At 72.5% G+C, this 51,862-nt stretch carries 42 protein-coding genes, 1 pseudogene and 1 riboswitch (1 of these 44 cut by a window edge); of the genes and pseudogenes, 26 read left to right on the top strand and 17 right to left on the bottom strand.

Annotated elements, in window-relative coordinates:
* Positions 1 to 1,344 carry the 3' portion of a glutamine-hydrolyzing GMP synthase gene (gene guaA, locus AQI88_RS11155; RefSeq protein ID WP_066995861.1) on the top strand. 237 nt of this gene lie to the left of the window's left edge, so the window shows 1,344 of its 1,581 coding nt (coding positions 238–1,581); its start codon lies beyond the left edge, outside the window; the stop codon is at positions 1,342 to 1,344.
* A 12-nt stretch (positions 1,345 to 1,356) separates the two neighbouring features.
* Here guaA and AQI88_RS11160 read toward each other — a convergent pair whose 3' ends face one another.
* Positions 1,357 to 1,818: a pyridoxamine 5'-phosphate oxidase family protein gene (locus AQI88_RS11160; RefSeq protein ID WP_066995864.1), complete on the bottom strand. Its 462-nt coding sequence runs from the start codon at positions 1,816 to 1,818 to the stop codon at positions 1,357 to 1,359.
* 140 nt (positions 1,819 to 1,958) lie between these two features.
* On the opposite strand from AQI88_RS11160, the gene AQI88_RS11165 reads away from it, so the two are divergent.
* Entirely contained in the window at positions 1,959 to 2,753 is a 795-nt protein-coding gene (locus AQI88_RS11165) for a class II aldolase/adducin family protein (protein ID WP_066995868.1), read from the top strand.
* Here the strand turns inward: AQI88_RS11165 and AQI88_RS11170 are convergent.
* Positions 2,746 to 3,648, bottom strand: coding sequence for a DUF4429 domain-containing protein (locus AQI88_RS11170; protein ID WP_066995871.1), 903 nt, complete (start codon positions 3,646 to 3,648; stop codon positions 2,746 to 2,748). The genes AQI88_RS11165 and AQI88_RS11170 overlap by 8 nt on opposite strands.
* 190 nt (positions 3,649 to 3,838) lie before the next feature.
* On the opposite strand from AQI88_RS11170, the gene AQI88_RS11175 reads away from it, so the two are divergent.
* Both AQI88_RS11175 and AQI88_RS11180 read left to right on the top strand, forming a co-directional pair.
* Entirely contained in the window at positions 3,839 to 5,125 is a 1,287-nt protein-coding gene (locus tag AQI88_RS11175; RefSeq protein ID WP_066995874.1) for a hypothetical protein, read from the top strand.
* A 216-nt stretch (positions 5,126 to 5,341) separates the two neighbouring features.
* Positions 5,342 to 5,872, top strand: coding sequence for a DoxX family protein (locus tag AQI88_RS11180; protein WP_066995877.1), 531 nt, complete (start codon positions 5,342 to 5,344; stop codon positions 5,870 to 5,872).
* Here AQI88_RS11180 and AQI88_RS11185 read toward each other — a convergent pair.
* Positions 5,869 to 6,099: a hypothetical protein gene (locus AQI88_RS11185; RefSeq protein ID WP_066995880.1), complete on the bottom strand. Its 231-nt coding sequence runs from the start codon at positions 6,097 to 6,099 to the stop codon at positions 5,869 to 5,871. The two genes, AQI88_RS11180 and AQI88_RS11185, sit on opposite strands and share 4 nt — an antisense overlap.
* A complete protein-coding gene (locus AQI88_RS11190; protein ID WP_079057512.1) occupies positions 6,086 to 7,582 on the bottom strand; it encodes a PspC domain-containing protein in 1,497 nt (498 codons plus the stop codon). Before AQI88_RS11190 ends, AQI88_RS11185 begins: the two co-directional genes overlap by 14 nt.
* A gap of 222 nt (positions 7,583 to 7,804) precedes the next feature.
* On the opposite strand from AQI88_RS11190, the gene AQI88_RS11195 reads away from it, so the two are divergent.
* The gene (locus AQI88_RS11195) at positions 7,805 to 9,097 is read left to right on the top strand and encodes an ATP-binding protein (protein ID WP_066996129.1); all 1,293 of its coding nucleotides are present in this window, start codon (positions 7,805 to 7,807) and stop codon (positions 9,095 to 9,097) included.
* Positions 9,094 to 9,840 carry a LuxR C-terminal-related transcriptional regulator gene (locus AQI88_RS11200; RefSeq protein WP_066995888.1) on the top strand — a complete coding sequence of 249 codons (747 nt, stop codon included), beginning with the start codon at positions 9,094 to 9,096 and terminating at the stop codon, positions 9,838 to 9,840. The genes AQI88_RS11195 and AQI88_RS11200 overlap by 4 nt, the downstream gene beginning before the upstream one ends.
* 19 nt (positions 9,841 to 9,859) lie before the next feature.
* Here the strand turns inward: AQI88_RS11200 and AQI88_RS11205 are convergent, their stop codons facing one another.
* A complete protein-coding gene (locus tag AQI88_RS11205; protein ID WP_066996132.1) occupies positions 9,860 to 10,924 on the bottom strand; it encodes a C40 family peptidase in 1,065 nt (354 codons plus the stop codon).
* Between the two features lie 417 nt (positions 10,925 to 11,341).
* Here AQI88_RS11205 and AQI88_RS11210 point away from each other — a divergent pair, with 417 nt between their 5' ends.
* Complete coding sequence (locus AQI88_RS11210) at positions 11,342 to 11,695, top strand: hypothetical protein (RefSeq protein ID WP_066995890.1); 354 nt, start codon at positions 11,342 to 11,344, stop codon at positions 11,693 to 11,695.
* A gap of 3 nt (positions 11,696 to 11,698) precedes the next feature.
* On the opposite strand, the pseudogene AQI88_RS11215 reads toward AQI88_RS11210, so the two are convergent.
* Together AQI88_RS11215 and AQI88_RS11220 are read right to left on the bottom strand one after the other, a co-directional pair.
* Positions 11,699 to 12,660, bottom strand: a pseudogene (locus AQI88_RS11215) (tellurite resistance/C4-dicarboxylate transporter family protein).
* A gap of 176 nt (positions 12,661 to 12,836) precedes the next feature.
* Positions 12,837 to 13,874: a C40 family peptidase gene (locus tag AQI88_RS11220; protein ID WP_066995893.1), complete on the bottom strand. Its 1,038-nt coding sequence runs from the start codon at positions 13,872 to 13,874 to the stop codon at positions 12,837 to 12,839.
* An 8-nt stretch (positions 13,875 to 13,882) separates the two neighbouring features.
* Positions 13,883 to 14,054, bottom strand: a riboswitch (cyclic di-AMP (ydaO/yuaA leader).
* A 284-nt stretch (positions 14,055 to 14,338) separates the two neighbouring features.
* Between AQI88_RS11220 and pcrA the strand changes: the two genes are divergently transcribed.
* Positions 14,339 to 16,819: a DNA helicase PcrA gene (gene pcrA, locus AQI88_RS11225; protein WP_066995896.1), complete on the top strand. Its 2,481-nt coding sequence runs from the start codon at positions 14,339 to 14,341 to the stop codon at positions 16,817 to 16,819.
* 53 nt (positions 16,820 to 16,872) lie between these two features.
* Here the strand turns inward: pcrA and AQI88_RS11230 are convergent, their stop codons facing one another.
* Both AQI88_RS11230 and AQI88_RS11235 read right to left on the bottom strand, forming a co-directional pair.
* Positions 16,873 to 18,354, bottom strand: a complete 1,482-nt coding sequence (locus AQI88_RS11230; protein ID WP_066995899.1) for a M23 family metallopeptidase — start codon at positions 18,352 to 18,354, stop codon at positions 16,873 to 16,875.
* Between the two features lie 255 nt (positions 18,355 to 18,609).
* Positions 18,610 to 19,461, bottom strand: coding sequence for an esterase/lipase family protein (locus AQI88_RS11235; protein ID WP_066995902.1), 852 nt, complete (start codon positions 19,459 to 19,461; stop codon positions 18,610 to 18,612).
* Between the two features lie 225 nt (positions 19,462 to 19,686).
* Here AQI88_RS11235 and icmB point away from each other — a divergent pair, with 225 nt between their 5' ends.
* Entirely contained in the window at positions 19,687 to 20,109 is a 423-nt protein-coding gene (gene icmB, locus AQI88_RS11240; RefSeq protein WP_066995905.1) for a coenzyme B12-dependent isobutyryl CoA mutase small subunit, read from the top strand.
* 149 nt (positions 20,110 to 20,258) lie between these two features.
* Here the strand turns inward: icmB and AQI88_RS11245 are convergent, their stop codons facing one another.
* Together AQI88_RS11245 and AQI88_RS11250 are read right to left on the bottom strand one after the other, a co-directional pair.
* The gene (locus AQI88_RS11245; protein WP_244184101.1) at positions 20,259 to 22,160 is read right to left on the bottom strand and encodes a DUF5691 domain-containing protein; all 1,902 of its coding nucleotides are present in this window, start codon (positions 22,158 to 22,160) and stop codon (positions 20,259 to 20,261) included.
* A gap of 40 nt (positions 22,161 to 22,200) precedes the next feature.
* Positions 22,201 to 23,571, bottom strand: a complete 1,371-nt coding sequence (locus tag AQI88_RS11250) for an SWIM zinc finger family protein (RefSeq protein WP_066995908.1) — start codon at positions 23,569 to 23,571, stop codon at positions 22,201 to 22,203.
* Between the two features lie 132 nt (positions 23,572 to 23,703).
* Here AQI88_RS11250 and AQI88_RS11255 point away from each other — a divergent pair, with 132 nt between their 5' ends.
* From AQI88_RS11255 to sucD, 7 genes are all read left to right on the top strand, one after another.
* Positions 23,704 to 24,834 (top strand): ATP-binding protein, encoded by a 1,131-nt coding sequence (locus AQI88_RS11255; protein WP_066995911.1) that lies wholly within the window; start codon positions 23,704 to 23,706, stop codon positions 24,832 to 24,834.
* Positions 24,835 to 24,911: 77 nt separating this feature from the next.
* The gene (locus AQI88_RS11260; RefSeq protein ID WP_066996138.1) at positions 24,912 to 27,359 is read left to right on the top strand and encodes a DUF5682 family protein; all 2,448 of its coding nucleotides are present in this window, start codon (positions 24,912 to 24,914) and stop codon (positions 27,357 to 27,359) included.
* On the top strand, positions 27,356 to 28,546 hold the full coding sequence (locus AQI88_RS11265; RefSeq protein WP_244184102.1) for a VWA domain-containing protein: 1,191 nt from the start codon (positions 27,356 to 27,358) through the stop codon (positions 28,544 to 28,546). Before AQI88_RS11260 ends, AQI88_RS11265 begins: the two co-directional genes overlap by 4 nt.
* Positions 28,547 to 28,704: 158 nt before the next feature.
* Entirely contained in the window at positions 28,705 to 29,511 is an 807-nt protein-coding gene (locus tag AQI88_RS11270) for a hypothetical protein (protein WP_066995917.1), read from the top strand.
* 135 nt (positions 29,512 to 29,646) lie between these two features.
* Positions 29,647 to 31,773: a hypothetical protein gene (locus tag AQI88_RS45875; RefSeq protein ID WP_066995920.1), complete on the top strand. Its 2,127-nt coding sequence runs from the start codon at positions 29,647 to 29,649 to the stop codon at positions 31,771 to 31,773.
* A gap of 420 nt (positions 31,774 to 32,193) precedes the next feature.
* The gene (gene sucC / locus AQI88_RS11280; protein ID WP_066995931.1) at positions 32,194 to 33,375 is read left to right on the top strand and encodes an ADP-forming succinate--CoA ligase subunit beta; all 1,182 of its coding nucleotides are present in this window, start codon (positions 32,194 to 32,196) and stop codon (positions 33,373 to 33,375) included.
* A gap of 21 nt (positions 33,376 to 33,396) precedes the next feature.
* Positions 33,397 to 34,281: a succinate--CoA ligase subunit alpha gene (gene sucD / locus AQI88_RS11285; protein WP_066995933.1), complete on the top strand. Its 885-nt coding sequence runs from the start codon at positions 33,397 to 33,399 to the stop codon at positions 34,279 to 34,281.
* 168 nt (positions 34,282 to 34,449) lie between these two features.
* Here the strand turns inward: sucD and AQI88_RS11290 are convergent, their stop codons facing one another.
* Positions 34,450 to 35,682 (bottom strand): RNA polymerase sigma factor, encoded by a 1,233-nt coding sequence (locus AQI88_RS11290; protein ID WP_425264564.1) that lies wholly within the window; start codon positions 35,680 to 35,682, stop codon positions 34,450 to 34,452.
* On the opposite strand from AQI88_RS11290, the gene AQI88_RS11295 reads away from it, so the two are divergent.
* On the top strand, positions 35,608 to 37,173 hold the full coding sequence (locus AQI88_RS11295; protein WP_425264565.1) for a cell division protein PerM: 1,566 nt from the start codon (positions 35,608 to 35,610) through the stop codon (positions 37,171 to 37,173). The two genes, AQI88_RS11290 and AQI88_RS11295, sit on opposite strands and share 75 nt — an antisense overlap.
* 79 nt (positions 37,174 to 37,252) lie before the next feature.
* Here the strand turns inward: AQI88_RS11295 and AQI88_RS11300 are convergent, their stop codons facing one another.
* Complete coding sequence (locus AQI88_RS11300) at positions 37,253 to 38,035, bottom strand: hypothetical protein (protein ID WP_066995940.1); 783 nt, start codon at positions 38,033 to 38,035, stop codon at positions 37,253 to 37,255.
* A gap of 232 nt (positions 38,036 to 38,267) precedes the next feature.
* Between AQI88_RS11300 and purN the strand changes: the two genes are divergently transcribed.
* Together purN and purH are read left to right on the top strand one after the other, a co-directional pair.
* Positions 38,268 to 38,957 carry a phosphoribosylglycinamide formyltransferase gene (gene purN / locus AQI88_RS11305; protein ID WP_244184103.1) on the top strand — a complete coding sequence of 230 codons (690 nt, stop codon included), beginning with the start codon at positions 38,268 to 38,270 and terminating at the stop codon, positions 38,955 to 38,957.
* Positions 38,954 to 40,525 carry a bifunctional phosphoribosylaminoimidazolecarboxamide formyltransferase/IMP cyclohydrolase gene (gene purH, locus AQI88_RS11310; protein ID WP_066995943.1) on the top strand — a complete coding sequence of 524 codons (1,572 nt, stop codon included), beginning with the start codon at positions 38,954 to 38,956 and terminating at the stop codon, positions 40,523 to 40,525. The genes purN and purH overlap by 4 nt, the downstream gene beginning before the upstream one ends.
* 103 nt (positions 40,526 to 40,628) lie before the next feature.
* Here purH and AQI88_RS11315 read toward each other — a convergent pair whose 3' ends face one another.
* The 4 genes from AQI88_RS11315 to AQI88_RS11330 all read right to left on the bottom strand — a co-directional run bounded on the left by AQI88_RS11315 (position 40,629) and on the right by AQI88_RS11330 (position 44,070).
* A complete protein-coding gene (locus AQI88_RS11315; protein ID WP_066996143.1) occupies positions 40,629 to 40,985 on the bottom strand; it encodes a hypothetical protein in 357 nt (118 codons plus the stop codon).
* Between the two features lie 100 nt (positions 40,986 to 41,085).
* Positions 41,086 to 42,603, bottom strand: coding sequence for a serine/threonine-protein kinase (locus tag AQI88_RS11320; protein ID WP_066995945.1), 1,518 nt, complete (start codon positions 42,601 to 42,603; stop codon positions 41,086 to 41,088).
* A complete protein-coding gene (locus tag AQI88_RS44945; RefSeq protein ID WP_066995948.1) occupies positions 42,600 to 43,343 on the bottom strand; it encodes an FHA domain-containing protein in 744 nt (247 codons plus the stop codon). The genes AQI88_RS11320 and AQI88_RS44945 overlap by 4 nt, the downstream gene beginning before the upstream one ends.
* 130 nt (positions 43,344 to 43,473) lie before the next feature.
* Positions 43,474 to 44,070: an RDD family protein gene (locus AQI88_RS11330; protein ID WP_066995951.1), complete on the bottom strand. Its 597-nt coding sequence runs from the start codon at positions 44,068 to 44,070 to the stop codon at positions 43,474 to 43,476.
* 253 nt (positions 44,071 to 44,323) lie between these two features.
* On the opposite strand from AQI88_RS11330, the gene AQI88_RS11335 reads away from it, so the two are divergent.
* The 7 genes from AQI88_RS11335 (at position 44,324) to AQI88_RS11365 (ending at position 51,766) form a co-directional block, all read left to right on the top strand.
* Positions 44,324 to 45,178 (top strand): bifunctional methylenetetrahydrofolate dehydrogenase/methenyltetrahydrofolate cyclohydrolase, encoded by an 855-nt coding sequence (locus tag AQI88_RS11335; protein WP_066995954.1) that lies wholly within the window; start codon positions 44,324 to 44,326, stop codon positions 45,176 to 45,178.
* Positions 45,168 to 45,620: a DUF3017 domain-containing protein gene (locus tag AQI88_RS11340; protein ID WP_066995959.1), complete on the top strand. Its 453-nt coding sequence runs from the start codon at positions 45,168 to 45,170 to the stop codon at positions 45,618 to 45,620. Before AQI88_RS11335 ends, AQI88_RS11340 begins: the two co-directional genes overlap by 11 nt.
* 216 nt (positions 45,621 to 45,836) lie before the next feature.
* Positions 45,837 to 47,000, top strand: coding sequence for a sensor histidine kinase (locus AQI88_RS11345; RefSeq protein WP_066995961.1), 1,164 nt, complete (start codon positions 45,837 to 45,839; stop codon positions 46,998 to 47,000).
* Positions 46,997 to 47,671, top strand: coding sequence for a response regulator (locus tag AQI88_RS11350; protein WP_066995964.1), 675 nt, complete (start codon positions 46,997 to 46,999; stop codon positions 47,669 to 47,671). The genes AQI88_RS11345 and AQI88_RS11350 overlap by 4 nt, the downstream gene beginning before the upstream one ends.
* A gap of 416 nt (positions 47,672 to 48,087) precedes the next feature.
* Entirely contained in the window at positions 48,088 to 49,278 is a 1,191-nt protein-coding gene (locus tag AQI88_RS11355; protein WP_079057516.1) for a helix-turn-helix domain-containing protein, read from the top strand.
* A 327-nt stretch (positions 49,279 to 49,605) separates the two neighbouring features.
* Complete coding sequence (locus tag AQI88_RS11360; protein ID WP_066995969.1) at positions 49,606 to 50,595, top strand: malate dehydrogenase; 990 nt, start codon at positions 49,606 to 49,608, stop codon at positions 50,593 to 50,595.
* Positions 50,596 to 50,725: 130 nt separating this feature from the next.
* Positions 50,726 to 51,766: a hypothetical protein gene (locus tag AQI88_RS11365; RefSeq protein ID WP_066995972.1), complete on the top strand. Its 1,041-nt coding sequence runs from the start codon at positions 50,726 to 50,728 to the stop codon at positions 51,764 to 51,766.
* Positions 51,767 to 51,862: the final 96 nt, after the last annotated feature.

The following is a 51,862-nucleotide window of genomic DNA, read 5'->3' on the forward strand; positions in this document are numbered from 1 at the left end:
TTCGAGGCCGGCGTCCCCGTCTTCGGCATGTGTTACGGCTTCCAGCTGATGGCACAGGTCCTCGGCGGCACCGTCGACAACACCGGCGCCCGCGAGTACGGCCGTACCGACCTGCACGTCTCCCGCACGTCCTCCACCCTCTTCGAGGGCACCCCGGCCGAGCAGCACGTGTGGATGTCGCACGGCGACGCCTGCTCCGCCGCCCCCGAGGGCTTCACGGTCTCCGCGTCCACGGACGTCGTCCCGGTCGCCGCCTTCGAGAACGACGAGAAGAAGCTCTACGGCGTCCAGTACCACCCCGAGGTCATGCACTCCACGCACGGCCAGCAGGTCCTGGAGCACTTCCTGTACCGCGGCGCGGGCCTGACCCCGTCCTGGACCACCGGCAACGTGATCGAGGAGCAGGTCGCCGCGATCCGCGAGCAGGTCGGCGACAAGCGCGCGATCTGCGGTCTGTCCGGCGGCGTGGACTCCGCCGTCGCCGCCGCCCTCGTCGCCCGCGCCATCGGCGACCAGCTGACCTGCGTGTACGTCGACCACGGCCTGATGCGCAAGGGCGAGACCGAGCAAGTCGAGAAGGACTTCGTGGCCGCGACCGGCGTCAAGCTGGTCGTCGTCGACGCCGAGGAGCGCTTCCTCACCGCGCTCAAGGGCGTCAGCGAGCCCGAGGAGAAGCGGAAGATCATCGGCCGCGAGTTCATCCGCGTCTTCGAGCAGGCGCAGGCCGAGATCATCGCCGACGAGGGCCCGGCCGTGGAGTTCCTGGTCCAGGGCACGCTGTACCCGGACGTGGTCGAGTCCGGCGGCGGCACCGGCACCGCCAACATCAAGTCGCACCACAACGTCGGCGGCCTCCCCGAGGACCTGGAGTTCCAGCTCATCGAGCCGCTCCGCAAGCTGTTCAAGGACGAGGTCCGGATGGTCGGCCAGGAGCTGGGCCTGCCCGAGGAGATCGTCCAGCGCCAGCCCTTCCCGGGCCCCGGCCTCGGCATCCGTATCGTCGGCGAGGTCACCAAGGAGCGCCTGGACCTGCTCCGCGACGCCGACGCCATCGCCCGCGAGGAGCTGACCGCGGCCGGCCTCGACCGGGACATCTGGCAGTGCCCGGTGGTCCTGCTCGCGGACGTCCGCTCGGTCGGCGTCCAGGGCGACGGCCGCACCTACGGCCACCCGATCGTCCTGCGCCCGGTCTCCTCCGAGGACGCCATGACCGCCGACTGGTCGCGGCTGCCGTACGACGTCCTGGCCCGCATCTCGACCCGGATCACCAACGAGGTCCGGGACGTCAACCGCGTCGTCCTCGACGTGACCTCGAAGCCCCCGGGCACCATCGAGTGGGAGTAAGCCTTTTGAGGCTCAGGTCCGCTTGAGGGTCCGCACCGGCTCTCCGGGCTTCCAGACCTGGGTGACCAGGTACTTCTCGTCCTCGACGTAGGTCCGTACGACCTCCGTCAACTCGGTGCGGAAGAGGTGGAACGGCTGCGGCGGTTCCACCTCTTCGACGTATGCCGCCCTGGTCTCGCCGTCCTCGACCTCGAACGCCCGGCCGCTGACCCGCACGTCCCCGCTGCCCACGTCGGCCCCCGGATTCGCCTGGAGCGCGAAGCGCGGGTCGCGCAGCAGGTCCAGAGCCTTCAGGGAGTCCGGCATCATGCCGAGCCACAGCTCTCCGCCCAGGAAACGGACCTCCAGGCCGGACGTGCGGGGGGACCCGTCCCTGCGCAGGGTCGCGAGGACGTGGTGCCGGTAGGCGCCGAAGCGCTCCTCGGCGAACGCTGCCAGTTCGGATGCGGCGGTGGTGAAGGCTGCCCAGTTCATACGCTCCAGTCTCACCGGCAAACCGGACAACCTCTGTCGTGTATTCGCTGCGTACGCCATCTTTACAAAACAGCTCTGCCCTTTTGCGCTGACCGGCGGTAACTTCCGGCTCGTACGGCAATCCCCCCGCTGGAGGACCTATGCACGGGCCCACCCCGCCCCTGCCGCTGCCCACCGACCGGCTGCAGTTCGCCATGCCGCCGATGCACGACTCGGTCGAGGACGAACGCCGGCACCGCAAGGAGCGGCTCGCGGGTGCCCTGCGGATCTTCGGGCGCGCCGGATTCGAGGACGGGGTGTCGGGACACATCACCGCGCGCGACCCCGAGTTCAGCGACTGCTTCTGGGTCAACCCGTTCGGGATGCCGTTCAAGCACGTCACCGTCAGCGACCTCGTCCTCGCCAACCAGGACGGGCAGGTGGTCGAGGGCCGCTACCACGTCAACCAGGCCGCGTTCACCGTGCACGCCCAGGTCCACGCCGCCCGTCCCGACGTCGTCGCCGTCGCCCACTGCCACTCCGTGCACGGCCGGGCCGTCGCCGCACTCGGCGACCTCATCGACCCCATCACCCAGGAGAGCTGCGCCTTCTACGAGGACGTGGCGCTCTACGACGCCTACACCGGCGTCACCGTCGACGCCGAGGAGGGCCGCCGGATCGCCGCAGCGCTCGGCTCCCGCAAGGCGCTCGTGCTGCGCAACCACGGGCCGCTGACCGTCGGCGACTCGGTGGACGCGGCGGCCTGGTGGTTCATGTCCCTGGAGCGGTCCTGCCAGGTGCAGCTGATGGCCAAGGCGGCCGGCCGCCCGGTCCTCATCGACCACAAACAGGCCGTCGCCACCCGCGAACAACTCGGCGGCGACCTGGTGGCCTGGATCAACTACCAGCCGCTGTGGCAGGACATCAGCCGCAGCGAACCGGACCTGCTCAGCTGAACCCTCTGAGCACCGCCGCCTTGGTCATCGCGAACTCCTCTTCCGTGAGCACCCCCTCCCGGTGCAGCTCGCCCAGCTCCCGCAGCCGGCGCAGCAGTACGTCGTGGTGGTCCGCCCGGTGGTGGTCCGCCTGCGCCGGTACGGCGGCCGACGGCCGGTCCCGGAGCGTGGACGCGTCGGCGGTGCGGGCGGAGGGATGCGGCAGCCGGGCGGTGACGGCCGCCGCGACCAGCGCGGTCAGCAGATCGCGCCGGACGCTGCCCCACAGGTCGAGCGTGTAGGGGTCCCGCTCGGGCGGCAGCTTGGAGAACACGGTCTCCCGGGTCACGAACCGCAGGAAGCCGTCCTCGTGGCCGGAGTTGGGCAGCCACTCGACCTGGATCAGGTCGCCGAGGCCGATGATCCGCGGGCCGGTCGCGCGCTTGACCCGGTCGGAGGTGTCGGCCCAGTCGATGCGCACCTGGGCGCCGTCGAAGGAGACCGTGCCGTCGGAGGACCGCACCGAGACCGGCACCGGCGGCCCCGGCAGCAGATAGGCCGCAGTCGGCTCCTTGGGGACCTCGTCGAGCAGCAGCGCGTGCCGGATCTCCTCGGCGACGTACTCGGCGACCCCGGACCGGTCCGCGTCCACGGTCAGCCGGTAGGGATCGGCCGCGTCCGGCAGCCGCCCGCCCGTGGCCTGCAGCAGCGGGTCGGCGCCCTCGCGCAGCCGCATGCGCAGCCGGCCGTGCCTGCGCTCGGGTTCGTAGACGACACCCGAGACCGCTGCGAGGGGTACCGAGACCTCTCCGTACGTCTGCCGGAACAGCGGTACCGAGCGGTGGAGCCCGGGGGTGATCCGGATCGTGCTGCCGTCGAACGCCCAGGTGCCGTCCCGCTGGATGATCTCGGCCATACGGAGATTCTCGCAGCCGGGTCAACACACAGGCCCGAACTTCACCCGCCGTGACCCGGCCCGGCGGACCCGGACGGCTCTGCGTACGGCACAATTCGCTGTCGTCGCAGGGGAGTTGCACGGCAGCGGGACGGCTCGACGACCGAGCCGCCGGCCGTGTCTCGGGTCGTGGGGAAGGCGGGCGTCGGGCGTGGCGGTGCAGGAGGCGAGGCAGGGCACGGCAACGGGTGCCGACGGGGCGCACGCAGGCGGTTGCACGTGTGGGGACTGTCCGCACGGGGCCCGCGAGGGGCACCGGCGGGCCGTCGCCGCGTTCCTGCGCGCACGCGACGAGTTCGCGGCCGGGCTGGGCCTGCCGACGGCCGTGGCGCACTCCGCCTCCGCCTCCCGCCAGTGGGTCTCCGAGGAGCTGACCCAGCAGGCGGAGGAGGTCGCCGAACGCGGCCGTGCGGAGGGCGAGGCGTGGCTCGCCCGCCTGTGGCGGCGCACCGTGTACGTGGTGTGGGGCACGGTCGTCGTCCTGCTGCTCACCGAGTCGCTCACCGCGATCGGCGCGGGCTGGACCAGCGCCCGCACCGCCGCACTGCTCGCCGCGCTCGTCGTCGCGGGCGCGCTGAGCGCCGCCTCCTGGTTCCACCGGGCGCGCGGCGGGGTGCTGGCGCCGGTGATCGGCGAGGACAACCGGATGTCCACCTCCCGCACGGTGGCGGCCGGTTGGGTGCTGGTCGTCGTCTATGCCGTCCTGCTGCTGGCAGGCCGCCTGGCCGCCGCCTCCGAGCATGCCGAGCGCGACGCACTGATCTCCGGTCTCGGCCTCGCGCGCGCGGCCGGCGTGGTGACCGTCCTGGCCGTGGTGTGCGGTATCGCCGTGCTGGTCCGCCGGGTGGTCGGCCTGCGCATCCGCACCCAGCGGCTGCAGAAGGTGCCCGCCCACCGTCCGCGCGCCGCCGACCTGCTGACCGACGACGCCGGCCGGGGTGCCTTCGCCGACCTCCAGTACGTCGTCATCAGCGCCGTCGCCCTGCTGTTCGTCGCCGTACGGCTGGCCCGCCGCCCCGACCGGCTGCCCGACCTGCCCTGGGGGCTCGCGGTCGTGGTGCTGATCTCGGCCGCGACCTACCTGGCCGGCAAGTACGCCGAGGGCGGCCGTCCGGTGATCCTCTCCGTCGTCCGCGCCCGTGAGCCCGGCGACCTGGACGGCCCGATCCGCACCGGCGACGACATCGAGATCCGGGGCACCGGCTTCGTGCCGCCCGGGGCCCAGAGCGCCGACCGCCTCTCCCGCACGGTCGTCCGCATCGGCGCGGTCGACGTCCACGTGCCGCTGGTCCCCGTCACCGGCGGCTTCCGCAACCCGACGGACACCGTCCTGACCGTGCCGGTACCGGCCGAGGTGGAGCCCGGGGCGGTGGAGGTACAGGTCGTCACCGCGGCCGGGGTGGCGACCAACCGGTGCATCGTCGAAGTGACGGAGTGAGCCGAAGTGACGGAGTGAACGGAGCGAGAGGAGAGAACCGGTGAGTGACGGCCACCCCGTCCGGCCGATCCGCGCCCCCATCTGACCCGGCCGCCCCGCTCGTACGAAGAACCGGAAATCCGGAAAGATATCCGGCAGAGGGTTGAACGGTCCCCCGCCGTCATACGTATCGTCATGGAGGGGGCTGGCACGGTGGGCGAGAGGCGGGCTTGAGCGATGACTCACGGCATTCGGACGGACACGCACACCTCCCATCTGAGTGGCCGTAGCGACTGGCGGGACACCGCCACCCGCTACTCCCTCCTTCCGCTCCGCATCTTTCTCGGCGTCACCTTCATCTACGCCGGCCTGGACAAGCTCACCGACAGCGCCTTCATGAAGTCCGGCGGCGCCGGCTCGATCGGCGACACGATGCGCGCGGCCCGCGACTCCTCCGCCATTCCGGCCCTGATCGACCTGGCCCTGAAGAACCCGGTCGGCTTCGGCTACGCCATCGCCCTCGGCGAGCTGGCCGTCGGCATCGGCACCCTGCTCGGCCTGTTCGGCCGCCTGGCCGCCCTCGGCGGCGCACTGATCTCGCTCAGCCTCTGGCTGACCGTGAGCTGGGCCTCCACGCCCTACTACTACGGCAACGACCTCGCCTATCTGATGGCCTGGCTGCCCCTCGTCCTCGCCGGCGCCCCGTACCTCTCCGTGGATGCGGTCCTGCGCGCGCGGCGACGACAGCGCAGCGGCGGCTACCGCTAGCCGTCCAGGGTGCTGCGCCCCAGCCGCTTTTTGCCGCTCCGTCTGCGTATGCCCCGCGTCACGGTCGCGGTGGCACCCGCCAGGCAGAGCCCGCCCACCACGAGCGGGACGATCACGAACCACGGGGTGTCCCAGAGGCCCGCCGCATCACCGGCGTAGACGGTGCCGGCGGCGGCGAAGACGAGGCCGGCGACCAGCCTTCCGGGCTGGAACTCATGACGCAGCACGGCTGACCTCCACCTGTCCGACGCCCACCCGGAGACCGATCTCCAGCCTGCCGGTGTCCTTGCCGCCCTTGACCGGCGACAGCGTCACGCTCTGGTGCCTGCCCGGCTTCACGTCCACGTCCTTCCTGTTGTCGCCGGGCAACTGGATGTCGCCCATCCCCACGTCGATACTCATCTGCACCGTCGCGTCCGTCGGCACGATCACCTTCAGCTGCCCCGCACCCACCTCGGCGTGTGTGGTCACCGTCTGTCCACCGGCGAGCTGCACGCGGGTCAGGTCCAGGGTGCCGACGCCGGAACCGAGGTCGTACGCGGGCTGCACGTCCGCCATCGCGGCCGGCTGCCAGGACGCCCGCTTCCAGTGGGTCGTGATGTCCTTGGGCAGGGCCGTCGCTCCCGCGAGCAGCGCCGCCGTGACGATCGCCAGGAACACCATCCTGGCTCCCGTCCGCCCCAGGAACGCGCTGAGCGCGATGCCCAGGCCGAGGACCGCGAGCGCTGAGGCCAGGCCGGCCTGCAGGCTGGTGCCCAGCGGGTGGGTCTCCCAGGTCAGCCCGGCGCCCAGGCCCCCGGCCAGCAGGGCGAGCAGGAACACCCAGCCGCCGATCCAGCGCGGGCCGCGGGGTATGGGGGGCTCGGTGCGCGAGGGACGCAGAGAGCTGCTGTGCGTCCAGGGGGTGGCGACACCGACGTCGACGGCCGAGACGAGGTCCCGGTTGCGGGCGTCGCCGGGGCCCCACAGATAGCCGGTGCCCCCGACGTGGGTGCCGTCCTTGACGATCGGGTCCCGCCACCACGAGGGGTAGTAGGTGGCGACCGGCGGCGCCTGTGCCTCCGGCGGGGCATCGGCGGCGGCCTGCGCGGCGAGCGGGTCCGGGCCGTGGGCGCCGCGGCGCCGCGACCAGTACCCGGAGCCGGCCAGCAACAGGGAGAGCACCACGGCGAAGGTCAGCACCCCGCCGTTCTTCAGCATGGTCAGGAAGATCCCGCAGCCGACCAGGGCGAACATCACGGCCGCCAGGGCGTGGCCGTCGACCCGGCCGGTCAGCAGCTTGCGGACCTCGTTCTCCTCTTCCTCCTCGTACGGCACGAGGAGCCAGGCGAACCCGTAGAAGAGGAGTCCGATGCCGCCGGTCGCGGCCAGCACGGCCAGGGTGATCCGGAAGATCACCGGGTCCATCTCGGTCTGCCGCCCGAGCCCGGCACACACCCCGGCGATCATCTTGTGCCGGCGGTCGCGCCGGAAGCGGTGGGGGGCCTCGGCGGTGTTCTCTTGCTCTGTCTTCCCCGTCTTCCCCGTCTTCTCTTCTGTCTTCTCTGTACCGGCTGTACCGGCGCCGGCGGTTCCCGTCGCTCCCGTCGGCTCCGTCCTGCCTGTATTTCCCGTCGCGGCGGGCGCGGCATCCGTCGGTCCGGTGCCCGGGGCCGGGCGCGGGCCGGGGCCGGGTCCCGGACCCGTCGCGGCGTGCTCGTGATCCGTCATGCGTCCATGGTGACGGCCCGGTGGCCTCGACGGCAGTCGGGATGACCCTGGGCGAACCCTGAGATCTTCCCTGAGGCGGGGCCGGGAGGCGTTCGAGCCCTGGCCGACGGCCGTTTGCGGACAGGCGATCGGGCAGGTGAGGGGAGAGACGAGGGAAGATCAGGGGAGTCTCGGGGGTGGACCCTGATGCCCCGTACCCGCGGCCATGTGACCATCGATGGCATGCCGGAAGCCGCATCACTGCCACTCGACGACCCGCAGCCGCCCCGCAAGCTCTACCGCAGCAGCGACGGCCGCTGGCTCGGTGGAGTGGCGCGGGGGCTCGCCGGGCACCTCGGGCTGCCTGTGATCTGGGTCCGGCTCGCCTTCGTCGGCCTGTTCATGGCCAACGGACTCGGAGCGCTGCTGTACGCCGCGTTCTGGTTCTTCGTCCCGCTCGGCGTCGGCGGCGTCGGCGACCACAAGCCGCCGTCGCTGGTCGGCACCGAGACCTCACCGGAAGGCCGCCGCAGACTGGTGGCCCGCAAGCCGGACAAGGGCCAGATCGTCGCCCTGCTCCTCATGGTCATCGTGTCCATGGTCTTCGTGGGCAGCGTCAACCTGACCAGCGCGGCGAAGGCGTACCTGCTGCCCGCCGTCCTGGTTGCGGCTGGTGTCGCCCTCGTCTGGCGCCAGGCGGACAACGCCCGCCGGGCCCGCTGGGTGGAGGTCGGCAGCCGGCGGCGCACGCTCAGCCTGCTGCGGGCGGGCGTCGGCGTCCTGCTGGTCACGGCCGGTGTTTCGGCCATCTTCGTCATGCAGGGCTCGGCCGCTCACCTCGGCGCGGTCCTCCAGGCCGCGCTCGCCGTCCTCGTCGGCATCACGCTGCTGGCCGGCCCCTACCTGGTCCGGATGACCCAGGACCTGTCCGAGGAGCGCCTGATGCGCATCCGCGCCCAGGAGCGCGCCGAGGTCGCCGCCCATGTCCACGACTCCGTGCTGCACACCCTCACCCTGATCCAGCGCAACGCCGACAACGCGAACGAGGTGCGCCGCCTGGCCCGCGCCCAGGAGCGCGACCTGCGTACCTGGCTGTACAAGCCCGAGGGCACCGGCAAGGACGAGGCCGACGAGCCGGACACGGTCGCCGAGGCGGTGCGGCGCAACGCCGCGGAGGTCGAGGACAAGCACGGTGTGCCCATCGAGGTGGTCGTGGTCGGCGACTGCCCGCTCGACGAGCGGACCGCTGCGCAGATGCAGGCCGCGCGCGAGGCGATGGTGAACGCCGCCAAGTACGGTGGCGAGGGCGGTGCCGTGCAGGTCTATGCCGAAGTCGAGGGAAAGACGGTCTTCGTGTCCGTCCGCGACCGCGGCCCGGGCTTCGACCTCGACTCGATACCCGACGACCGCATGGGCGTTAGAGAATCGATCATCGGCCGTATGGAACGCCACGGCGGTACGGCCCGACTGCGGACGGTGCCGGGCGGTGGCACGGAGGTCGAGCTGGAGATGGAGAGGGCGGAGAAGACGTCATGAGCGACGCGATCGAGGCGAACGGTACGGCGGGAGCGGTGGAGGCGGCCGGGTCCGGACCTGCCGCCAGTAGCGGCCCGGGCGGGCGCCATGTGCGGGTGGTGCTCGTCGACGACCACCGTATGTTCCGCACGGGAGTCCAGGCCGAGATCGGGCAGACCGCCCAGACCGGCGTCGAGGTGGTCGGCGAGGCCGCGGACGTCGACCAGGCGGTCACGGTCATCACCGCGACCCGGCCCGAGGTGGTCCTCCTCGACGTGCACCTGCCGGGTGGCGGCGGGGGCGAAGTGCTGCGCCGGTGCGCGGCGTTGATGGCGGACGCCGAGCGGCCCGTCCGCTTCCTCGCGCTGTCCGTTTCGGACGCCGCGGAGGACGTGATCGGCGTGATCCGCGGCGGCGCCCGCGGCTATGTCACCAAGACCATCACCGGCACCGACCTGGTCGACTCGATCTTCCGCGTCCAGGAGGGCGACGCCGTCTTCTCGCCGCGCCTGGCCGGGTTCGTCCTGGACGCCTTCGCATCCACCGACGCCCCACCGGTCGACGAGGACCTGGACCGCCTCACCCAGCGGGAGCGCGAGGTGCTGCGGCTCATCGCCCGCGGCTACGCCTACAAGGAGATCGCCAAGCAGCTGTTCATCTCGGTGAAGACGGTCGAGTCCCATGTCTCGGCGGTCCTGCGCAAGCTCCAGCTCTCCAACCGCCATGAGCTGACGCGCTGGGCGACGGCCCGCCGCCTGGTCTGATCCGACTCCGACGGCGCCCTCACGCCACCCGGGTGGCTCCCGCGAACGGCATCAGGCCGATGGGGGCCAGACGGACCGGCGCCGACGGGTTCGGGGCGTGGATCATCTGGCCGCCGCCGATGTAGATGCCGACGTGGCTGATGCCGGAGTAGAAGAACACCAGGTCGCCGGGCTGGAGTTCTGCGCGGGAAACGCGTCGGCCCGCGTTGATCTGGGCATAGGTGGTGCGCGGCAGGGAGATGCCGGCGGAGCGGTAGGCCGCCTGCGCAAGGCCCGAGCAGTCGAAGGCGTCAGGGCCGGTCGCGCCCCATACGTAGGGGCTGCCGAGCTTCTGGTAGGCGTAGGCGACGGCAGCCGCCGCCCGGGCGTTGGGGGCGGTGGTGGACCCGGGCTGCTCCAGGTCCGCCCGGGGGGCCGAGGCCGACCGCGAGGCGTGGCCCGGTGCTGTTCCGTCGGCGGTGACCTGCGCCCGCTCCGGCGGAGTGAGCCGTGCCAGCAGCCTGCGTGCCTCCGTCAGCTTCCCGGTGATGGTCTGCTTCTGTCGCTTCAGCTCCGCCTGCCGCGACCGCAGCGACGTCAGCTCGAGGCGGGCGGCGCCGCGCAACTGCTCGATCTCCCGAAGCTGTTCGCGTACCCGCGCCACCGCCCCGGCCTGCCGCTCGCCGGCCCGCTCCGCGAACGCGGCCCCGTCCAGGTAGCGGTCCGGATCGCTGGACAGCGCGAGCTGCCAGGCGGGGTCGATACCGCCCTGGCGGTACTGCGCCGCCGCGAACGAACCCAGCGCGTTCCGGGCCGTGTTGAGCTTGTCCTGCTTGCGGGCGGTCTCGTCCCGCAGCGAGTTCAGCCGCCGCTGGGCCGTATCCGCCTTCTCCTTCGCGCCGTTGTACTTCTCGGTGGCGGCCTCCGCCTCCTGGTACAGCTTGTCCACCTTGGTCTTCACCTGGGCCGGCGTCAGCTCCGGCTCGGCGTGTCCCGTCCCGTCGAAGGCCGTCGCGCCGGCCACGCCCGCCAGGGCGAGGGTGGCGGCCGTGCGGGCGGAGTTGCCGCTGAGCGAGCGCTGTCGGGGCTTGCGGTGCGCTGCCACCTGGACCGTCACGTCCTTCCGTAGGACTTCTGCGACCGAGTGGTCGGTGCATCCGGCGGCGGCCCGCACAGGGGGAGTGGGCCGCCGCCGGACCTTTCTCGGCGGTGGTGGCCGACTGCCGCCCCTGGCCCGGGCGGCGTTGGGGAGCCGGTCACCCGGAGGAGGACGCTAGGCCTGGCGGTGACGGATGGGTAACGCACTGTACGGAACTGGCTGTGACGGATCGGGCCGTGACGCCATGTGACCGCATCGCGAGGCTGGTGTCGTCGTCTTCACGCAGCGTAGTGACCGATGTGCGGAATGCGGGACCCAGGGGAGCCGCGGGGTGCTATGGGGCGCATATATGCACGTTCCATCCATGCCGTGGGTGGGCCCGGTGACCGGAGCCCCCGGAGCCCCTCATTAGGCTCCGGGCTCATGGACGTACTCATCCATCTCTTCGTCGGCCTGCACATCATCGGCATCGCGGCGCTGCTCGGCGGTTTCCTCACCCAGATGAAGGCGATGGGCCAGGGCACGGCCCGCTTCGTCCCCGGGATGCTGCACGGCGCGCTCACCATGCTGGTCACCGGTGTCGCCCTGGTCGGCCTCAACCAGGCCGACGACCACCACGTCAACACCATCAAGATCGGCGTGAAGCTGGCCCTGCTGATCGTGATCCTCGGGCTGGTCTATGTGCAGCGCGACGAGGAGAAGGTGGACAAGCGCCTCTTCGGGCTGGTCGGCCTGCTGACCACGGCGAACATCTTCATCGCCGTGCTGTGGACGTGACGTTCAGCGGGCTCGGCTGATCCCGGCGCGGGCTGCGAGCGCCGCGCCGGCCGCGACCACGAGCCACACCGCCACCCACACCAGCACCCGCCCCGGCTCCTTCAGTCCTTCGGCCCCGACGGTGGCCGCGACCGACAGCGTGGCCGCCGCCGTCATCCCCATCGGGAACACCGTCGCCCAGCGCCGCATGTCGTAGCGCAGCCGCGGCCGGGCCGCCTCGGCGGCCAGCAGCACCACGCACCAGGCCAGGTCCAGCACGAGCAGCGCGACCGTGACGGTGCGCAGCACACTGCTGCCGTCGTCGTTCCACAGGTACAGGCGCACGCTGTCGGCGGAGAGCAGCTTCGCCCCGGCCAGCGCCGAGATGGCGAGAGCCCCGCCCGCGATCCAGTGGTCCCCGGCGCCCTCGAAGACCTGCCGTGGGTCGAAGCGCGCCAGAGCGAGGCCGTAGAGCACCAGGCCCAGCCAGAACAGCACCAGCGCGGCGTGCGCGAGCCATGCCGTGGCCCCGGCCGCGGCCAGGGTGGCCGCCAGCACCGCGAGCCCCTGTGTGGCCACACAACACAGGAACACCGCTCCCGGCATGCGTGGCTGCCAGTGCCGTACGACGAGGTACAGCAGGGCCGGCCAGAGCAGCGCCGCCAGGGCCAGCGACGCCTGCGCGAGGTGCTGCCAGCCGAGCTCCGAGATCCGGGTGGCGAGCACCGTCGTGGCGGCGACGGCGGTGAGCGCGCCCGGGCTCCGTGCCTCGGCGACCCACTGCTCCCGCTGCCCCGCCAGCCGTACGACGAAATCGCGGCGAGCGCCACCCAGGCGACGGAGGCCAGCCCCAGGAAGACCCGGGACAACGTCTCGGCGCCCGTCAGGTGCAGGCTCACCGACACGACGCCGGTCGCCATGACGGCGGCCCCTGCCGACGGCGGACGCCCCGCCCACCACGCACGCAGAGCCGGGATGCCGGGCATGCGCCCGATGCCAGGGCCTGTCCGGCGGATCAGGCCGGCTCCAGGCCCGGTGCCTCATCAGCACGGGTGAGGGGACGATGGGGATGCCCCCGCGCGAGCAGATTCGAGCGTGGGGGAGCGTGCAGCTGCAAGCCGGAGGAGGGCACGCGCGCGTGGGGGCGCGAAAAGAGCAGGGGTCAGGCGGGCCGCACCACGCTGTGGATGATCGATTCGCCCCCGTAAAAGACGGACTCCTCGCGGACGTACGCGCCGGGCTGCGGGGCGTGGATCATCATGCCGTCGCCGGTGCAGAGGCCGACATGGCCGCTGTCGCCGTGGAAGAAGACCAGGTCACCGGGCCGGACATCGGCGAGGGGGACCGGGGTGCCCGCGTAGGCCTGGTCGTGGCCGGTGCGCGGGAGGGTGACGCCGGCGGCCTTCCAGGCGGCCTGGGTCAGGCCGGCGCAGTCGTAGGAGCCGGGGCCGCTGGCACCGCACACGTACGGCTTGCCGATCTGGGCGCGGGCGAAGGCGACCGCCTTGTCGGCCCGAGTGGCATACGAGCCGGCGGATCCGGTGGACGACGACCCGGTCTCGTGCTGTGCCGGTACCTGCTGCCGCGCCGGCTCGGCCGCCTGCCGCGCGGCCTCCTCCCGGTTCCGCTGCTCGATCGCGGCCAGCCGCGCGTTCTCCTGGGCCGTCAGCCGTGACAGCAGCTCGCGCGCGGTGGTGAGCTTCTTCTGCACCCTCGCCTTGGCCGACTTCACGTCGTACGGCGACGCGGCCGGTGCCTCGGGGGCCGCGGTGGGCTTCCCCCGCTCGGTGGCACCCTTCACACGCGAGGCAAGCCGGTTCATCACCCGCTGCGGGGCGAAGTGGTCCTGCGGATACTCCGCGAGGAGGTCGGCGGTGTCCGGGGCGGCGGCCAGCGAACCCAGCCCCTCACGGGCCTTGGCGAGTCGGCCCGGGCGCCGGGCACTCTCCTCGCCCAGTGCGTCCCGCCGCCCCTGCTGCCTGTCCGCCGGCTCCTCCTCCGCCGCCGGATCCGCCCGGCGGTAGAACTCGTCGACCTTCTTCTCGATCTCCTCCAGGCTCGGCCGGCCGTCGACGGCGGGTGCGGCCTCGGCCGTCTGGGACAGGACGGCCACGGAGGTGAGGGCGGCGGTGGCGAGGGCGGGGGTGCGGATGCCCGGTCCGCGGGTTCCGCCGGAGCCCGGCTTGCGGTGCGACGCCAAGGGAGGCGACTCCTTCCAATGTGCCGCCTACCGGGTTAGCTGTCGGGTTCGGGCGGATGGTTCGGAAGGGTTGCCCTACGGCGTCGTCCCGGGCGGGAGTCGGCCGATTCACCCCAGGATCGGTGGGTCCCCGGCTCCGGCGGCCGCGCGGGGGCGCACCGGACTCGGCGGAGGCCGCGCGGCCCGGCGAGGTTCGCCGGAAGGGGTCGTGCGGCCTGACCGCAACCTAGCCAACTCGTGTGACTCCTGTGAAGGTTGGTGCCTCATATGTCCGATACATTTCTGTGATCTGACGGCGGTTTCATACGGGCGTGACAAGGCGGTTCCGCAGCGTGAAGGGCTGATCGGCACCCGGCAGACGGTGATCGACTCTCCGGGGCAGTGTCCGATAGTGAGCTCTGCCGCGGGCCATGTTCCCGGGGTGGCGACCGGTTGTCGGTGCGGCGCCCTAGACTCGGAGAGCGATGAGCAGCCTCTTTGACGACAGCTTCCTGGCGGACCTCCAGACCCCTCGCGGGCACGAGGAGGAACCCCCGCCGCCGCCCGAGGACGATCACGCTCCGGAGTCGCTTCCGGACGATCTGTTCGGCGGGAAGTTCGACGCGCCGCCGGACCGGGACGCGTACTACCGCGACGGCGCCCCGCGCCCGGCGCTCGACGCGGCCGCCCTCCTGGAGGGGCTGAACGAGAACCAGCGCGCCGCGGTCGTCCACGCCGGCTCCCCCCTGCTCATCGTCGCCGGCGCCGGCTCCGGCAAGACCCGCGTGCTCACCCACCGCATCGCCCACCTCCTCGCCGAGCGGAACGTGCACCCGGGCCAGATCCTCGCGATCACCTTCACCAACAAGGCCGCGGGCGAGATGAAGGAGCGCGTCGAGCAGCTCGTCGGCCCGCGCGCCAACGCGATGTGGGTCATGACCTTCCACAGCGCGTGCGTACGGATCCTCAGGCGTGAGTCGAAGAAGCTCGGCTTCACGTCGAGTTTCTCCATCTACGACGCCGCCGACAGCAAGCGCCTGATGGCCCTGGTCTGCCGCGATCTGGACCTCGACCCCAAGCGCTTCCCGCCCAAGTCCTTCAGCGCCAAGATCAGCAACCTCAAGAACGAGCTGATCGACGAAGAGGACTTCGCCGCCCAGGCGAGCGACGGCTTCGAGAAGACCCTCGCCCAGGCCTACGCGCTCTACCAGTCGCGGCTGCGCGAGGCCAACGCGCTCGACTTCGACGACCTGATCATGACGACGGTCAACCTGCTGCGCGCCTTCCCGGACGTCGCCGAACACTACCGCCGCCGCTTCCGGCACGTCATGGTGGACGAGTACCAGGACACCAACCACGCCCAGTACGCACTGGTGCGCGAGCTGGTCGGCACCGGCGCACACGATGAGGACACCCCGCCCGGCGAGCACGACCTCCGGCCCGCCGAACTGTGCGTCGTGGGTGACGCGGACCAGTCGATCTACGCCTTCCGGGGCGCGACCATCCGCAACATCCTCCAGTTCGAGGAGGACTACTCGAACGCGACGACGATCCTGCTGGAGCAGAACTACCGCTCCACGCAGACCATCCTGTCCGCCGCCAACGCGGTCATCGAGCGCAACGAGTCCCGCCGCCCGAAGAACCTGTGGACCAACGCCGGCCAGGGCGCGCGGATCACCGGCTACGTCGCCGACACCGAGCACGACGAGGCCCAGTTCGTCGCCGACGAGATAGACCGCCTCACGGACGCGGGTGACGCCAAGGCCGGTGACGTCGCCGTCTTCTACCGCACCAACGCCCAGTCCCGTGTCTTCGAAGAGATCTTCATCCGCGTCGGCCTGCCGTACAAGGTCGTGGGCGGCGTCCGCTTCTACGAGCGCAAGGAGGTCCGGGACGTCCTGGCCTACCTGCGCGTCCTCGCCAACCCGGAGGACTCGGTGCCGCTGCGCCGCATCCTCAATGTCCCCAAGCGGGGCATCGGCGAGCGTGCGGAGGCGATGATCGACGCACTCTCCCAGCGCGAGAAGGTCAGCTTCCCGCAGGCGCTGAAGCGCGTGGACGAGGCGTACGGCATGGCCGCGCGGTCCACCAACGCGGTCAAGCGGTTCAACGCGCTGATGGAGGACCTGCGCACGATCGTGGAGTCCGGCGCCGGACCGGCGACGGTCCTGGAGGCGGTGCTCGAACGCACCGGTTACCTGGCCGAGTTGCAGGCCTCGACCGACCCGCAGGACGAGACCCGCATCGAGAACCTTCAGGAACTGGCGGCCGTGGCTCTGGAGTTCGAGCAGGAGCGCGGTGAAGGAGAGGCCGGTACGCTCGCCGACTTCCTGGAGCAGGTCGCCCTGGTCGCCGACTCCGACCAGATCCCGGACGAGGAGGACGGCGACGGCGTCATCACCCTGATGACCCTGCACACCGCCAAGGGCCTGGAGTTCCCGGTCGTCTTCCTGACCGGCATGGAGGACGGCGTCTTCCCGCACATGCGCGCCCTCGGCCAGGCCAAGGAGCTGGAGGAGGAGCGGCGCCTGGCGTACGTCGGCATCACGCGTGCGCGGGAGCGGCTGTACCTCACGCGGTCGGCGGTGCGCAGTGCCTGGGGCCAGCCGTCGTACAACCCGCCCTCCCGGTTCCTGGAGGAGATCCCGGCCGCCCATGTGGAGTGGAAGCGGACGGGCGCGGTCGCACCCGTCTCCTCCGGGCCGGCTTCCGGGGTCGCGGCCTCGCTCTCCTCGTCCCGCTCGCGCTCGTCGGCGGCGGGCGCGTCCGGGTTTGCCACGCGGCGGACCTCGGAGAAGCCGGTGGTCGCCGTGGCGGTCGGGGACCGTGTGACCCATGACCAGTTCGGCCTCGGCACGGTCGTCGCGGTCAAGGGCACGGGCGTGAACGCCGAGGCGACGATCGACTTCGGTGACACCAAGCCGAAGCGACTGCTGCTGCGGTACGCGCCGGTGGAGAAGCTGTAGACGAAGGACGAAGTGAGCCCCGCCGGACCGGCGGGGCTCACCGCATCACAGGCTCAGGTCGGGTCCAGGCCGTGGCTGCGCAGCCACGGCAGGGGGTCTATGGCCGCCCCGCCCGCCGGCCGTACCTCGAAGTGCAGGTGCGGGCCCGTGGAGTTGCCCGAGTTGCCGGAGAAGGCGATCGGCTCGCCTGCCTTGACGGTCGTACCGGAGGGGACACGGTAGCTGGAGAGGTGGCAGTACCAGGTCTCCGTGCCGTCCATCGCCGTCACGATCAGCATGTTGCCGTAGGCACTGTTCCACTTGGTGGTGACGGTGCCGTCGGTCGCGGACATCACCGTGGTGCCGTAGGCGACGGGGAAGTCGATGCCCGTGTGCACGGACATCCAGTTCACACCGGCCTGGCCGAAGTACGCGCTGAGGCCCTTCTGCGTGACCGGCAGCACGAACTTGGGACGCAGCCGCTCCTTGAGGGCAGCCTCCGCGGCGGCCTTCTTCTTCTCCAGCACCTGCTGTGCCTTGAGGTCGATGCGGTCCTGCGTCCGGCTCGCCCGGTCGGCGAAGTCGTCGGCGCCGGCGGAGAGGGTCCTGAGCTGGCTGTCCAGCTTGCTGTTGGCGACGGACGGTTTCACCGCATGCGTGTCCGAGGCGGAGGCGGTGGTGTCCCTGCCGTCGTCGGTCAGGCCGCCGACAGAGGCGGCGGCGATTCCGGCGACCCCCATCACACAGGCCGAAGGCACGGCGACGGTCAGCAGTGCGGAACGCTTGGGGGGCGTACGGCGCCGGGAACGCGCCGCGCTGCGCGATCCCGCGCGGGATGCCGGGGCCGGGGTGGCCTCTTCCTGGTCCTCGAGCAGGGACGGTACGACGGGCAGCTCGCCCGTGGCCCCCGACTCGCCCTCTTCGGCGGGTGTATCGAACCCGCCGTACTCGCCGAACTCGTCCGGGGAGACGTTCTCGTACGCCACCTGCTCGAACGTCGCCGTGGCCTGCTGGTCGAACGGTTCGGCAAGCTGTGCGTGCGCCGCGGCCGAGCCGTCGGAGTTCCACTGCGTGGCGTCGTAGGTGCCCGTGTCGAAGGTCTGGGTACCCCACTCCCACTGCTGCGTGGGGTCGGTGCCGGCGGGCTGGTCGGGCTGCAGCCAGGCGCTCGCGTCCCACTGGCCGCTGATGTCGTTCCCCGTGGCCTGCGCGGGGACCGTCCAGGCAGTGGTGTCGTACACACCCGAGTCGTAGGCGGCGTGGTGCTGGGCCGCGTACGGGTCGTAGTTCAGGGGCTGCTGGCCGGTGCCGGTCTGCCACTGTGTGGTGTCGTACGCGCCGGTGTGCTGCTGCTGGCCCGGGAGGCCGCCGAAGAGGGGGTCGGTGCCGAAGGCCCCGGTGCCGGTGGCCGCAAAACCGGTGGCGTCGTAACTGCCGTACGTGGTGAGGTCGTCGTAGGGAGCTTCCTGTGCTCCGTACGACGCGTAGTGCGCGGCGGAGGCGTCGGAAGCCGGAGCCGGGGTGGTCATGGTCCCCGACGGGTGACGGTCGTTCACCAACTTCTCTTTCGCCTCGACAACAGGGGCTGCCAGAGCAGTGCGGCGACTGTACCCGGCGGTACGCGGGCGGGACAATCTTCGGCTGGTTTCGCGTTGGACCGAAACGGGCATTCGGCCGTGTTTCGGGGGACGACGGACGCGAGTTTGGCCTGGCGTTCGAAGCGTGTTCGATGTCCGGTGGCGGTGCGTCACCTCTGTACAGGCTGTGTCCGGCGCGTGCGGGCGCCCTCAGGTACCTGTCCGGCCGTGCCCTCAGGCCACCGTCAGACCGCCGGAGCGCCCGCCCTCGAGGTGCGCGGTGTCGAGAGCCTCGCGTATCCCCGCCGCGACGGCGGGGTGCACCGGCAGCGCGAGATGCCCGATCCCGGACACCCGGACGTTCTGCGCATCCAGGTCGGGGTGGTCGACGCAGGCCGTCTCGAGCGGATCCATCACGGAGTCGAGGTCGCTCCAGAAGCTGACGAACCGCGTACGGCAGCCGGGGGCGGGCCGGCTCAGTTCCTCGATCACCTCCGAGCCGGGCCGCATCTGCCGCACGATCGGATGCGCGCTGGCCAGTGGCACGACGCGGGTGCCGGAGTGCGGGGTGCCGAGGGTGACGAGCGTGCGCACCCGCAGATCGCCGCCCAGGCACTGTACGTAGTAGCGCGCGATCAGCCCGCCCAGGCTGTGCCCCACGATGTCGACCTGGCCGCTTCCGGTGCGCACGCAGATCTCTTCTATGTGCCGGCCCAACAGTTCCGCTGCGTTGCGTATGTCGCAGGTCAGCGGGGAGTAGTTGAGCGATTCGATGCGCTGCCTGCCGTTCTGGGCGAGGTTGCGGCGCAGCAGGACGAAGACCGAGCGGTTGTCGATGAAGCCGTGCAGCAGGACGACCGGCGGGGCGGACCGGCCGGGCAGCGGTGTGGCGCCCTCCTGTGCGGGGAGTGCGGGAACGCGGCGCTCCTGGGTGAGGCCGGTCGGATACAGCAGCAGATGACCGGCCAGGATCGCGACTTCCAGCGCGGTCGCCTTGAGCAGGGCCATGGACAGGTCGGCCAGTCTGCCGGGCCACAGGCGCCGGTAGAACGGGAGGAAGAGTGGCAATACCCCGGTGACCTTCATGGGCCGACCTCCTGTCGGCACACAGGGTGACGGCTCGATCCCCCGTGTGCCCTCATGTCCCACCATGTGATTTCCCCCTCGCTCCGCACCGTAAAACCGCCGGTTGCGGGATGCTGGAGATAACGTTCGTTCACTTCCCGACGGGTGACGGAACGCGCCGGATGTGCGGTACTTGTCGGTACGGACGGAAGCGGTCGCTTCCGTGGTCGCTTGATGGAGGCAGTGATGGGTGTGGCAGCCGGTCCGATCCGCGTGGTGGTGGCCAAGCCGGGGCTCGACGGCCACGATCGCGGGGCCAAGGTCATCGCGCGGGCGCTGCGCGATGCCGGCATGGAGGTCATCTACACCGGGCTTCACCAGACGCCGGAGCAGATCGTCGACACCGCCATCCAGGAGGACGCCGACGCGATCGGCCTGTCCATCCTCTCGGGCGCCCACAACACCCTCTTCGCCGCGGTCATCGACCTCCTCAAGGAGCGTGACGCCGAGGACATCCTGGTCTTCGGCGGCGGCATCATCCCCGAGGAGGACATCGCGCCGCTGAAGGAGAAGGGCGTCGCGGAGATCTTCACGCCGGGGGCGACGACCGCGTCGATCGTGGGGTGGGTGCGGGAGAACGTGCGGCAGCCGGCTGCCTCCGGCGGCTGAGCCGACGTTCACGTCGATTCGGGTGCGGGGGCCTGGGCCGGCCTGATCCCGGTGGCCGTAGGTGGCCGTACCAGGGGACTCCGCCCCCTGGACCCCCGGCCTATGCCCACCCACCACCCGACTCGGTCGGCCGAGAGGTGGCCCTACCCTCAAACGCCGGGCGGGCTGGTTGCGCTCAACTCCGTAGCCATGGCCGCCCGCAACCGCAACGTGCTCACCAGGCGCTGGAACGCCTCCGCCCAGTACCCACCGGCCCCCGGTGACGCGTCCTCCCGCTCGTCCGGTATCGCCAGCAGGCCGTCCAGGCGTGCTGCCTCCGCCGGGTCCAGGCAGCGCTCGGCCAGTCCCATCACCCCGCTGAAGCTCCAGGGGTAACTGCCGGCGTCCCGGGCGATGTTGAGGGCGTCGACCACCGCCCGGCCGAGCGGTGCGGACCAGGGCACCGCGCACACTCCGAGCAGCTGGAACGCCTCCGACAGGCCGTGCGTCGCGATGAAACCCGCAACCCAGTCGGCCCGTTCCCCGGCCTCCAGCGTGGCCAGCAGCTTCGCGCGCTCCGCCAGGGAGACCGCACCCGGCCCGCCGGCCTCCGGCGCCGACGGCGCCCCGAGCAGCGCTCTCGACCACTCGGCGTCCTGCTGCCGCACCGCCGCCCGGCACCAGGCCGCGTGCAGTTCGCCCTGCCAGCCGTCGGTCACCGGCAGCGCCACGATCTGCCGCGGGGTACGCCCGCCAAGCCTCGCCGGCCACGTCCCGAGCGGTGTCGCCTCCACCAACTGGCCCAGCCACCACGACCGTTCACCGCGGCCCGTGGGAGGCTTGGCCGCCACCCCGTCCCGCTCCATGCCCGGATCGCACTCGTGCGGCGCCTCCACCGTGATCGTCGGCGAGTTCCCCGTGCGGTCGACGGCCACACAGGCCGCGGCCCGCGCCGCCATGCGCCCGGCGAGCGCCGAGCCCGGCAGCGCGGACAGCAGCTCCGCGGCCGTCGCCCGGACGTTGCGGCTGCGATCGCCCAAAGCCTGCTCCAGGAACGGCTCGTCCTCGGGCGACAGACCCGTGCGCAGCGAGTCGAGGAACATGAGCCGGTCCTCCGCCCGCTCCGTCGCCCAGGTCGCCGCCAGCAGCTCCCGTGCGAGGGCGGGCGTACGGGCCCGCAGCGCGGCCAGCAGAGCGACCCGCTCGGCGAACAGCCCCTCCTGCCACAGCCGCTGCACCGCCTCGCCGTCCTCGGCATCCGGCAGTGCCGCGCCGCCGCCCGGCGCCGAGCGCAGGGCGAACCGCCAGTCCGCGTTCAGCCGGGCCAGCCACAACGCCCGCGGCCCCGCGAACGCCAGCGCCGCCGGCCGCAGGTCCGTGCGGCCCCGGGCGGCGTCCAGCAATGCGGGCAGGGTCTGCGGGGGCGCCGCGTACCCGTGGGCGTTGGCCGCCGCGAGCCACTGCGGGAGCAGCTCCATGAGGTCCGGTGAGCTGCCTCGGCGGCCGCCGCCTGCGCCGCCGGAACGGTCGGCCAGCAGCATGGTGAGCCTGCGGGCCGCGGCAGAGGGCAGCACCGGACGCGGGTCCTCGGGGGCGCGCTCCGGCCGCCGCGCCACCCGCGCGGGCCGCAGCCCCGCCCGCCGCCGCACAGTCGCCACGGCAGCGGCATCCAGCAACACCACGGGCGCCTCCCGCCCGGACAGGGCAACCGCCGGGGGCCGCCGGTCGGTGCCGAGAAGAGCGGCGGTGACGAGGTCCTCCCAGGAGGACGAGAACGGGGCGCCGCCGGATCCCGCGGCCACCGGCGCCGGTCCGCCTGCGGTGTTCCCACAAGCCAGGGAAACCGGGGCCTCCGTGGACGTCGTGGGACCAGCGGTCGGGCCGGCCTGCCTGTCCCGGGCGGTCGAGATGGCGTTCGCTGGGGCGGCCGAGCTGTCGGGTGAGGCCGCGGCGTCCGCCTGTGCGGTGGGGATCGAGGTGTCGTTCGTTGCGGTGTTCGAGTTGCTGGCCCGGGTCGGGATGCCGCTCATCGCGGTCGTCCGGTCAGCCGGTGCGGTCGAGGTTCCGTACATCACGTTCCCTTCCCTTGGAGTACCTGGGGCGTCGGCCCGGTCAGCACAGCGTCACCGGCTCGCCCGGGCCCTGGGGCCATGCCGTCAGTGGGGTGAAGCCGCGGTGGCCGCACTCGCCGAAGACCTTGACCGGGGCGCCACCGGAGAGGGCGACCAGGCGCCACAGGCCCGGGCGGGAGCGGGCGGCCGGGGTGATCGGCAGCGCCGAGTCCTCCTGTCCGTCGGCCAGTTGCCACCCGCCCGGCTCCCCGTCCGGTGCCGGGACGACCCGGTCCAGTGTGACCGGGACCGAGTCCAGCCAGGGGTCCTCGCGCAGCGCCTCGCCGTAGTGGGCCGCCGCCTGGGCCGTGGTCAGGCCCGGCGGGCGGAACGCGGCGGGTGCGGGCGGGGCGTACTGCTCGCCCAGGGCCGCCCGCACCTGCCCGGCGCCGGGGAACACGGACAGGTCGGCCTCCAGTGCCAGGCCGACCGGTAGCGACAGCTCAGGAGCCCGGCCGGCCGCGCCGTAGGAGAGGAGCAGCCGGGTGTGGCCCGAGTCGGTGCCGTGAAGCCATATCCGGCGTGTCGTCAGTTTCGGGTCCACCGTGTCGTACTGGGCGAGGACCAGCCAGCGGTCGCGCACCGGCGGGCCGTCCGCCGAGGCGGGCAGGCCGAGCCGGGAGCGGACCGTGGCCGCGAGGGCCTCCGGCAGCCGGTCGCGGCGCAGCCAGCCCTGGTCGAGGAGGTGCACCAGGGCACACTCCTCCAGCAGACGAGCCGGCCAGCCCGGTCCGGATGCGGGTATCGCACCCAACTCCCGTACGCAAGCTGCCAGTCCGGGGGCCTGAGCGTCGACCATGCGCGCCGCCGTCTCGTCCCACAGTCCGTACCCCGCCTGCTCCGCCGGGGCCAGGCCGCCGCGCAACAGGTCGGCCAGGCGCTGTTCCAGCTCCGTCGCGCCCGCCGTGACCCGCTCGGCCCGGCGCTCCGCCCGGCGCCGCGCCGCCTCCGGATCAGCGGAGCCGGGCGCGGAACTCCCGCCGGTCTCCGTCCGTTTGTCCTCCGCGCGCTTGCGCCGGCCCGCTAGCCACTGCTCGGCCCAGTCCGGCGGCTCGGCCGTCGCCGGTACCGCCCCGGCCGCACCCTCCCGGTCTGCCCACAGCAGCAGCAGTCCGAGCGCGTGCTTGCACGGGAACTTCCGGCTCGGACAACTGCACTTGTACCCGGGCCCGGCCGCATCCGCGAGGTCCACCACCGTCTGGTACGGCCTGCTGCCACTGCCCTTGCACAGCCCCCACACCGTCCCCTCTTTGCTGCCCGCCTCGGACCACGGCCCGGCCGCGCCCAGCTTGCTTCCCGCTGTGCGTGACGCGGCGTCAGGCGCCAGTGCCAGCACCTGTTCCGCGGTCCAGCGCACCCCCTGCTCAGTCATGCGAACGACGGTAGATCCCACCACTGACAATCGGTCCAGCGAGTCCGTTTGTGCAGGTCAGAGCGATTGTCAGTGGCGTGGTGCACGGTGGATGCCAGATCCGAACCGGCCGAGCTGGAGGGGACCTCAGCCATGACTGTGTCCGTGGAACCGACGTCCGTCGAAGCGAGCGGAAGCCAGGAGCCGCAGGCGTTGCGACCGCACGCCGAGAACGCCTTCGCCGCCGAACTCGCGGCGCTGGCCGCCCAGGACGACCGCCCGCGCCCCGCCCGCTGGAAGCTGTCGCCATGGGCGGTGGCGACCTATCTGCTCGGCGGCACCCTGCCGGACGGCACGGTGATCACACCGAAGTACGTGGGCCCGCGCCGCATCGTCGAGGTCGCCGTCACCACCCTCGCCACCGACCGCGCCCTGCTCCTGCTCGGCGTGCCCGGCACGGCCAAGACCTGGGTGTCGGAGCATCTGGCGGCCGCCGTCAGCGGCGACTCGACCCTGCTGGTGCAGGGCACGGCCGGCACGCCGGAGGAGGCGATCCGCTACGGCTGGAACTACGCGCAGCTGCTCGCGCACGGCCCCAGCCGCGACGCCCTGGTGCCCAGCCCCGTCATGCGGGCCATGGCCGAAGGCATGACGGCCCGCGTGGAAGAGCTGACCCGTATCCCGGCCGACGTGCAGGACACGCTGATCACGATCCTGTCCGAGAAGACCCTGCCGATCCCGGAGCTGGGCCAAGAGGTGCAGGCGGTCCGCGGCTTCAACCTCATCGCCACCGCAAACGACCGCGACCGTGGCATCAATGACCTCTCCAGCGCGCTGCGTCGCCGCTTCAACACCGTGGTGCTGCCGCTGCCGGAGAGCGCCGATGCCGAGGTCGACATCGTCACGCGCCGCGTCGAGCAGATCGGCCGCTCCCTCGACCTGCCGGCCGCGCCCGACGGCATCGAGGAGATCCGCCGGGTCGTGACCGTCTTCCGCGAGCTGCGCGACGGCATGAGCGCCGACGGCCGGACGAAGCTGAAGTCGCCGAGCGGCACGCTGTCCACCGCCGAGGCGATCTCCGTCGTCACGGGCGGCCTGGCCCTGGCGGCTCACTTCGGTGACGGCGTGCTGCGCCCGGGCGACGTCGCCGCCGGCATCCTCGGCGCTGTCGTCCGCGATCCGGCGGCCGACCGCGTGATCTGGCAGGAGTACCTGGAGACGGTCGTCCGCGAGCGCGACGGCTGGACGGACTTCTACCGGGCCTGCCGCGAGGTGAGCGTGTGAGCGCCGACTCCACCTGCGCAGACGACTCCTCCTGGGCAGACGACACTTCCTGGGGACGGCCGTACGCCTATGGACCGCTGCTGCTGGGCGTCCGGCACCACGGGCCCGGCTCCGCGCGCGCGGTACGGGCGGCCCTGGACGCCGCCCGGCCCGGCGTCGTACTGATCGAGGGACCACCCGAGGCCGATGCACTGATCCCGCTGGCCGCCGGCCCGGACCTGCGGCCACCGGTCGCCCTGCTCGCCCATGCCGTGGATGAGCCCGGCCGCTCGGCGTTCTGGCCGCTGGCCGAGTTCAGCCCCGAGTGGGTGGCGATCCGCTGGGCCCTGGAGCAGGGCGTCCCGGCCCGCTTCATCGACCTGCCGGCCACGCACACCCTGGCCTGGCAGGGAGAGGAGGAGTCCCTCTCCGGGCCCGGACCGGCCGACGCGCCCATGGGGAAGGAGGCCGAGGCCCCCGAGGGCACGGAGGGTCCCGAGCCCGCCCAGAACACCGAGCGGACGGAGGACACAGCGGGCCCCGGAGGGGACGAGGAGGTCGAGGACGTCGAGGACCAAGTCCGGGTCGACCCCCTCGCCGTGCTCGCGGAGGCCGCCGGTTATGACGATCCCGAGCGGTGGTGGGAGGACGTCGTCGAGCACCGAGGCCCGGGCCGCCGGGACCCGTTCGCGCCGTTCACCGCGCTGGAGGAGGCGATGACGGCGCTGCGGGAGCGGTACGGCGCCGGCGGGCGGTCCAGGGACCTGGTGCGGGAGGCGCACATGCGGCTCCAAGTGCGGGCGGCCCGGCGCGAGTTCGGCGAGGCGGTGGCCGTGGTGTGCGGGGCGTGGCACGTGCCCGCGCTGCGGGAGAAGACCGCCGTCACCGCCGACCGGGCGCTGCTGAAGGGGCTGCCCAAGGTCAAGGCCGACCTGACCTGGGTGCCGTGGACGCACCGACGGCTGGCCCGGTCGAGCGGGTACGGCGCCGGGATCGACTCGCCGGGCTGGTACGGGCATCTGTTCCGGGCGCCGGACCGGCCGGTCGAGCGGTGGCTGACCAAGGTGGCCGGGCTGCTGCGCGAGGAGGACCGGGTCGTCTCCTCCGCGCACGTCATCGAGGCGGTACGGCTCGCCGAGACCCTCGCGGCCATGCGCGGCCGTCCGCTGCCCGGCCTGAGCGAGACCACGGACGCCGTGCGCGCGGTGATGTGCGACGGCTCGGACGTACCGCTCGCGCTGGTCCACGACCGGCTGGTGGTCGGGGATGTGCTGGGGGAGGTGCCGGAGACGGCACCGGCCGTGCCGTTGCAGCGTGACCTGGCCCGGGAGCAGCGCAGGCTGCGGCTCAAGCCGGAGGCGCTGGAGCGCGAGCTGGAACTGGACCTGCGCAAGGAGACGGACGCCGGCCGCGGCAGACTGCTGCACCGGCTGCGGCTCCTCGGCGTCGGCTGGGGCGAACCGGTCCGGTCACGGGGGAGTACGGGCACCTTCCGGGAGACCTGGCGGCTGCGCTGGGAGCCGGAGCTGTCGGTGCGGGTCGCCGAGGCGGGAGTGTGGGGGACGACCGTGCTCGCCGCGGCGACGGCCAGGGCCGAGGCGGACGCGACGGCCGCGGGGGCCCTCGCCGATGTCACCGCGCTCGCCGAGCGCTGTCTGCTGGCCGGGCTGCCGGACGCGCTGCCCGTGGTGATGCGCGTGCTCGCCGACCGGGCGGCGCTGGACACGGACGTCGGCCACCTCGCCCAGGCCTTGCCCGCCCTGGTCCGCTCGCTGCGCTACGGCGATGTGCGCGGCACCGACACAGGCGCCCTGGCCGGCGTCGCGGCGGGCCTCGCCGAGCGGGTCTTCGTGGGCCTTCCGCCGGCCTGCGCCGCCCTGGACGCGGATGCGGCGGAGGAGATGCGGGGCCATGTGGACGCCGTGCACACGGCGGTGGGACTGCTGGCGGAGACCCTCTCCGGGACCTCGCCCGCAGGGCGCGGAGACCTGCGCGGCCGCTGGCGCTCCGTGCTGCGGACCCTGGCCCTGCGGGACACCGTGCCCGGTGTCGTGCGGGGGCGGGCCGTACGACTGCTGCTGGACGACGGCGAGCTGGGGGCGGAGGAGGCGGCCCGGCTGATGGGTCTGGTGCTCTCGCCGGGGACACCGCCCGCCGACGCGGCCGCCTGGATCGAGGGCTTCGTGGGCGGCGGGGGCGGCATGCTGCTGGTCCATGACGAGCGGCTGCTCGGCCTGGTCGACGCCTGGTTGACCGGGGTGCCCGCGGAGGCGTTCACGGACGTACTGCCGCTGTTGCGGCGCACGTTCTCCGCGTACGAGCCCGCAGTGCGCAGAACCCTCGGCGAACTGGTGCGGCGCGGTCCGGGGGAGACGACCGGTACGGCCGCTCAGGGCAGCCGCACACCCGGCTTCGCCGCGGAGCCGGACACCGAGCGCGCCGACGCCGTACTCCCGGTGCTGCTCCTGCTGCTCGGCCTGGACTCGGAACAGCAGGCGCAGCAGGAGACGACCGAAGCCAACAGCTATGCAGGGGTGGGCACATGACAACCAAGCCGATGGTGAACGGCGTCGGAACCGGCACCGGCGACGCCGCCCGGGAGCGGCTGCGGCGCTGGCGGCTGGTGCTCGGCGGCGACCAGGCCGACGGCACCGGGTGCGCCCTGTCGGGCCGTGACGCGGCGATGGACGGCACGCTCGCCGCGCTGTACGGCAAGGGGGACAAACCGCAGGCGGGACGGGAGCGTTCGGCGGGTCTCGGCGCCTCGGCGCCGTCCGTGGCCCGCTGGCTCGGGGACATCCGCACCTACTTCCCCTCCTCCGTCGTCCAGGTCATGCAGCGCGACGCCATCGAGCGGCTGGGGCTGGCCTCCCTGCTGCTGGAGCCGGAGATGCTGGAGGCGGTCGAGGCCGACGTCCACCTGGTCGGCACGCTGCTCTCGCTCAACAAGGCGATGCCGGAGACGACGAAGGAGACGGCACGGGCGGTCGTGCGCAAGGTGGTCGAGGATCTGGAGCGGCGGCTCGCCACGCGCACCCGGGCCACCCTCACCGGCGCCCTGGACCGCAGCGCGCGCATCAACCGGCCACGCCACCACGACATCGACTGGAACCGCACCATCGCGGCCAACCTCAAGCACTACCTGCCCGAGTACCGCACGGTCGTGCCGGAGCGGCTCATCGGGTACGGGCGGGCCGCGCAGTCCGTGAAGAAGGAGGTCGTCCTCTGCATCGACCAGTCGGGCTCGATGGCGGCGTCCGTGGTCTACGCGTCGGTGTTCGGGGCGGTGCTCGCCTCCATGCGGTCGATCAATACCCGGCTGGTCGTCTTCGACACGGCGGTCGTGGACCTGACCGACCAGTTGGACGACCCGGTCGACGTCCTCTTCGGCACCCAGCTCGGCGGCGGCACGGACATCAACCGGGCGCTCGCCTACTGCCAGTCGCACATCACCCGGCCCGCCGAGACGGTGGTCGTACTGATCAGCGACCTGTACGAGGGCGGCATACGCGACGAGATGCTCAAGCGGGTCGCTGCGATGAAGGCGTCCGGGGTGCAGTTCGTCGCCCTGCTCGCGCTGTCGGACGAGGGGGCGCCCGCGTACGACCGGGAGCACGCGGCGGCGCTCGCGGCACTCGGCGCACCGGCCTTCGCCTGCACGCCCGATCTGTTCCCGGAGGTGATGGCGGCGGCGATCGAGAAGCGGCTGCTGCCGATACCGGACACCGCGTGACACCAGGCTGGAAAAGGGGCATGACTACCCATCGGTAACAGGGGGCTTGCGCTACCTCGGGCCGAGCGTGCGAGGATCGACGCCGCCCGCCCCGTGCCGACCTGAGGAAGCTCCACCTCTTGACCTTGCCAGCAGCTCTGTTCGGTACCGCTGTGCGCATGCTGCGTACTGCGGCGGGACGGCGTGCGCTGCAACTGGCGCTGCTGGTCGGCGGGTTGTTCATGCTCGGGTTCCTCTGCGGGGAGCAGGCCCACGCGGCCGAGCGGAGCCCGGTGGCCCCGGTGCCTTCGGCGCGCCCGCAGGCCGGGCAGGAAAGCGCGGTACGAGGCGCCGCACGGGACGAGGTACGGGCCACCGCACCAGACGCGGTACGAACGGTCACCGAACGGGCTGTCACCCCCGTACGGGACGTCGTACAGATGACCTCCCGGGCCCTCGACGAGACACGGGCCAAGGCGCCGGCGCTGCCCGCCGCCCCGTCCGTGCCCCTGCCGGAACTTCCCGAACTCCCCGAAGTCTCCGAGCTGCCCGTGCGTCCGCTGCCCGCGCCGGTCACCCCGGCACCCCGGCCGCACCGGCACACCGGCACGGCACCGACGGCGGGCAAGGGCGGCCACAGCACCACCGGGGCCGGCACCGAGGCCCGTACCGCCGTGCCCGCACGGCCGCAGGCCCCCGCGTACGGACCGGACGCCACGCCCGTCGCCCCGCAGTCCTCGGCGCACGCCCCCGTCCACCGCGCCACCGCACCCGTCGGCGCACCGGCCCGGCCCGCGCCCACCGGCGACCCGGACGGCGTGCTCGGCAAGCAGGCGGCCGACGGCACCGCATCACGCCACGGTGACGCACACGCCGTGACCCTCGACGGCCGGGCGCCGCTGCGGCTCCTGCCCGGCACCGCCGCGCGCGTCGACGCGTCCGGACCCCTGGAACGGCACCGGGACATCCCGGTCTTCCCCGGCTAGGCAGCAGGCCCCCTCCCCGCCACGGACCTGTCGCGCGGGGGCGGAACAGGTCTGCCCGCCCCGCCGGATCCGCCGGCCTCTCCGGCGCTCTCCGGACGGAACCCCCTAGCTGTTTCCGAAGGACTTGACGCACACATGAACAAGAACATCCGCCGCTCGATCGTGATAGCCGCCGGTGTCACCGGCGCATGGGCGCTCGGCTCGGCCGCGGCCAGCGCTGACGAGCTGTCCACCCCGGTGGTCTCCGTACCCGACGCCGACAGCAGTACCGGCACCGTCGCCGGGACCGTCGGCGGCGTCCTCACCGACGTCCACGACACCGTCTCCGACCTCACCGGCACGGCCACCTCGGTCACCTCGACCGTCTCGGGCACGGCGGCCAAGGCGCAGCAGCAGACCCGGACCGTCACCGGCACGGCCGATCAGGCGCGCCGCTACGTCGACGCGAAGGTCCCGGCCGCCGCGAAGATCAGGGGCGGCCAGGCCATCAAGGGCGCCCGAGCCGCCCGTACGGCCCAGGCGCAGGCGGAGGCACACGCGCAGCAGGCGCAGACGGACGGCGCCCCGGTCCACGGCCGGACCACGGCCCAGGCCGCCGAGGCGGCCCACACGGTCTCTCACCTCTCCGCGCCGTCCCCCCAGGACGAGATCGACTACCTCTTCGGCCCCCTCTCCTCCTTCGCCCCCGAGGTGGAGGAGGCGCTGGCCGCCGCCCAGACCAAGCTCCAGGCCACCCAGTCGGCCGCGCGCCTGCGCGCCGAGGGGATCGAGGGCGCCGTACGGACGACGGCACAGCAGAGCGTGGCCGGGGCGCAGGGCCGGACCGCCGGTGCGGTCGCCCTCGCGGGCGGCGAGGCGGCACGGGCGACCGGCGCCGCCGAGGCCACCGTCGCCTCCGTGCCCGCGCACGTCACCCGCACGGCCGACGGCGTCGAGCAGCGAGTCGTCGGCACGGTGCGGGCCGTCCCGGGCGCGGTCACGCCCGTCGTGGCCGAGACGACCGCCGCGGCCGTCCCGCCGGTGGCCTCCGCCGCCGTGACCGGCGTGCTGCCGGTCGCCGACGAGGCGGTCACGGGCGTGAAGCCCACTGCCGGTCACGCGGTCGCGGGCGCGTACGGCACTGCCTCGGCGGCGGTGGCGGGTGTGCATGGCACCGCTACGGGCGCGGTGGCGGGCGTCCAGCCGACCGCCGGGCACGCGGTCGAGGGTGTGTACGGCAGCGCCTCGGCGGCGGTGGGGACCGTCCAGGGGACCGCCACGGGGACAGTGGCGGGTGTCCTGCCGACCGCCACCGACGCGGTCGCCGGTGTGTACGGCACTGCCTCGGCGGCGGTGGCGGGTGTGCACGGGACCGTTACGGGTGCCGCGACCGGTGTGCACGGGACCGTTACCGGGACAGTGGCGGGCGTCCAGCCGACCGCCGGGCACGTGGTCGCGGGCGCGTACGGCACCGCCTCTGCCGCGGTCGCGGGTGTGCATGGGACCGCCGCGGGTGCCGCGACCGGTGTGCACGGTGTTGCCATGGGTGCGGTGGGTGAGGTGCGCGGGGTGGCCGTCGGCGGGGTCGGTGACGTGGACGGGGTCGGCAGCGGTGTCCTCGCCGATGCGCTGCCGGTTGCCGGTGGGCTCCTTGCCGATGTGCCTCCGTACGCCACCGGGCTGGCCGGGCAGGTCGCCCACGACACCGCTGACGCCGTGCTGCCGCCGGTCGCCGGGACCGCCGTGCACGGGGTCGTGCCGGTCGCGGGGCAGGCCGTGGCGGATGCGGGGACGCTCGCGTACGGCGTGGTCGGCGACGTGCAGCCCTTCGCGGGCGGGGTCGCGGGCGCCGTACCGCCGCTCGCGCACGGGGTGACGGGGCAGACCGGTGCCTTCGCGCAGGGCGTGATCGGCCAGGTGCCGCCGTTCGCGGCCGGAGTCACCGGTGCCGTGCAGCCGGTCGTCGACACCGTGACCGGGACCGTGCGGCCGGTGGCCGACGGCGTGGGCGGCAGTGCGGCCGCGCTGGCGTACGGCGTGACCGGGGACGTGCAGCCCTTCGCGGGCGGGGTCGTCGGCGCGACCGGGCCGCTCACGCAGCAGGTCGGGCCCTTCGCGTACGACGTCGCCGCGACGGCCCGGGCGGCCGGCGGTCCGTCGGCCGGGCACGCCGTCGCCGGCGCCGAAGGGGTCGCCGGGTCCGTGACGCCCGGTTATGTCCAGGGGCTGACGTACGCGCACGGTGTGCAGGACGTGCAGCAGGGCATCCAGCAGCAGGGCTGAGCGCCCCGGACGGACTCCGCGGGGTGACCGACCCGAACGGCCGAATGCCATCGGCCCGTCCGGCCGGACCCCGCGGGAAAAGGGCGGGTGGTCCCCATTGGGGTGGGGACCAACCGCTCCGGGCTCTCAGGGCCCATCAGAGGCCTCACCGGGTCAACCCCAGCCCGGTGAGGCCTCGCACATCACCCATACGTCGGCACGCCGTGCCAGCAATCCCGGCATCATGTGACAGGTATCACCGCTCAGGTGTGACCCTCGATTTAGGGGCCTCCTGCAAGCAGCGATAACCTGCGAGACGGACATGCCGCGCGCTCGGACACCGTGTGCGCATCCCTTGTGACACAGCGGACGTCACGTTGCCCTTCGCGGCACGCCCACGCATCCAACGAACCGCGAGATCACTGATAGGGACGGAAGCGCGTGGACCTGTTCGAGTACCAGGCGAGGGACCTCTTCGCCAAGCACGATGTACCGGTGCTGGCCGGTGAAGTCATCGACACGCCTGAGGCGGCGCGCGAGATCACCGAGCGGCTGGGCGGCAAGTCCGTCGTCAAGGCGCAGGTGAAGGTCGGTGGTCGGGGCAAGGCCGGTGGCGTCAAGCTGGCCGCCTCCGCGGACGAGGCCGTCGCCCGCGCGACGGACATCCTCGGCATGGACATCAAGGGCCACACGGTCCACAAGGTCATGATCGCCGAGACCGCTCCGGAGATCGTCGAGGAGTACTACGTCTCCTTCCTCCTCGACCGCGCCAACCGCACCTTCCTCTCCATCGCCTCCGTCGAGGGCGGCATGGAGATCGAGGAGGTGGCGGCCACCCGTCCGGAGGCCGTCGCCAAGACCCCGATCAACCCGATCGACGGCGTGGACGAGGCCAAGGCCCGCGAGATCGTCGCGGCCGCCAAGTTCCCGGCCGAGGTCGCCGACAAGGTCGCCAACGTCCTCGTCAAGCTGTGGGACACCTTCATCAAGTCGGACGCCCTCCTGGTCGAGGTCAACCCGCTCGCGAAGGTCGCCTCCGGCGAGGTCATCGCCCTCGACGGCAAGGTGTCGCTGGACGAGAACGCCGAGTTCCGTCACCCCGAGTACGAGGAACTCCACGACAAGGACGCCGCCAACCCGCTCGAGGCGGCAGCCAAGGCGAAGGGCCTCAACTACGTCAAGCTCGAGGGCGAGGTCGGCATCATCGGCAACGGCGCGGGCCTGGTCATGTCGACCCTGGACGTCGTCGCCTACGCCGGTGAGAACCACAAGGGCGTCAAGCCCGCCAACTTCCTCGACATCGGTGGCGGTGCCTCCGCCGAGGTCATGGCGAACGGCCTGGAGATCATCCTCGGCGACCCGGACGTCAAGTCCGTCTTCGTCAACGTCTTCGGCGGCATCACCGCGTGCGACGCGGTCGCCAACGGCATCGTGCAGGCCCTGGAGCTCCTGGAGTCCAAGGGCGAAGAGGTCACCAAGCCGCTGGTCGTGCGTCTGGACGGCAACAACGCCGAGCTCGGTCGCAAGATCCTTGACGACCGCAACCACCCGCTCGTGCAGCGCGTGGACACCATGGACGGCGCGGCCGACAAGGCCGCCGAGCTGGCTGCTGCCGCGAAGTAAGGGACGAGGTCACACACAACCATGGCTATCTTCCTCACCAAGGAATCCAAGGTCATCGTCCAGGGCATGACCGGCTCCGAGGGCCAGAAGCACACCAAGCGCATGCTGGCTTCCGGCACGAACATCGTCGGTGGCGTGAACCCGCGCAAGGCGGGCCAGAGCGTCGACTTCGACGGCACCGAGATCCCGGTGTTCGGCTCGGTGGCCGAGGCCATCGAGAAGACCGGCGCCGACGTCACGGTCATCTTCGTCCCGGAGAAGTTCACCAAGGACGCGGTCGTCGAGGCCATCGACGCCGAGATCCCGCTCGCGGTCGTCATCACCGAGGGCATCGCGGTGCACGACACGGCCGCCTTCTGGGCCCACGCGGGCAAGAAGGGCAACAAGACCCGCATCATCGGCCCGAACTGCCCCGGCCTGATCACCCCGGGTCAGTCGAACGCCGGCATCATCCCGGCCGACATCACCAAGCCGGGCCGCATCGGTCTGGTCTCGAAGTCCGGCACGCTGACGTACCAGATGATGTACGAGCTGCGGGACATCGGCTTCTCGTCCTGCGTCGGCATCGGCGGTGACCCGATCATCGGCACCACCCACATCGACGCGCTGAAGGCGTTCCAGGACGACCCCGACACCGACCTGATCGTCATGATCGGTGAAATCGGCGGCGACGCCGAGGAGCGGGCCGCGGCCTTCATCAAGGAGAACGTGACCAAGCCGGTCGTCGGCTACGTCGCGGGCTTCACCGCGCCCGAGGGCAAGACGATGGGCCACGCCGGTGCCATCGTGTCCGGCTCGTCCGGTACCGCCCAGGCGAAGAAGGAGGCCCTAGAGGCCGCCGGTGTCAAGGTCGGCAAGACGCCGACCGAGACGGCGAAGCTGGCGCGCGAGCTGCTGGCCGGCTGAAGTCACTCCAGCTGATTCCGGTGGGCCCGTTCCCCTGCGTGGGGGCGGGCCCACCGGCGTTTCCGCCGGCCACGCCGGTGGGCCAAAGGGGCGCGGGGAACTGGGGGAACTGCGTGACCAGCCACCACGCACCCGCAGCGCAACAGCCCGCAGCTGAGCGGCGGCGCGTCAGCGGGCCGTCGGCACCACGCGTTCCGGGCCGTTTGCCGCCTCTCGGTGGAGTCTTGTGCGCAGGGCCAGCTGCTCCCGGGACAAGGGGCCCATGACTGCCGGTGGGGGGACCCCCTGTACTGCCTGGGCCGGGGCGATGGGGGGCTCGTAGCGGGTCGGGGCCGTTCGTAGCGTGAGCGTCGTCGCGCCGATGATCGCGACCGTGAAGGCGATGGCCGCCCGGGTCCAGAAAAGGCTCCGGCGCTCGCCGCAGGTCCGCACCGTCGGCGGCCTGGCCGCGCGCAGGTGCTCCGTGGCGGCCAGTTCCGCGAGCCGGCGGTGCAGCGCGGCCGGATCGGCCAGCTCCGGTACCTGGGCGGCCACGGCAGCGCGCGCATGGGTCAGACGGTTCGCCGCCGCCGGGGTGCTCGCCTCCGTCTCCGCCGCCGTCTCCGGCAGGTCGAGGCCGACGCCGTCGTAGAGCACGAGTGTGCGCCGGTACGAGGGCGGGAGGTCCAGCAGGGCGTGCAGCAGCGCGCGGTCGGCGGGATCGGCGGGCGGGGGCTCCGGGGACCGGTGGCGCGGGCGGAATCGGTGCCAGGGGGAGAGGGCGCACTCGTACGCCATCGACCGCACCCACCCGGCCGGGTCCCGGTCCCGGGCCACCTCGGGCCAGCGCTGCCAGGCGAGTTGGAAGGCCTGCTCCACCGCCTCCCGGGCCAGCTCCCGGCGCCCGGTGAGCAGATAGGTCTGGCGTACGAGGGCGGGGGCGCAGAACGCGTACAGCGCGTCGAAGGCCTGAGCGGGTGTCAGGGCATACGCCTCCTGAGTCTGCGTCAGCGACCGGGACTCGGCAGGGCTCTCCGTCACAGGACACCACCCCTTCGTACGAAAAAGTACATAAACATATATTGAGCGACACATCGGAGGTTCGCCCGTTACGCCGGGAAAGCGCGTGTCGTTGGGAGCATGGCGGACGTGACCCTGATGACCGCTCGCCGACCGTTGTTGCCGCTCCTGCTCCTGCGGATGCGCAACCGTTCGCCCGGGCTGGGTGAGAGCCTCCTGGGCGGCGCGGTCGCCGCCGGGCTCGGACTCGGCTCGCTCGCCGTGCTCGTCCTGGGGCTGTGGATCAGCTCGCCGTACCCCGACAGCGGGCCGGGCGGCGCGCTGCACATCGCCGCCGCGCTGTGGCTGCTGGCGCACGGGGTCGAACTGGCCCGCACCGACACGCTCTCCGGCGCGCCCCAGCCGATGGGCGTGACCCCGCTGCTGCTCCTCGCGCTGCCCGTGTGGCTGCTGTACCGGGCGGCGCGGGAGGCGACGGACGTGTCCGCCGAGCCGGACGGCCCGCCGCCGGTTCCGGCCGGTACGGCGTGGACGGGGGTCGTGCTCGGCTATCTGATGGTCGGCGGCGCGGCCGCGCTGTACTGCTCGGGCAGCGAACTGCGGCCCGAGTGGGGCTGGGTGACGGTGTGCCTGCCGCTGGTCGCCGCGAGCGCGGCGGCGGCCGGGGTCTGGTCGGCGTACGGCTGTCCGAGTGATCCGGTGCTCAGCCTGCTGCTGGTGCTGCCGGAGCCGGTGCGGCGGCTGCTGTCCGGGGCGGACGCGCGGGTGCGGCTGGGTACGGCCGTACGGGCCGCGGGCGCCGGGACGACGGTGCTCTTCGGGGGCGGGGCGCTGTTGCTGGGGGCGTCACTGGTGCTGCACGGCGAGGCGGCGCGGGCGTCCTTCGTGCAGCTGACCGAGGGCTGGACCGGACGGTTCGCGGTCCTGCTCCTCGGGGCCGCGTTGATCCCCAACGGGGCGGTGTGGTCGGCGTCCTACGCCCTCGGTCCCGGCTTCGTCCTCGGCGCCGGACACCTGGTGTACCCCTTCGCCTCCGACCCCGCCCCGCTGCTGCCGCCGTTCCCGCTGCTCGCGGCGGTACCGGACGCGGGCGCCGGGACGCCGCTGAACTGGGCGGCGGGACTGGTGCCGGTGGCGGCCGGGGTGACGGTCGCGTGGTTCGTGGCACGGGCGGCCGTGGCGCGCGGGGGTCAGGCGGAGGGGGAAGGGGCGGAGCCGGGGCAGCCGTCGATGCGCTGGTCGGCCGGGCGGACCGCCGGGGTGCTGGTGCTGGCGGGGCTGGTGTGCGCGGTGGTCTTCGCCCTCCTCGCCGGGCTGTCCGGCGGCCCACTGGGCGTGGCCGCGCTGGCCGGCTTCGGCCCGGTGTGGTGGCAGAGCGGGGGAGCGGCCGGGCTCTGGATCGTGGTGACGGGGCTGCCGGTGGTGCTGGTGGTACGGGCGTGGCGGATGCGGAGTCGGGGGGCGCGGGGCGCGATCCCGGGGCAGGGGACGGAGAGCGCGAGAGAGGCGGCGAAGGAGGCCGAGGGGGAGACCGCGAAGGACGCCGGGCAGGAGTCGGCGAAGGACACCCGGGGCACGTCGGGCAAGGCGGCGAAGGGCGCGTCGAGAAAGGCTGCGAAGGACCAGGCCCACCCGGAGCCGGCGGTCACCGCCACCGAGCCGGACGAGGCCGAGCTGTACGACTTTCTGCCCGCCGACGACCCGTTCGCCTCGCCCTGGCCCGACGACCTCGGAGCCGGACGATGCGCCCCCGCCGACCGGCCACCCTTGCCGGAGCCGTCACGCCCCACGGACCCCACGGACGGCACGCACCCCACGGACACGCCTCACCCGCCCGCCGAGCCACCCGTCCCACCCGACGCATCCGACTCACCGGGCACCGACACGGTCTAGGGGCGCTCTGCCTGAACCTCGATCACGGACGCGAAGAATGACCAAGGCCGTGCTCGGCAGCTGATCCGGACGAAAGCGTCTAGCTGTTCTCGACCCCCAGCACGCCCCGCAACTCCTTCGGCAGAAGCTGGTCGCAGGACTGTTTGGCCTCGTGGGTCAGGGCGTCGCTGACGCAGGTGTAGTAGTCGCGGTAGACGAACTGCACGGTGAAGCTCGTACCCACCAGGACCAGGGCCAGGGACGCAGTGACCAGGCCGCCGATCGCCGCCGTGACCTGCGGACGGGCGCCCGCGGGGGCGGCGGGAGCGTCCGGGCCCGGGGTGCGGGGCTTGGCGCGCAGGGCGCTGATGCCCCAGTACAGGGCCAGCGAGCCCAGCAGCAGGGCCACGTACGGCCAGCTGAACAGGACGAAGAAGACGGCCCACATACCGGAGAGAAGCGCATAGCGGGCGCGGCGCTGGGCCGGGTCCGTCGGGTCCCAGCGCATGCCGGGCCCGGTCGGGCCGCCCGGGCCCTCGGGGCCGCCGCCGGGGCGTTCGCCGAAGCCGCCGGGGGAGCGGCCGGGCTGGTGGTCGCTCCACTGGTTGCCCCAGGGGGAGCCGCCTCCCGAGCCGCCCGCCGGGCCGGAGCCCGGGGATCCCTTGGGGTGGCGGGGCTGCCACGGCCGGTCGGGGGCACCCTCCGGCGGCGGCGCGAACGGGTTGTCGTCCTGCTGCTCACCGCCGCGCCCGTCGCCGTCCCGCGTGCCCGTGGGTGCCTCGGGCGGCGAGGCCGGCCGCTCCCGCAGCAGCACGGCGCCACGCTCGCCTCCCTGGGCCGGGCGCGGGGGGAACGTGAGGAGTCGCAGGCTGCGATCGGGCATCAAAAGAGCGTCTTCCCCTAGGTGAGTACGGCAGTCCGACGAGAGCTTCCACCCCGTGAACGCACCGCACGACGACCGCGTTCCCGAGGCTGCTCGTTCTCGATTCCTCCCGAACGCTACCTTCCGGCCAAGCACCCGTCCCGTGGGGGCCTTCCGGAGTGCCGGTATCGTTGCTGGCGGTCGGCCGCTTCGTAGACTTCCCCGTATCCCGGGGCGCGATGCATTCGTACGAATGTACAAAGCGTCGGCCGGACACACCGCCGTCCCGAGAAAGGGCCTCACCGTGGCCGCCACCCCCGCCGGCCCAGCGGCCGAGCGCCTCGTCGTGCTGGTCTCCGGATCCGGCACCAATCTGCAGGCGCTGCTGGACGAGATCGAGCGCACCGGAGCCGAGTCGTACGGCGCGCGGATCGTCGCCGTCGGGGCGGACCGCGACGGCATCGAGGGGCTCGCCCGTGCCGAGCGGGCCGGGCTGCCGACCTTCGTGTGCCGGGTGAAGGACTTCGCCACCCGCGAGGAGTGGGACGCCGCCCTCGCCGAGGCCGTGGCCGGGTACGAGCCCGACCTCGTGGTCTCCGCCGGGTTCATGAAGATCGTCGGGAAGGAATTCCTCGCGCGGTTCGGCGGGCGGTTCGTCAACACGCACCCGGCCCTGCTGCCCAGTTTTCCCGGGGCCCACGGTGTGCGCGACGCGCTCGCGTACGGCGCCAAGGTCACCGGCTGCACCGTCCACTTCGTGGACGACGGAGTCGACACCGGGCCGATCATCGCCCAGGGCGTGGTCGAGGTCCGGGACGAGGACGACGAGAGCGCGCTGCACGAGCGCATCAAGGAAGTCGAGCGAAGGCTGCTCGTAGAGGTCGTGGGGCGGCTCGCCCGCAACGGCTATCGCATTGAGGGACGAAAGGTAGTTATCCAGTGACCGCCACCGCCGAGAGCACCAAGCGGCCCATTCGCCGGGCGCTCGTCAGCGTCTACGACAAGACCGGCCTGGAAGACCTCGCGCGCGGCCTGCACGAGGCCGGCGTGGAGCTGGTCTCCACCGGGTCCACGGCCGGCCGTATCGCCGCCGCCGGTGTCCCCGTGACCAAGGTCGAGGAGCTGACCGGCTTCCCCGAGTGCCTGGACGGCCGCGTCAAGACCCTGCACCCGAGGGTGCACGCGGGCATCCTCGCCGACCTGCGTCTGGACAGCCACCGCGAGCAGCTCGCCGAGCTGGGTGTCGAGCCGTTCGACCTGGTCGTCGTCAACCTCTACCCGTTCCGCGAGACGGTCGCCTCCGGCGCCTCGGACGACGAGTGCGTGGAGCAGATCGACATCGGCGGCCCGTCGATGGTCCGCGCCGCCGCCAAGAACCACCCGTCGGTGGCCGTCGTGACCAGCCCCGAGCGGTACGCCGACGTCCTCGCCGCCGTGCAGGCCGGCGGCTTCGACCTCACCACCCGCAAGCGGCTCGCCGCGGAGGCCTTCCAGCACACGGCCGCCTACGACGTGGCCGTGGCCTCCTGGTTCGCGTCCGGGTACGCCCCCGCCGACGAGTCGCCCTTCCCCGACTTCCTGGGCTCCACCTGGGAGCGCGCGCACACCCTGCGCTACGGCGAGAACCCGCACCAGCCGGCCGCCCTCTACGTCGACGCGGGCGGCTCCGGTCTCGCGCAGGCCGAGCAGCTGCACGGCAAGGAGATGTCGTACAACAACTACACGGACACGGACGCCGCCCGCCGTGCCGCGTACGACCACGACGAGCCCTGTGTCGCGATCATCAAGCACGCCAACCCCTGCGGCATCGCGGTCGGCGCGGACGTCGCCGAGGCGCACCGCAAGGCGCACGCGTGCGACCCGGTCTCCGCGTACGGCGGTGTCATCGCCGTGAACCGCCCGGTCAGCAAGGAGATGGCCGAGCAGGTCGCGGAGATCTTCACCGAGGTCATCGTCGCACCGGACTACGAGGAGGGGGCCCTGGAGGCCCTCACCAAGAAGAAGAACATCCGCGTGCTGAAGGCCCCGAACGGCCCGTGCAACCGGCTGGAGGCCAAGCAGATCGACGGCGGCGTGCTCCTCCAGGAGACCGACCGCCTCCAGGCCGACGGTGACGACCCGGCCAACTGGACCCTGGCCAGCGGCGAGGCGCTCAGCGAGGCGGAGCTGGCCGAGCTGGCCTTCGCCTGGAAGGCCTGCCGCGCCGTCAAGTCCAACGCGATCCTCCTCGCCAAGGACGGCGCCTCCGTCGGCGTCGGCATGGGCCAGGTCAACCGCGTCGACTCCTGCAAGCTGGCCGTCGAGCGGGCGGGCGAGGAGCGTGCCCGCGGCTCCTACGCGGCCTCCGACGCCTTCTTCCCCTTCCCCGACGGCCCCGAGATCCTCATCAACGCGGGTGTGCGGGCGATCGTCCAGCCCGGCGGCTCGATCCGTGACGAGCAGGTCATCGAGGCCGCCAAGAAGGCGGGCGTGACCATGTACTTCACGGGCACGCGCCACTTCTTCCACTGACGCCCGCCCCGGCGTGTTCGCCGGGCAGCTCGTCCTCGAGAACCGACCGACGGCCGCCGGCCCTCCCCCGAGGGAGCCGGCGGCCGTCTGTATGGGGGTGTGGTCAGCAGGAGGGGACGGGGTCGGTCTCGGAGGAGATGTTGTTGTCGCTCATCCAGCCCCACTTGCCGTTGTCCGCCTGGGTGTACAGCCAGCGGGTCGGGTGCGGTCCGCCGTGGTTCTGGCCTCCGTCGAACTTGCAGACGAAGAACGACGGGTTGGAGTACATGCGGCCGATGACCTGGTTGGCGTTGGCACCCGCGTAGACGTTCGAGCCGGTGGCGTTGTTGCAGTACCAGACGGATCCGTCCTGCCAGCACGGGTTCGCGGCCTGGGCGCTTCCCGCGCTGCTGAAGAGGAGGCCGGCCCCGGCGGTGACGGTGGCGGCGCCCACGGCGATGGCCTTGCGGTTGAACTTCATGGTCTTGTCCCCCTGATGGTTCAGGTTGCCCACCGACGTTGGTGGACGTGGACAACCGTGCCCCTTCCACGACCGCGCGGGTACCTCGGAAGTCTCAGGGTCACTTCTTGCCCGGGGGCGTGTACTCCTTGAGCCAGTGGGCGACACGGGCGGAGTAGTCGCTGTACTCCGGGGGAACTCCGCCCGTGTCGTTCACCTTGCCGTACGAGGTCTGGTAGGCGGCCGCGACCAGTACCCGCTTGTCCCCGGGCAGGCCGGCCTTCAGATGCGGATCGATGAAGCAGAGGTAGCGGCCCATGGACTTGATGGACACGGAGGGGGACAGGGGAGGGGTGGGGGTCGCCGGGGCGGGGATGCCGTCGTCCCGCATCCACCAGCGCAGGACGCGGGGTGTCCAACGGGCGATGCCGAACTCCTGCTTGCCGGGATCGGAGAGGTCGGGGTTGAAGTTGCTCCCGGCCTTCAGCATCGCCGCGATCAGGGCGGGCGTGACGTCCGGGCGGGGGCAGATGTGGGCGGAGTCGACAATGAGCTTGCGGTAGACGACCGGCACGCCCTTGTCGGTACGGAGCTCCGAGGCGCCGTAGGAGGCGAGGGCTGAATGGTCGGTGCCGCCGCCGTGCCCCGTCCAGGTGCTGACGCCGTAGCCGAGGGCGGCGACGGCGACCGTGGCGGCCACCGTGCCCAGCACGACACGCGGCCTGCGGGCGCGCGGGATGCGCGGCGAGCAGCCGCTGCCGGCGGCGGCCTCGACGCGGCGCAGCAGCGCCTCGGTGCCGATCCGGTCGGCGTGCGTACGGGCCAGAGCGCACCGCACGATCTCCCGCCAGGCATCCGGGAGTTCGGGCGACAGGCGCAGCTCGTCGGTGCCGCGCGCGTAGGCGACGGCCGCGTCGCGGCGGGCGCTCGGGGTGCCGCCGGGCAGCGGGAAGGAGTCGGTGAGGACGAGGTGCGCGAGCACGCCGAAGGCCCACACGTCGGCCGACGGGCGGATACGGCGGCCGCGTTCGCCGATCTCCGACCACAGCAGCTCGGGCGGCGTGTAGTCGGGGGTGGAGAAGGCCGGGGTGTAGGCGTGGGTGCCCTCCAGCTCGGCGGCCATGTTGAAGTCGGCGAGCCGGGCCGAACCGTCCTGCATCAGCAGCACGTTGGCCGGCTTCAGATCCCCGTGCACCCAGCCCGCCCGGTGCAGCTGCGCCAGCCCCTCGCAGATGTGCGTGAGCAACGCGGGCCCGTCGCCGGGCCGGGGCGAGGCGGCGAGGCGGGCGGACAGCGAACCTTCCGCCTTTTCGAGTACGAGGACGGTGGCGCCGTCGAGATCGGGGCGCTGCGGGTCGTCCACGACGAGGGTCTCGTACATCCGCACCAGGCGTGGCCGGGTGAGCCGGCGGTGCAACTCGACCTCGCGCTCGACCAGGTCGCGCAGATGAGCCAGCTGGCGCGGGGTCCCGGTGCCGGTGGGCAGGAACTTCAGGGCGGCCGTGCGCGGCAGTTCGCCCTCGCCGGCGCGCCGGGCCGCGTAGACGCTGCCGAAGGCACCGGTCGCGATCGGCTCGCGCACCTCCCAGACGCCGACCCGGTAGCCCTTCGGTACGGATACGGCGTACGGCTCGGTCACCGTGCCGCCCGCGCGGACGGCCCGGCCAGCACGACCAGGTCGTCCTCGCACACGAGGTCGAAGCGGAGCGCCAGGGAGACCAGGGACTCCTTCTTGCCGTTGAGGCGGGGGCCCGGGTCCGCCGTATCCGGGCCGGGCTTGAGGCGGAGCTTCACGGCCAGGTAGTCGATGTTCCACTGCACCGAGGTGCGGGAGGCGGCCGGCCAGACGGGGCGCAGCCGGTCGACGACCTGGTCGACGGTGGGCAGCGGGGCGTGCGGGTCGCCGCGCAGCCGCGGTTCGCACAGGGCGGCCAGGACGGCGAAGTAGCGCTTGGTGCGGTCGACGGAGAAGGCGGGCGCGGTGGTGTCGCCGTCCGGTCCGGCGCCCTCGCGCAGATAGTCGTGGCGCGGCGCCCACACCTCGATGGTCAGCAGGTCACCGGCGGCGGGCAGCACGATCCGTGAGAACTCGAAGGGGACGGGCGCGTCGAGTCGGCCCGGGCCGACCTTGATGTGCTCGCCGGCGCCCTCCGGGTTCTCCACGACGTACGTCGCCTGCGCGGACAGGTTGCTCAGTATCCAGAAGGCGCCCTGTGCGGTGAGTTCGCCGGCCCCGCGCGAGACCCCGTCGTGCGGGATCGGCAGGTCGTTGCCGGGCGCCCGCCCGAAGGTGAGGCGCTCGCCGGGAGCGAGCCGGATCTGGGCGGGCCGGTGTTCGTCCTCCGGGGTCGGCGGAGGTACCACGATGATGCTGTACAAGGTGCGTCTCCCCGTGCCTGACGGCTACCCCGGCCAGCCTAGGGGGACACGCCGGGGCCGTGTCCCCCCTGCACGGGTGAACACGGCCCTTGAGAGTGAATGGCGCGAACTGTGCTGCCGCGCGCGCTCGCTAGTCCTTGACGACGATCGAGCCGCACACCTTGTCGGAGAACGTCTGGCGCTTGGCGTCCCAGGCCGGCCACAGGTAACCGAGGTAGCAGGGCAGGCCGTCCAGGAAGTGGGCCAGCTGGCGCACGAACGCCATGCCTCCGCCGAGCGGCTGCCCGGTGTCCTCCTTGAGCGTGCGGGTGCCGACCACCTTCTTGCCGACGGTCTGGCCGGTCCTGCCCTCCTGGATCACCTGCCAGATGAGGACACCGATGCCGGCGACGAAGCCGAGGAGCGCCAGGGCCGGAACCTTCGCCGCGACGCCGATGCCGGCGAGGGGGAGGTAGGCAACCAGGTACAGGATCACGTCGATCAGCTTGCTGAGAAACCGCTGACCCCAGTTCGCGTACACCGGCTGCTGCATCCCGTAACCGGCCTGCTGCGGGTAGCCCGGGTAACCCTGCGGGGCCTGCGGGTAGCCCGGCTGCTGCGGGTAGCCGTAACCCTGCTGCGGCGGGACGCCCTGCGGAGCCTGCGGGTAGCCGGGCTGCTGCGGGTAGCCGTAGTTCGGCTGGGGGTCCTGGGGCTGGCCGTAGGGGTTGGGCGAGCCGAAACTCATGGCGGGTTTCCTCCGTTGACACTGCGGGGACGACGCGGAAGGAACGGAGGAACGTCAGGATATGAGCGGTTTGCCCCCCAACCGGACCGCGATGCTGCGCCGCTCATCGTCGTAGGAAAGGCCGATTATTGTCCAGCCGGATTCGCAAGGTGTTGTGCAAGTGCAACATCATCGATCAAGGACGGGAGCCGGCGGGCAGGCCCGGGCGTACCCGGATTGGAACCGGGAGCCGGTCATCCGCGAGGATGGTGTCATGACCGCCCAGATTCTCGATGGCAAGGCCACCGCAGCCGCGATCAAGTCCGATCTGACCGCCCGCGTGGCGGCGCTGAAGGAGAGGGGCGTCACGCCCGGCCTCGGCACGATCCTGGTCGGGGAGGACCCCGGCAGCCAGAAGTACGTCGCCGGCAAGCACCGCGACTGCGCCCAGGTCGGCATCGCCTCCATCCAGCGCCACCTGCCGGCCACGGCCACCCAGGAGGAGATCGAGGCGGTCGTCCGCGAGCTGAACGAGGACCCGGCCTGCACCGGCTACATCGTCCAGCTCCCGCTGCCCAAGGGCATCGACGAGAACCGCATCCTGGAGCTGATGGACCCGGCCAAGGACGCGGACGGCCTGCACCCGATGAACCTCGGCCGTCTCGTCCTCAACGAGCCCGCGCCGCTGCCCTGCACCCCCAACGGCATCATCTCCCTGCTGCGCGCCCACGGCGTCGAGATCAAGGGCGCCGAGGTCGTGGTCGTCGGCCGGGGCGTGACCATCGGCCGCCCGATGCCGCTGCTGCTCACCCGGCGCAGCGAGAACGCCACCGTGACCCAGTGCCACACCGGCACCCGTGACCTGTCCGCCCACCTCAAGCAGGCCGACATCATCATCGCGGCCGCCGGCTTCCCGCACCTGATCCGCGCCGAGGACGTCAAGCCCGGCGCGGCCGTCCTGGACGTCGGCGTCTCCCGCAACGCCGAGGGGAAGATCGTCGGCGACGTCCACCCGGACGTGACCGAGGTGGCCGGCTGGATCTCCCCGAACCCGGGCGGCGTGGGCCCGATGACCCGCGCGCAGCTGCTGGTCAACGTGGTCGAGGCGGCGGAGCGCAGTGCCGGCTGAGGACACTCACCACCGCACCGGGCCGGCCTCCCCCGACGCCGACGGGACCAAGCGGACCACGCGCCGCTTCCCGCGGTTCACGAAGGACACCGCGCGCCCCGAGGGCGGCGGCCGGGCCGCTCCCGGCGATGCCCCGGCGCCCGCCCGGCAGTGGCCGATGCTGGTCGTGCTGGGCGCGGTCGCGCTCGGCCTGCTGCTGACCGCGCTCGACGTCTTCCGCTGGGGCACCCTGCTGATCGGCGCCGCCCTGCTGGCCGGCGCCGTCATGCGCTGGACACTGCCCCGCGTCGGCATGCTCGCCGTCCGCTCGCGCTTCACGGACATCGCCACCTACGGGATATTGGGCCTCGCGATCATCCTGCTGACGATGATGGCCCAGCCCAAGCCGTGGCTGGAGATCCCGTTCCTGAAGGACACGTTGCACTTCACACTCACGAAGTAGCACCGCCCGCACGACGGTGGCCCGCGCCTCCCCCGGGGGCGCGGGCCACCGGCATGTCCCCGTCGCCGACGCTACGGCGGCCCGCCGGGCCCCCGCGTCCCCCTCCGGGCTGACCTCCCCCGTCCGTCGGGGGAGGTAGCCGCCGCCGGCCTGCAACTTCCGTGGTACCGCCTCGGGTTGACTCCCCGGCCCCGCTTTCGGCGTTACCCTGCGGCGATGCGCCCGAGGACCCCCCGCCCGCTCGCCGTGGACACGCTGATCGCGGTCGCCATGGCCGTGGTCGCCGTCCTGCTGGGGCAGGAGTCGCGGTCGCAGGGCTGGCCGGAACTCGACGCCCGCGCCTACGCCCTGGTCGCCCTCGCGCACCTGCCGGTGGCGCTGCGCGGCCGGTGGCCCGTCGGCGTCTTCGCCGCCGTCCAGGCGGCCGCGCTCGTCTACACCACCCTCGGCTACTGGCCGGTGGTGTGCACCTTCGGCTCGATGCTGGCCCTCTACACGGTCGCCTCGGTCCGCCCGGTGCGCACGGCGCTCGCCTGCGCGGCCTGCATGACCGCGCTCTGGGCCTACGCCGGGGTGGTCAGTCACACCCCGTCCATGGCCTCCGTGCTGGGGCAGGCGCTGCTGTACTGCTCGGTGCTGGTCTGGTTCGGACACCTGGCCCGCCGCTCCGCCGAACTCACCCGCCGGCTGCGCGCGGAGCAGGCCGAGCGGGCCCGGCGCGCGGTCGCGCAGGAGCGGGGGCGGATCGCGCGGGAGCTGCACGACGTGGTCGCCCACCACATGTCGGTGATCTCCGTCCAGGCGGGCCTGGCCCGCTTCGTCTTCGACTCCGACCCCGGCAAGGCCCGCGGGGCGCTGGGCACCATCGGGGACACCAGTGGTGAGGCCCTGGAGGAGCTGCGGCGCATGCTCCAGGTGCTGCGCGAGGAGGACCCGCAGGCCCCCGAGGGCGCGCCCATGCCCACCCTGGCCCGGCTCGGCGACCTCGTGGACCGGGTACGGTCCGGCGGCCTCCCCGTGGACCTGGCCGTCGAGGGCACCGAACGGCCGCTGCCGCCCGGCGTCGAACTGTGCGCCTACCGCGTCGTCCAGGAAGCCCTCACCAACGTCCTCAAACACGCGGGCCCGGCACGCGCGCGCGTGCAACTCCGCTACGGATCCCACGACCTGACGGTCCGCGTCACCGACGACGGGGAGGGGGTGAATCCGGACAGAGTCTCCACGGGCGCCGGACACGGCTTGATCGGCATGCGCGAACGGGCCAAGCTCTACGGCGGGGCGATCAGCGTCGGCCCACGCGCCGAGGGCGGCTACCAGGTCCAGCTGACCCTGCCCACCTCGGCCACGCACACACGGCGGGGGGACGACCGTACGCGATGACCAGAGTGCTCGTCGTCGACGACCAGTTCCTCATCCGGGCCGGACTGGTGGGCCTGCTGGACGCCGTGCCCGGTTTCGAGGTGGTGGGCGAGGCGGGCGACGGTGAGGAGGCCGTGCGGCTCGCCGCCGAGACCCGGCCCGACGTGATCCTCATGGACATCCGGATGCCCGGCATGGGCGGCATCGAGGCCACCGAGCGCATCCTCGCCGAGGCCGCCTCACAGCCGCCCCGGGTGCTCGTGCTGACCACCTTCGACCTGGACGAGTACGTGTACGGGGCACTGCGCGCCGGGGCCGCCGGGTTCCTGCTGAAGGACTCCGGGCCCGAGCGGCTGCTCGCCGCGATCACCGCGGTCGACGGCGGCGACGCCCTGTTCGCGCCCAGCGTCACCCGGCGCCTGGTCGAGGCCTTCACCCGCCCGCAGGCCCTCGCCGCCCCCGAGTCCGCGGAGCAGCCGCCCGACCTCGGGGTGCTCACCGCGCGCGAGACCGAGGTCCTCAGGCTCACCGCCCGCGGTCTGTCCAACGTCGAGATCGCCGACCGCCTCTACATCAGCGAGGCCACCGTCAAGACCCACCTCAACCGCACGATGACCAAGCTCGAACTGGGCAGCCGGGCCCAGGCGGTGGTGGTGGCGTACGAGACGGGACTGGTCACCCCGGGCGGCTGAACGTCCGGGAGACGCAGGGCAACGGCGGCCCGTCCCCTCCCCCGAGCAAGGACGAACCGCCGTCGGAGAACCAGACTTCCCGCTGTGAACGGCCTGTTCAATGCCTGTCTGTGCGCTGTGGCACGGAGGTGACCGTTCCGCCATCGTGTCCGCGCGCTGCCACATGTGGCGCCATCGTGTCGATGTACCGACTAATCGGGGATACGGTACGAAGACCCCGTGGAAGCAGGGGCACGCCTCACGGGACCGATGCTCCTGTGCGCCCCCACTCCGGGAACTGGGATCCTTAGTCAGCGCATCCCTGTGGGTAGCCAGAACGGGGCCGCGCCGGTGACCTGACCGGACCGGCCCGGGGCCACGTGCGGGGGAAGCGCGGGGAACCAACAGCACCAACCGGGGGGAATGAGGGGGAAGCAATGCCTCGATGGAAAGCCTTGCCGGACGAGCTGGATCCGCAGATCAAGGAGTTCACGAGCCAGTTGCGCCGGCTCGTGGACCGCAGCGGCCTGGGCATCGCGGCGCTGGCCGACCGGACCGGCTACAGCAAGACGTCCTGGGAGCGTTACCTGGGCGGCCGGCTCCTCGCGCCCAAGGGCGCGATCGTCGCGCTCGCCGAGGTCACCGGCACCAATCCGGTCCATCTCACCACCATGTGGGAGCTGGCCGAACGCGCCTGGAGCCGGGCCGAGATGCGGCACGACCGGACCATGGAGCAGATCCGTATCTCCCAGGCGCGGGCCGCGCTGGGGGAGTTCGGGGCGGCCGAGGCCGAGGGGACGAGCGGGACCAAGACGGCCCGCAGAGGCGCCGGTCCCCACCCGACCCCCGGCATCGCAGGACCCGCGGGGGTTTCACCGACCATCCCGCCCCAGCCGACGGCGTCCGAGGCCGACGCACCGGAGGACACGGACCGCCCCGCGGCGGCCGCCTCCGGACCCAACTCCTGGGGGCTGGCCGGCTACCAGGGCCCGTCGCCGGCGAGCGGCCGCCCCGGTGCCGGTGCACGGCCCTCCGGCACGCCGGACGCGCCCGGGTGGACGCCGGGTACGCCGAATCCCTACGACGTGCAGTCGCCGGGCACGCGGCCCGGCACCGGCGCGTCGGCCAAGGGGTCCGGGGGCAAGGGGCGGCTGACGATGTTCCTCGCGGGCCTCGTCGGTGTCCTCGTCGTCATAGCGGCCGTCTTCTTCTTCACCCACCAGGGCGGCGACAAGAAGCACGGCGCGGCCAAGTCGCCGTCCCCGACGGCCAGCACCGACCCCAGCCTGCCCGCCGGGGTCAAGTGCAGCGGCTCCGCCTGCACCGGCAAGGACGCGGAGGCCATGGGGTGCACCGGCGACCTGGTGACCACCGCGAAGACCGCCACCGTCGGCGCCACCACCCTGGAGGTCCGCTACAGCAAGACCTGCGGCGCCGCCTGGGGACGGATCACCCGCGCCGCCCAGGGCGACCGGGTCCAGGTCTCGGCCGGCAAGGCCCGCCAGACGGGTGACATCACCACCGCCGGGGACAGCATCGCCTACACCCCGATGGTCGCCGTGAAGGACGCGGCCGAGGCCAAGGCCTGCGCGACCCTCGCCTCCGGGCGGACGGGGTGCACCAAGTAGGCCGCAGGGAGAGGGGCGCGAACCAATTCGGGTGGAATTTCGGGGACGGAGGCATGGGCCGCCGGATCCTGGGCACGCGAACGTTACCCCCACGGGAGTCCGGTCAGCCGGTACCCCCCATGGCGGCCGTCTTCGTCCTCCTCTCCCGGACGGGCGGCCGCCACTTTCATAAACCCCGAGTCCGACTTGTGGGGTGAGCCACAGGGCCCCGGACATCTCGCATGCCGGATGCGCGATAGCCTGACCGCTGGATTCTCTTGACGCCAAGAGATCGATCATCCGCCGGGGCAGTGACGCCCCACCGCCAGCTGTCATACGGAGAACGCCATGACCCGCACTCCCGTGAACGTCACCGTCACCGGCGCGGCCGGCCAGATCGGTTACGCCCTGCTCTTCCGCATCGCCTCCGGCCAGCTGCTCGGCGCGGACGTGCCGGTCAAGCTGCGCCTCCTGGAGATCACCCCGGCGCTCAAGGCCGCCGAGGGCACGGCCATGGAGCTGGACGACTGTGCGTTCCCGCTGCTCCAGGGCATCGACATCAGCGACGACCCGAACGTCGCCTTCGACGGCGCCAACGTAGCCCTCCTGGTAGGCGCCCGTCCCCGCACCAAGGGCATGGAGCGCGGCGACCTGCTCTCCGCCAACGGCGGCATCTTCAAGCCGCAGGGCAAGGCCATCAACGACCACGCCGCGGACGACATCAAGGTCCTCGTCGTCGGCAACCCGGCCAACACCAACGCGCTCATCGCGCAGGCCGCCGCGCCGGACGTCCCGGCCGAGCGCTTCACCGCGATGACCCGCCTGGACCACAACCGCGCGCTGACCCAGCTCGCGAAGAAGACGGGTTCGACGGTCGCCGACATCAAGCGCCTGACCATCTGGGGCAACCACTCCGCCACCCAGTACCCGGACATCTTCCACGCCACGGTCGCCGGCAAGAACGCCGCCGAGGTCGTCAGCGACGAGAAGTGGCTGGCCGACGACTTCATCCCGACCGTCGCCAAGCGCGGTGCCGCGATCATCGAGGCCCGTGGCGCCTCGTCCGCCGCCTCCGCCGCCAACGCCGCCATCGACCACGTGTACACCTGGGTCAACGGCACCGCCGAGGGCGACTGGACCTCCATGGGCATCCCGTCGGACGGCTCCTACGGCGTCCCGGAGGGCCTGATCTCCTCCTTCCCGGTCACCACCAAGGACGGCACGTACGAGATCGTCCAGGGCCTGGACATCAACGAGTTCTCCCGCGCCCGCATCGACGCCTCCGTCAAGGAGCTCGAGGAGGAGCGCGAGGCGGTCCGCTCCCTGGGCCTCATCTGAGTCTGCCTCCGGCGTTTTCGCCGCGAGCCCGTGCGGGCCCTGTTCCGGTTTCGTCCGGAGCGGGGCCCGCGCCCGTTTTCATCGCTACTGTCAAAAGCAGTACAGGGAAGGGTGATTCGGGGGGTTCGTGATGAGCGGGCGGAGCGGATGGAGCGACCGGGAGGGCAAGGGCGAGGAGGGGGTCGGTTCGGATCACGGTCCCGGCGCCGATCACGCGCCCGGCGAGGAGAGAGGCCGGGCCGCCTGGACCGCCGATGAGTCGGTCACCCCGCCGCCCTGGGCTTCGGCACAGACGCGCTCGACCCCGCTCCCGCCGCCCTGGGCGTCCGCGGAGACCAGCACGGCCATGGTCCCGCCCGCGCCCGGTGGCGCCGACGTCCCGCCTCCGCCGCAGCCCTGGGCCACCGCTCACGCCTCGGCCGGCGGCCCGCCCGCGCCGGCCCCGGTCCCCCTGCCGTCCTACGCCCCCGTCCCCGCCCCTCGGCGGATCCAGGGCGGCCGGCTGATCGCCCTGATCGTCGCCATGGTCCTGGTCGGCGCCGGATCCGGCTTCGGGGTCTGGTACCTCGGCCGGGACCGCGGCGGCAGCGGCTCCCCGTCGGCATCGGCTCCGGCCACCGACGTCACCGTCACCGCCCCGACCTCCTCCGTCGGCACCACGCCGCCCCCGTCCCCGTCATCGACTCCGTCCGCGTCGGGGGGAGCCCCCGCGGGATACCGCCTCGTCCACGATCCCGTCGGCTACACCCTCGCCGTCCCCGAGGGCTGGACCCGGCGGCAGAAGCAGGGGGAGAAGGAGACCGTGGTGTTCTACGACTCCCCGTCCGACGGCCGCCAGCTGCAGATCTTCGAACTGTCCGAGACCACCGTGACCGAGTCCCTGGACCTCGCCGAGAACGACCCCGGTTACGGCTACTCCCGCGAGCCCGGCTACCGGGCCCTCGCGCGCCGCTCCGGAGACACCTGGGCCGAGCTGTCGTACCGCTACGACGACCGGGACAAGGGCGCCCGCCGGGTCGTCGACCACCGCTTCCAGGCGGCCGACGGCACGCTGTACGCGATCCGCTCCAGCGGGCCGGAGCGGCTGTCCGACGACCGGGTCCGCGCACCGCTCACCACGGCGTTGGCTGCGTTCTGCGCCACGGACGCGTCCTGCGCGCAGGGGGCATGAGCAAGCGTGTTCCGCGCGTGATCAGGAACGGCCCGGGCGGGCCCGGTTGGTGTGGGTCGTGGACCGTCAGGAGTGTGCGGGTTCCCGTTTCTCGGA

The organism is Streptomyces cellostaticus (genome assembly GCF_001513965.1).
GTDB lineage: Bacteria > Actinomycetota > Actinomycetes > Streptomycetales > Streptomycetaceae > Streptomyces > Streptomyces cellostaticus.

Bases quoted from the DNA above. Each gene is read 5' to 3' on its own strand.
- AQI88_RS11160 (WP_066995864.1), bottom strand. From the start codon at position 1,818: ATGAACTGGGCAGCCTTCACCACCGCCGCATCCGAACTGGCAGCGTTC.
- AQI88_RS11165 (WP_066995868.1), top strand. From the start codon at position 1,959: ATGCACGGGCCCACCCCGCCCCTGCCGCTGCCCACCGACCGGCTGCAG.
- AQI88_RS11170 (WP_066995871.1), bottom strand. From the start codon at position 3,648: ATGGCCGAGATCATCCAGCGGGACGGCACCTGGGCGTTCGACGGCAGC.
- AQI88_RS11180 (WP_066995877.1), top strand. From the start codon at position 5,342: ATGACTCACGGCATTCGGACGGACACGCACACCTCCCATCTGAGTGGC.
- AQI88_RS11190 (WP_079057512.1), bottom strand. From the start codon at position 7,582: ATGACGGATCACGAGCACGCCGCGACGGGTCCGGGACCCGGCCCCGGC.
- AQI88_RS11195 (WP_066996129.1), top strand. From the start codon at position 7,805: ATGCCGGAAGCCGCATCACTGCCACTCGACGACCCGCAGCCGCCCCGC.
- AQI88_RS11200 (WP_066995888.1), top strand. From the start codon at position 9,094: ATGAGCGACGCGATCGAGGCGAACGGTACGGCGGGAGCGGTGGAGGCG.
- AQI88_RS11210 (WP_066995890.1), top strand. From the start codon at position 11,342: ATGGACGTACTCATCCATCTCTTCGTCGGCCTGCACATCATCGGCATC.
- pcrA (WP_066995896.1), top strand. From the start codon at position 14,339: ATGAGCAGCCTCTTTGACGACAGCTTCCTGGCGGACCTCCAGACCCCT.
- AQI88_RS11235 (WP_066995902.1), bottom strand. From the start codon at position 19,461: ATGAAGGTCACCGGGGTATTGCCACTCTTCCTCCCGTTCTACCGGCGC.
- icmB (WP_066995905.1), top strand. From the start codon at position 19,687: ATGGGTGTGGCAGCCGGTCCGATCCGCGTGGTGGTGGCCAAGCCGGGG.
- AQI88_RS11245 (WP_244184101.1), bottom strand. From the start codon at position 22,160: ATGTACGGAACCTCGACCGCACCGGCTGACCGGACGACCGCGATGAGC.
- AQI88_RS11250 (WP_066995908.1), bottom strand. From the start codon at position 23,571: ATGACTGAGCAGGGGGTGCGCTGGACCGCGGAACAGGTGCTGGCACTG.
- AQI88_RS11255 (WP_066995911.1), top strand. From the start codon at position 23,704: ATGACTGTGTCCGTGGAACCGACGTCCGTCGAAGCGAGCGGAAGCCAG.
- AQI88_RS11265 (WP_244184102.1), top strand. From the start codon at position 27,356: ATGACAACCAAGCCGATGGTGAACGGCGTCGGAACCGGCACCGGCGAC.
- AQI88_RS11270 (WP_066995917.1), top strand. From the start codon at position 28,705: ATGCTGCGTACTGCGGCGGGACGGCGTGCGCTGCAACTGGCGCTGCTG.
- AQI88_RS45875 (WP_066995920.1), top strand. From the start codon at position 29,647: ATGAACAAGAACATCCGCCGCTCGATCGTGATAGCCGCCGGTGTCACC.
- sucD (WP_066995933.1), top strand. From the start codon at position 33,397: ATGGCTATCTTCCTCACCAAGGAATCCAAGGTCATCGTCCAGGGCATG.
- AQI88_RS11300 (WP_066995940.1), bottom strand. From the start codon at position 38,035: ATGCCCGATCGCAGCCTGCGACTCCTCACGTTCCCCCCGCGCCCGGCC.
- purN (WP_244184103.1), top strand. From the start codon at position 38,268: ATGTACAAAGCGTCGGCCGGACACACCGCCGTCCCGAGAAAGGGCCTC.
- AQI88_RS11315 (WP_066996143.1), bottom strand. From the start codon at position 40,985: ATGAAGTTCAACCGCAAGGCCATCGCCGTGGGCGCCGCCACCGTCACC.
- AQI88_RS11330 (WP_066995951.1), bottom strand. From the start codon at position 44,070: ATGAGTTTCGGCTCGCCCAACCCCTACGGCCAGCCCCAGGACCCCCAG.
- AQI88_RS11335 (WP_066995954.1), top strand. From the start codon at position 44,324: ATGACCGCCCAGATTCTCGATGGCAAGGCCACCGCAGCCGCGATCAAG.
- AQI88_RS11345 (WP_066995961.1), top strand. From the start codon at position 45,837: ATGCGCCCGAGGACCCCCCGCCCGCTCGCCGTGGACACGCTGATCGCG.
- AQI88_RS11350 (WP_066995964.1), top strand. From the start codon at position 46,997: ATGACCAGAGTGCTCGTCGTCGACGACCAGTTCCTCATCCGGGCCGGA.
- AQI88_RS11355 (WP_079057516.1), top strand. From the start codon at position 48,088: ATGCCTCGATGGAAAGCCTTGCCGGACGAGCTGGATCCGCAGATCAAG.
- AQI88_RS11360 (WP_066995969.1), top strand. From the start codon at position 49,606: ATGACCCGCACTCCCGTGAACGTCACCGTCACCGGCGCGGCCGGCCAG.
- AQI88_RS11365 (WP_066995972.1), top strand. From the start codon at position 50,726: ATGAGCGGGCGGAGCGGATGGAGCGACCGGGAGGGCAAGGGCGAGGAG.